This is a genomic window from Mesorhizobium sp. M0938, from assembly GCF_040319125.1.
GTDB classification, from domain to species: Bacteria; Pseudomonadota; Alphaproteobacteria; order Rhizobiales; family Rhizobiaceae; genus Mesorhizobium; species Mesorhizobium robiniae.
Window position 1 is genome coordinate 1 of record NZ_JAMYNS010000022.1, and the last position, 57671, is coordinate 57671.

General features: G+C 62.4%; 48 protein-coding genes and 1 pseudogene (1 of these 49 running past the window's edge). 27 read left to right on the forward strand and 22 right to left on the reverse strand.

Features of this window, described 5'->3' with window-relative positions:
- Positions 1-71: 71 nt before the first annotated feature.
- The 7 genes from NKH73_RS28255 to NKH73_RS28285 all read right to left on the reverse strand — a co-directional run bounded on the left by NKH73_RS28255 (position 72) and on the right by NKH73_RS28285 (position 13295).
- Positions 72-1238: a glycosyltransferase family 2 protein gene (locus tag NKH73_RS28255; RefSeq protein WP_352937836.1), complete on the reverse strand. Its 1167-nt coding sequence runs from the start codon at positions 1236-1238 to the stop codon at positions 72-74.
- Between the two features lie 2 nt (positions 1239-1240).
- Positions 1241-2230 (reverse strand): glycosyltransferase family 2 protein, encoded by a 990-nt coding sequence (locus tag NKH73_RS28260; protein ID WP_352937838.1) that lies wholly within the window; start codon positions 2228-2230, stop codon positions 1241-1243.
- Positions 2231-2563: 333 nt separating this feature from the next.
- Positions 2564-4762: a sensor domain-containing diguanylate cyclase gene (locus NKH73_RS28265; protein ID WP_352937840.1), complete on the reverse strand. Its 2199-nt coding sequence runs from the start codon at positions 4760-4762 to the stop codon at positions 2564-2566.
- A 643-nt stretch (positions 4763-5405) separates the two neighbouring features.
- Positions 5406-6755, reverse strand: a complete 1350-nt coding sequence (locus NKH73_RS28270; RefSeq protein ID WP_352937841.1) for an HlyD family type I secretion periplasmic adaptor subunit — start codon at positions 6753-6755, stop codon at positions 5406-5408.
- Entirely contained in the window at positions 6752-8521 is a 1770-nt protein-coding gene (locus tag NKH73_RS28275) for a type I secretion system permease/ATPase (protein ID WP_352937843.1), read from the reverse strand. Before NKH73_RS28275 ends, NKH73_RS28270 begins: the two co-directional genes overlap by 4 nt.
- 122 nt (positions 8522-8643) lie before the next feature.
- Positions 8644-12267 (reverse strand): beta strand repeat-containing protein, encoded by a 3624-nt coding sequence (locus NKH73_RS28280; protein WP_352937844.1) that lies wholly within the window; start codon positions 12265-12267, stop codon positions 8644-8646.
- 380 nt (positions 12268-12647) lie between these two features.
- The gene (locus NKH73_RS28285; RefSeq protein ID WP_352937845.1) at positions 12648-13295 is read right to left on the reverse strand and encodes a response regulator transcription factor; all 648 of its coding nucleotides are present in this window, start codon (positions 13293-13295) and stop codon (positions 12648-12650) included.
- Positions 13296-13869: 574 nt separating this feature from the next.
- On the opposite strand from NKH73_RS28285, the gene NKH73_RS28290 reads away from it, so the two are divergent.
- The 3 genes from NKH73_RS28290 to NKH73_RS28300 all read left to right on the forward strand — a co-directional run bounded on the left by NKH73_RS28290 (position 13870) and on the right by NKH73_RS28300 (position 15518).
- On the forward strand, positions 13870-14058 hold the full coding sequence (locus NKH73_RS28290) for a hypothetical protein (RefSeq protein ID WP_352937846.1): 189 nt from the start codon (positions 13870-13872) through the stop codon (positions 14056-14058).
- A 199-nt stretch (positions 14059-14257) separates the two neighbouring features.
- Positions 14258-15070: a class I SAM-dependent methyltransferase gene (locus NKH73_RS28295; RefSeq protein ID WP_352937848.1), complete on the forward strand. Its 813-nt coding sequence runs from the start codon at positions 14258-14260 to the stop codon at positions 15068-15070.
- Between the two features lie 142 nt (positions 15071-15212).
- Positions 15213-15518, forward strand: a complete 306-nt coding sequence (locus tag NKH73_RS28300) for a hypothetical protein (RefSeq protein ID WP_023799134.1) — start codon at positions 15213-15215, stop codon at positions 15516-15518.
- Positions 15519-15558: 40 nt separating this feature from the next.
- Here NKH73_RS28300 and NKH73_RS28305 read toward each other — a convergent pair whose 3' ends face one another.
- From NKH73_RS28305 to NKH73_RS28320, 4 genes are all read right to left on the reverse strand, one after another.
- The gene (locus tag NKH73_RS28305) at positions 15559-20235 is read right to left on the reverse strand and encodes a putative Ig domain-containing protein (protein ID WP_352937849.1); all 4677 of its coding nucleotides are present in this window, start codon (positions 20233-20235) and stop codon (positions 15559-15561) included.
- A gap of 372 nt (positions 20236-20607) precedes the next feature.
- Positions 20608-21438 carry an aldo/keto reductase gene (locus tag NKH73_RS28310; RefSeq protein ID WP_352937850.1) on the reverse strand — a complete coding sequence of 277 codons (831 nt, stop codon included), beginning with the start codon at positions 21436-21438 and terminating at the stop codon, positions 20608-20610.
- A 118-nt stretch (positions 21439-21556) separates the two neighbouring features.
- Positions 21557-22582, reverse strand: a complete 1026-nt coding sequence (locus NKH73_RS28315; RefSeq protein WP_352937851.1) for an Lnb N-terminal periplasmic domain-containing protein — start codon at positions 22580-22582, stop codon at positions 21557-21559.
- Between the two features lie 241 nt (positions 22583-22823).
- Complete coding sequence (locus NKH73_RS28320; RefSeq protein ID WP_352937852.1) at positions 22824-23216, reverse strand: VOC family protein; 393 nt, start codon at positions 23214-23216, stop codon at positions 22824-22826.
- Between the two features lie 228 nt (positions 23217-23444).
- Here NKH73_RS28320 and NKH73_RS28325 point away from each other — a divergent pair, with 228 nt between their 5' ends.
- A complete protein-coding gene (locus tag NKH73_RS28325) occupies positions 23445-24077 on the forward strand; it encodes an ankyrin repeat domain-containing protein (RefSeq protein ID WP_352937853.1) in 633 nt (210 codons plus the stop codon).
- Between the two features lie 105 nt (positions 24078-24182).
- Here the strand turns inward: NKH73_RS28325 and NKH73_RS28330 are convergent, their stop codons facing one another.
- On the reverse strand, positions 24183-25730 hold the full coding sequence (locus tag NKH73_RS28330; RefSeq protein WP_352937854.1) for a winged helix-turn-helix domain-containing tetratricopeptide repeat protein: 1548 nt from the start codon (positions 25728-25730) through the stop codon (positions 24183-24185).
- 412 nt (positions 25731-26142) lie between these two features.
- Here NKH73_RS28330 and NKH73_RS28335 point away from each other — a divergent pair, with 412 nt between their 5' ends.
- From NKH73_RS28335 to NKH73_RS28345, 3 genes are all read left to right on the forward strand, one after another.
- Positions 26143-26532, forward strand: coding sequence for an ArsR/SmtB family transcription factor (locus NKH73_RS28335; RefSeq protein ID WP_352937856.1), 390 nt, complete (start codon positions 26143-26145; stop codon positions 26530-26532).
- Complete coding sequence (locus tag NKH73_RS28340) at positions 26529-27062, forward strand: SRPBCC family protein (RefSeq protein ID WP_352937857.1); 534 nt, start codon at positions 26529-26531, stop codon at positions 27060-27062. The genes NKH73_RS28335 and NKH73_RS28340 overlap by 4 nt, the downstream gene beginning before the upstream one ends.
- 128 nt (positions 27063-27190) lie before the next feature.
- Positions 27191-27766 (forward strand): dihydrofolate reductase family protein, encoded by a 576-nt coding sequence (locus NKH73_RS28345; RefSeq protein ID WP_352937858.1) that lies wholly within the window; start codon positions 27191-27193, stop codon positions 27764-27766.
- Position 27767: 1 nt separating this feature from the next.
- Here the strand turns inward: NKH73_RS28345 and NKH73_RS28350 are convergent, their stop codons facing one another.
- From NKH73_RS28350 to NKH73_RS28360, 3 genes are all read right to left on the reverse strand, one after another.
- Positions 27768-28088: a hypothetical protein gene (locus NKH73_RS28350; RefSeq protein WP_352937859.1), complete on the reverse strand. Its 321-nt coding sequence runs from the start codon at positions 28086-28088 to the stop codon at positions 27768-27770.
- A gap of 111 nt (positions 28089-28199) precedes the next feature.
- Complete coding sequence (locus tag NKH73_RS28355) at positions 28200-28640, reverse strand: carboxymuconolactone decarboxylase family protein (protein ID WP_352937860.1); 441 nt, start codon at positions 28638-28640, stop codon at positions 28200-28202.
- Between the two features lie 356 nt (positions 28641-28996).
- Complete coding sequence (locus tag NKH73_RS28360; RefSeq protein WP_352937861.1) at positions 28997-30040, reverse strand: GlxA family transcriptional regulator; 1044 nt, start codon at positions 30038-30040, stop codon at positions 28997-28999.
- Between the two features lie 192 nt (positions 30041-30232).
- Here NKH73_RS28360 and NKH73_RS28365 point away from each other — a divergent pair, with 192 nt between their 5' ends.
- The 7 genes from NKH73_RS28365 (at position 30233) to NKH73_RS28395 (ending at position 37191) form a co-directional block, all read left to right on the forward strand.
- A complete protein-coding gene (locus tag NKH73_RS28365; RefSeq protein ID WP_352937862.1) occupies positions 30233-31681 on the forward strand; it encodes an FAD-binding oxidoreductase in 1449 nt (482 codons plus the stop codon).
- 10 nt (positions 31682-31691) lie between these two features.
- Positions 31692-32423, forward strand: a complete 732-nt coding sequence (locus NKH73_RS28370) for a FadR/GntR family transcriptional regulator (protein WP_352937863.1) — start codon at positions 31692-31694, stop codon at positions 32421-32423.
- A 2-nt stretch (positions 32424-32425) separates the two neighbouring features.
- Positions 32426-32863, forward strand: a complete 438-nt coding sequence (locus NKH73_RS28375) for a VOC family protein (protein WP_502894064.1) — start codon at positions 32426-32428, stop codon at positions 32861-32863.
- A gap of 67 nt (positions 32864-32930) precedes the next feature.
- A complete protein-coding gene (locus tag NKH73_RS28380) occupies positions 32931-33977 on the forward strand; it encodes an ABC transporter substrate-binding protein (RefSeq protein WP_352937866.1) in 1047 nt (348 codons plus the stop codon).
- Positions 33977-34753 carry an ABC transporter ATP-binding protein gene (locus tag NKH73_RS28385; protein WP_502894066.1) on the forward strand — a complete coding sequence of 259 codons (777 nt, stop codon included), beginning with the start codon at positions 33977-33979 and terminating at the stop codon, positions 34751-34753. The genes NKH73_RS28380 and NKH73_RS28385 overlap by 1 nt, the downstream gene beginning before the upstream one ends.
- Positions 34750-35508 carry an ABC transporter permease gene (locus tag NKH73_RS28390; RefSeq protein WP_352937869.1) on the forward strand — a complete coding sequence of 253 codons (759 nt, stop codon included), beginning with the start codon at positions 34750-34752 and terminating at the stop codon, positions 35506-35508. Before NKH73_RS28385 ends, NKH73_RS28390 begins: the two co-directional genes overlap by 4 nt.
- Positions 35509-35634: 126 nt before the next feature.
- Positions 35635-37191: a serine hydrolase gene (locus NKH73_RS28395; protein WP_352937870.1), complete on the forward strand. Its 1557-nt coding sequence runs from the start codon at positions 35635-35637 to the stop codon at positions 37189-37191.
- 29 nt (positions 37192-37220) lie between these two features.
- On the opposite strand, the gene NKH73_RS28400 is transcribed toward NKH73_RS28395, so the two are convergent.
- Positions 37221-38156: a hypothetical protein gene (locus tag NKH73_RS28400; RefSeq protein ID WP_352937871.1), complete on the reverse strand. Its 936-nt coding sequence runs from the start codon at positions 38154-38156 to the stop codon at positions 37221-37223.
- A 260-nt stretch (positions 38157-38416) separates the two neighbouring features.
- Here NKH73_RS28400 and NKH73_RS28405 point away from each other — a divergent pair, with 260 nt between their 5' ends.
- Complete coding sequence (locus tag NKH73_RS28405) at positions 38417-39322, forward strand: alpha/beta hydrolase (protein WP_352937872.1); 906 nt, start codon at positions 38417-38419, stop codon at positions 39320-39322.
- Positions 39323-39389: 67 nt separating this feature from the next.
- On the opposite strand, the gene NKH73_RS28410 is transcribed toward NKH73_RS28405, so the two are convergent.
- A complete protein-coding gene (locus NKH73_RS28410; protein WP_352937874.1) occupies positions 39390-40022 on the reverse strand; it encodes a TetR/AcrR family transcriptional regulator in 633 nt (210 codons plus the stop codon).
- Between the two features lie 354 nt (positions 40023-40376).
- Between NKH73_RS28410 and NKH73_RS28415 the strand changes: the two genes are divergently transcribed.
- Genes NKH73_RS28415 through NKH73_RS28425 form a run of 3 tightly spaced genes read left to right on the forward strand, consistent with a single transcriptional unit; the run spans position 40377 to position 44154 of the window.
- A complete protein-coding gene (locus tag NKH73_RS28415; RefSeq protein ID WP_352937875.1) occupies positions 40377-40856 on the forward strand; it encodes a (2Fe-2S)-binding protein in 480 nt (159 codons plus the stop codon).
- A complete protein-coding gene (locus NKH73_RS28420) occupies positions 40853-41836 on the forward strand; it encodes an FAD binding domain-containing protein (RefSeq protein ID WP_352937876.1) in 984 nt (327 codons plus the stop codon). Before NKH73_RS28415 ends, NKH73_RS28420 begins: the two co-directional genes overlap by 4 nt.
- Complete coding sequence (locus NKH73_RS28425; RefSeq protein ID WP_352937878.1) at positions 41833-44154, forward strand: xanthine dehydrogenase family protein molybdopterin-binding subunit; 2322 nt, start codon at positions 41833-41835, stop codon at positions 44152-44154. Before NKH73_RS28420 ends, NKH73_RS28425 begins: the two co-directional genes overlap by 4 nt.
- A gap of 100 nt (positions 44155-44254) precedes the next feature.
- Here NKH73_RS28425 and NKH73_RS28430 read toward each other — a convergent pair whose 3' ends face one another.
- Both NKH73_RS28430 and NKH73_RS28435 read right to left on the reverse strand, forming a co-directional pair.
- On the reverse strand, positions 44255-44806 hold the full coding sequence (locus tag NKH73_RS28430; protein ID WP_352937879.1) for an RES family NAD+ phosphorylase: 552 nt from the start codon (positions 44804-44806) through the stop codon (positions 44255-44257).
- Between the two features lie 20 nt (positions 44807-44826).
- Positions 44827-45168, reverse strand: a complete 342-nt coding sequence (locus NKH73_RS28435; protein WP_352937881.1) for a hypothetical protein — start codon at positions 45166-45168, stop codon at positions 44827-44829.
- 204 nt (positions 45169-45372) lie between these two features.
- On the opposite strand from NKH73_RS28435, the gene NKH73_RS28440 reads away from it, so the two are divergent.
- The 5 genes and pseudogenes from NKH73_RS28440 (at position 45373) to NKH73_RS28460 (ending at position 50375) form a co-directional block, all read left to right on the forward strand.
- Positions 45373-45858, forward strand: a complete 486-nt coding sequence (locus tag NKH73_RS28440; RefSeq protein WP_352937883.1) for an EamA family transporter — start codon at positions 45373-45375, stop codon at positions 45856-45858.
- A 15-nt stretch (positions 45859-45873) separates the two neighbouring features.
- Positions 45874-46266 (forward strand): annotated as a pseudogene (locus NKH73_RS28445) (EamA family transporter); the annotation flags it as partial.
- Positions 46267-46379: 113 nt separating this feature from the next.
- Positions 46380-47123: a 2OG-Fe(II) oxygenase gene (locus NKH73_RS28450; RefSeq protein ID WP_352937885.1), complete on the forward strand. Its 744-nt coding sequence runs from the start codon at positions 46380-46382 to the stop codon at positions 47121-47123.
- Positions 47124-47471: 348 nt separating this feature from the next.
- Complete coding sequence (gene pstS, locus NKH73_RS28455) at positions 47472-48560, forward strand: phosphate ABC transporter substrate-binding protein PstS (protein WP_352937887.1); 1089 nt, start codon at positions 47472-47474, stop codon at positions 48558-48560.
- An 84-nt stretch (positions 48561-48644) separates the two neighbouring features.
- Complete coding sequence (locus tag NKH73_RS28460; protein ID WP_352937889.1) at positions 48645-50375, forward strand: Na/Pi cotransporter family protein; 1731 nt, start codon at positions 48645-48647, stop codon at positions 50373-50375.
- A 236-nt stretch (positions 50376-50611) separates the two neighbouring features.
- On the opposite strand, the gene NKH73_RS28465 is transcribed toward NKH73_RS28460, so the two are convergent.
- The 3 genes from NKH73_RS28465 to NKH73_RS28475 form a co-directional block, all read right to left on the reverse strand.
- Complete coding sequence (locus NKH73_RS28465; protein ID WP_352937891.1) at positions 50612-51652, reverse strand: Acg family FMN-binding oxidoreductase; 1041 nt, start codon at positions 51650-51652, stop codon at positions 50612-50614.
- Positions 51653-51997: 345 nt separating this feature from the next.
- The gene (locus NKH73_RS28470; RefSeq protein ID WP_352937893.1) at positions 51998-52783 is read right to left on the reverse strand and encodes a pseudouridine synthase; all 786 of its coding nucleotides are present in this window, start codon (positions 52781-52783) and stop codon (positions 51998-52000) included.
- A gap of 27 nt (positions 52784-52810) precedes the next feature.
- Positions 52811-53485: a GntR family transcriptional regulator gene (locus NKH73_RS28475; RefSeq protein ID WP_352937895.1), complete on the reverse strand. Its 675-nt coding sequence runs from the start codon at positions 53483-53485 to the stop codon at positions 52811-52813.
- Between the two features lie 109 nt (positions 53486-53594).
- Between NKH73_RS28475 and NKH73_RS28480 the strand changes: the two genes are divergently transcribed.
- The 4 genes from NKH73_RS28480 to NKH73_RS28495 form a co-directional block, all read left to right on the forward strand.
- Positions 53595-54875, forward strand: a complete 1281-nt coding sequence (locus NKH73_RS28480) for an NAD(P)/FAD-dependent oxidoreductase (RefSeq protein WP_352937897.1) — start codon at positions 53595-53597, stop codon at positions 54873-54875.
- Between the two features lie 199 nt (positions 54876-55074).
- Complete coding sequence (locus NKH73_RS28485) at positions 55075-55980, forward strand: LysR family transcriptional regulator (RefSeq protein WP_352937899.1); 906 nt, start codon at positions 55075-55077, stop codon at positions 55978-55980.
- A 194-nt stretch (positions 55981-56174) separates the two neighbouring features.
- Positions 56175-56951, forward strand: coding sequence for an ECF transporter S component (locus NKH73_RS28490; RefSeq protein WP_352937901.1), 777 nt, complete (start codon positions 56175-56177; stop codon positions 56949-56951).
- On the forward strand, positions 56951-57671 hold the 5' portion of the coding sequence (locus NKH73_RS28495) for an ABC transporter ATP-binding protein (RefSeq protein WP_352937903.1). The gene runs 1055 nt beyond the window's last position; 721 of the gene's 1776 nt are visible here — the first part of the coding sequence; the start codon lies at positions 56951-56953; its stop codon lies beyond the right edge, outside the window. The genes NKH73_RS28490 and NKH73_RS28495 overlap by 1 nt, the downstream gene beginning before the upstream one ends.

Here is a 57671-nt window from a genome sequence, read left to right on the forward strand (position 1 = left end):
CGCGCCAGCGTTGCCTCCGCGTTGTGCGCAGGAACCACGATTGAAACCAAGGGATTATGCGCCACGCCGTCTTACCCGCGCCTGGCTCGGAGGTAGAACAAGAGTCCCGAAACATAGCCGGCGATCTCCTGCCAAAGGAAACGGTCCTCAGGGACGCTGCGTCCAAACAGTCTCCTGCGAACTCTTGCGAGATACCAGAGCGGCTTCCATTTGAAAGCTTGTTCCAAATTCGCCCTGACGCCAGTCCGCTCATGCTGGACGAGCAATGCGGCTGAATGACCGCGCATATAGAAGTAGATTTGTTTGGCCAGGCCCTCCATCGTCCGTCTGTGAAAGTGGAACGCGACGGAGGCAGGTTCGTAACGGCAGTCATATCCATTGGCGAGCAGCCGATACCAATATTCGGAGTCCCCCGAACATCCGGCCTGACCGACGTCGAGGCGCTCGTCAAATATCCCGGCGCGGTCGAATACTTCGCGTCGGAACGCCATGCTGGCGCCGGCACCAATTTTCCAGGAAGGAAACACCTCGTGCTTTCTCGCGGCGAAGTCGTCCGCGCGGAAGGTTTGTGATGTATAGCCCTGCCCGAAGCTCCAGAATGTCTCGAAATACCGCTGGGCTTCGGTGGCAATCTCGGCGGGCAGCACAAGGCCCGTCACGGCGCCGACCGAGCGGCTGTCGAACGCAGCAACCAATCGTTCAAGCCAATGCGGATGAAGCAGAACATCATCGTCAGTGTATGCAACGATAGCCGAGGACGCCCTCTGAGCTCCTCGGTTGCGCGCGATATCCAGGCCGGGTCGATCCTCGCGCAGGTAGATTGCACCCGCCGCCAGAACGACCTGGCGCGTTTCGTCGCCTTTCGATGCGTTGTCGACCACGATGATCTCTGCCGGCGGCAAACTTTGCTGAGGAAGCGAAGCCAGACAGCGCTGCAACTCGTTCGGCCTGTCGCGCGTGCAGATGACCACGCTGGCGCTCGGCAGGTCCAGAACCGGTGAGGTCGGGCTCGAATCTCGAGCGGCCGCAACCGGGGTAGCGCGGCACTGACCATCGCTTCCCCTGAGTAAATGCCCAACTGGCAGCCCGCCGCGCCACAAGACGATCATGCCGGGATCGCAGTCTTCAGGAGCAACTTGGATGTCTAAATCTATATGGCGGATACCTGCGCAGTCAGCCACGCCGAACATTCTTCGCAGATCTGCCTCCAGCACATTCGCGCGCCAGTTTGGTGACATCTTCACCGACTCATTTCACTATAAAGCGGCCGAAATTCGGCGTTGCGCATCCGCTTCACTCCAGCCTTGATCCAGCGAGGAACCAACCTAGCCCTGCAGTAAACGTCTATCATGTTGGGCAGGCGAGAAATCGCCGTGCGCGGATCCAGGACGAAGAGTTTCTTCGATAGTTCGCAGGCCGCGTGAAGCTGTCCGCCGATCAAAGCTCTCACCGCAAGCCAATGAATCATGTCGACCAGATGGGCATCGAGATCGCTGCCGAACTGCGGATACTTTTCGCGAAACTCGGCAAGAACGATCTCACACGAACGAAGCATCTGCATGACATCGCTCGACATGTTGACGTTTGTCATCCGGTAGCCCACGAGGTGCTGAGGCACGACGCGGAATTCGTAATTTTCCGCTATTCTGAGGCACATTAGAAGATCCTCGCAGCCCTGTGCGTTCCTGGCCCTCAGGGAAGGATCGAATTGTCCCGCCCGCTCGAATGCGGAGCGACGCATCAGCATCGAACTCCCGTTGCCGACAAAATTCATTCTGCACATCCGTTGCAGAACGCGGCCATCGGCATCGGGCCGGTTGTATAGTGAGAATACCCGGCCGTTCTCGTCGATTTGCGCAAACCAGCAATATGCCAGGCCCGCAGAAGAGCCACCTTCCTGCAGGGCGCGCAGTTGCAGTGCGATCTTGGATGGGGCCCAGAGATCATCCGCGTCGACAAACGCCAGAAACTCCGCATCGGTAGAGGCCGCACCGCTGTTGCGGGCCTGCGCAACACCGGCATTCGACCGCCTCATTAGGCGTATACGCCGGTCTTTCTCAGCACAGGAGGCCACAATCGAGGCGGATTGGTCCGTCGACCCATCGTCCACCACCACAATGTCTAGCGCCTGATGGTCCTGCTGGCAGATGCTGGTCAAGGTTGCGCGAATGGTTCGCTCGGCATTGAACATCGGCACCACGACGCCTACCCTGGCATTGTCCTGGATCATTGAAGCCTTCGTTTTCTCTGCAAGAGCCAGTAAACGACGGACGGCGCCGACATTGCGATCAGCACCGCTCTTCAATGATTGGGGCGAATTCGAGGCAAATGAGGTCGGTCATTCAGCCTGGCCTATCGTAGCTGGCGGATTCGGGCCGTGACGAAGCAACGCAAAATCCGAAAAACAGACACGTGGATCGGTCACGTAAACGCTGCCTTATTAGCCTTTACTGAATAAGCCAGTCAACCGACGCCGCGCGACACGGAATGGCAGCGGCCCGCAACGCCGGCCTGGCGCGCGTGCAGCCGAGCGGCGGATGTTAAGGCCAGACGGGCGTCCCGTCTATTTTTTGGGGGCTGTTACCAACTGGATTTGTCGCTCGCCCGGGGCGCTGCTGCGCGCGATGACGACCCGGTCGCGCCCCTCACCCTTGGCCTCGTAGAGCGCGTGATCCGCGGCATTCGTGAGTTCGGCCCAGCCCGCTCCATGCTCCGGATAAGCGGCGATCCCGAACGAAACGGTAACCGTGCCCAGCGTCCGCCCGCGATGCGCCAAGTGGAGCTGCCTGATTGCCTGGCGCAGCGCTTCCGCCCGCTCAGCGCCTTCTTCAAGCGAGCATCCCGGCATCACGAGGGCGAATTCCTCACCGCCGTAGCGCGATACGACATCGCTATCCCTCGCATGCTCGATCAAAGTGGCGGCGACTTGCTTCAATACCAAGTCGCCGGCCTCGTGGCCGAACGTGTCGTTGAACTGTTTGAAATGGTCGACGTCGAGCATCATGATCACCAGCGGCTGAGCTGACCGCTCCATCCGGCGCAGTTCACGGCTGCTGGTTTCCTCGAGATATCGCCTGTTGAACAGACCGGTGTTCGGATCGCGGATCGATTGCTGCCGCAGCGTCTCGCGCAGGCGCAGATTGGCGAGCGCCAATGCCAGCGTATCGACGACGCCGCGCAGGATCTGTTGCCTCTCAGCCAACCATTGCGGTTTGTCAGCCGCATTCGGTTCACACAAATGGAGAATACCCAGCGTTTCGCCTTGTGCCGCCAGAGGCATGCAGACGTAGCCCTTGCCGCCATTCTCGGTGATATGGGCGCAGCGTGGCGACAGCATGCCCGGGCCGGCGACATGCTCCTGGCCGCGTCGCAACGCCCAGCAGTCTTCCGGCGCAAATTGGGTAGCGCTCGACCGAACGGAGCCCCAATGCGCCACCTCTTCCACCAGGTTGCGCGAGGCGCTGGTCAGGTGGACTGTCCCGCTCAAGCCACCGAGGAACTCGGCCATGGCGGTGCCGACCACTGAAAACGCTTCAGGAAATGTAACGCAGGCCTGGAGCAGTTCGCCGAGCTTCACAAGGCGGGTGGTGGTTTCCGACTTCTCGTGCAATTCGCGGTTTAGCACCGCCAGCTGATCGGCACGCTCGTTCACAACACCTTCCGCGCGGCGCAGTTCGCTGATGTCATTGAGTGTGAGGACGAGACCTCCGTCGGACTTGCTGAGGGGACTGCAGCTCGCGATCACCGGCAAATGCGAACCATCCAATTTGGTCAGGCGCACTTCGCTCTGGTGCTGGCGGCCCGAGGTCAAGGCCAGCGCGACCGGAGACGTCCCGGCCGCGAACTCGCCGCCTCTCGGATCACGCATCGTCATGACCGAGCGCCATTCCTGGCCGACGATCTTGTCGGCGCGTCGCCCAATCATCGATGCCGCCGCAGGATTGACGCTGGCAATCCGGCCCTCACCGTCGAGGACGGCAATGCCTTCTGCCGCCGTGTCGACGATATCCTCGATATGGGCTCGCGCCGATTCAAGCTCGGCCGCCATCGTGTTGAAGCCATGCGCCAGCTGGCCGAACTCATCCTTGCGATTGTGAATTATACGCGTCGTGGCATCGCCTTTGGCCAGCGCTTCCATGCCTTTCGTCAGGTCCGAAAGCCCGGCGCCGAAACGGCGCAGTAGCGCCGCCGCGAATCCCGCCGCAACCAGCATGGCGGCCGCCGCGCTGAGGCCAATCAACCAAAGCATGTTGCTGGTGCGCCGTTCGGCATCGCCTAGCAAGGGGTCGTATTCCAAGAGCACGGCGCCGATGATCGTGTCCTCGGGATGCTCGACCGGAACGACCAATAAGTCGTTGATCTCGTGAGGATCATTGAACCTGCGTGGGACGCCATCCTCCAGCGTCTTGCCGACTTCATTGCCGGGGTCATGATCGAACTTGTCGCCGATAGTGTGGTCTTCGTCGGAAGCGTGGGCCAGGAGGATCTTGTTGCGGTCGACGACGAGGAAATCTCTGCGCGAATCGTGATGCTGATGCTCCAGAAACTCGCGCAGCGCGTCTGGTCGATCGAGCAGCGAAGGTGCCCCATCGGATGACTTGAAGACGACCGTGTTGGCCAATTCCCGCGCGACATTGGCCGCCTCGGTCAATCCCAACGACCTGATCGCGGCCATCTGTGTAAAAATCGCAACGCCGCCTACCAGCCCGATCAAAGCCGAGGCGGCCACCATGCTGAGAATGATTTGGCTCTTGATGCGCACGTCACGGGCCTGCTGAGGACGACGGCATCGTACATGCCCCGATCGAGCCAACATTTCACACTGAATATTTTATTACCAAATGCTTATTAACGTACTAACGATAAGCCAATCAGGCGGCGTTCTTTTGCCGCTTCGGCTCACGGCGATTTGTCGTACGCCTCCATAATGGTGGGCCGCGCCCGGCCGGAGCGCAAAAGGGAGCTTCGGGTCGCAGTCGCCCGCGGCAGTTATCCACCCTGCCGCAAGCCAATGTCGCTCTCTGCTCTGGGCGATCCGCTCCTCAAAAGGTGGCTGCTTCGGGCAAGCCTTCCAGACAAAGCCATTCATGCTTCCTGTGAGGCCAATGGAGCATTGTCGGGGCGGGAATTTCGGTCCTCACGCCGCTCGGCTTTAGCCTGAACGATGCGGTGACAGTCATGTCGGCCTGGGGCAAGCACCACGAGACATGGAAATCTCGGCGTAAAGCGGCCTGACGCGGGCGGTGTCGCGCCGGTTTAGTCGCCCAGCATCGACATGCTCAGCGCGGGCTTTGAGCCGAAGCAATGCCATTGCTGCAGTGGCGACTTGGCGTCTCAGCTGCGATTGCGCAACGCGTCGACCAGCACCGCAAAGGCCAGCGAGTTCTGCCTTCGGCTCGGGGTGACTATTTTTCCCGCATGGCTCGGCGGAAGTTCTGCGTGATTGGCTCGGCGAGGTAAGAAAGCACGGTGCGAGCACCTGTCCGGATCAGCGCCTCGCTCGACATGCCCGGCAGCAGTTTACGGCCCTCCAGCTTGGCGAGTTCGCTCTTGTCGATCAACACGGTTGCGGCGAAATACGGTGCGCCGCTGCGCTCCTCCACCATGCGGTCAGCCGACACGATCTCCACGACGCCGTCGAGTGGCGGCAGGTTGTAGCGGGCGAAGGCCGGGAAGCTGACGCGCGCCGGCTGTCCGGGGGCGATCGTCTCGACATCCTCTGGTTTGACCATAGCCTCGACCACGAGTTGTTGTCCGAGCGGCACGACTGTCATCAATGTCTCACCGGATTTCACGACACCGCCCGCCGTGTGGACCTTCAGGTCCATGACGATGCCGTCAACCGGTGCGACGACGTTGGTACGGGTAAGCACGTCCTTGGCGGAACGCTCCTCCTGTCTGAGGTCAAACAACTCCGCCTCGACCTTGCTCAACTCCTCGACGGCCTGGTTCAGCCGCACTGTGTTGAGGTTCAAAATTTGCATCTCAATCTCGGCCATGGCGCTTCTGGCACGAGCGATTGCCGCGACGTTGGTAGCGCGCTCCCCCTCGACCACCCGCTGTTGTCGTCTGAGCAACAGGTTCCTCTCGCGGGTGGTCAGCCCCTTTTTGAGCAGACTTTCAAGATCTTTGGTTTCACCCTCGATCGCCTCGATCTGCTTGTCCTCGGTGACGATAAGGTCCTCCAGTCCCGTTATCTCTTCCTCGGTCTGGTGACGGCGCTGGCTGAGAATTTCCCGCTCGTCCTTCAAGTTGTGGTGCTTCGCCGCGAACACGTCACGCTGTGCGGCCACCGCGTCCTTTACGGCGGTGGCGGGATCTGCGAGCAACGCCGGATCAAACTCGATCTCGGCCTTGCCGTCACGCTCAGTCCTGAGACGCGCGGCCAGCGCCTCACGCGTTGCTATCCGGTTCTGGATCAGGTCAAGCTGCGCCGTTGCCTGTGTGTTGTCGAGTCGGATGAGGACCTTGCCCGCCTTGACGATATCACCGTTGGCGGCGTTCAACTCCGCGATGATGCCGCCCTCGAGGTGCTGGATGAGCTTGCGCTCGCCGGCGACCTTGATAACGCCCGGAGCCACTGCGGCGCTGTCCAACGGTGCCAGCGCCGCCCAACCCCCGGCCACGCCGAAGAACAGGAACATGATCGCGAACCCGGTGCACGTCACGCCCGTGAGACGCAGGGGTACCGGTTCCAGCACGGAGGGTGGCGGGACGGGTAACGGCACGACGTTCAATTCTGGAGAACGGCTCATGCTTCTTTGACCTCTTTGATTTTTTTGACTTCCTTGACCACTTCGAGGGTTGGCAGCTGGGCCACCTTGCCGGCGCGGTTGGCGAGTTCGTTGAAGACATAGTCGCGCGGACCGAAAAGGTCTTTCTGGCCGCGGTTGAGGACCAACACCTTGTCGACCTTCTCCATGATGTTCGGGCGGTGTGCGATCAAGATGATGGTCGTTTTCGTGGCCTTGGCGATACCGATGGCGGCGGCCAATGCGTCTTCGCCCTCTTTGTCGAGGTTGGAGTTGGGTTCGTCGAGAATAAGGAGCGCCGGGTCGCCGTAGAGTGCCCGCGCCAGCCCGATGCGCTGGCGCTGTCCGCCCGACAACACCGCGCCTGCCTCGCCGATCTCGGTGGCGTAACCCTTCGGCAGCCCCTTGATCAGTTCGTGGACGCCCGCCAGCTGCGCGGCGTTGACCACGTGCTTGAAGACCGCGGGGTTGAGCGTCGCGAAGCGGCAGATGTTTTCGGAGACGGTACCGGCGAAGAGCTCGACGTCTTGCGGCAGGTAGCCGACGTGACGGCCCCGGTCCTCCGCCGCCCATTGGGCGACGTCCATGCCGTCGAGCAACGCGCGGCCTGCGGATGGGCGCCAAGCGCCGGCCAACACTCGCGCCAGACTCGTCTTGCCGGCCGCGCTCGGGCCGATCAACGCCATCACTTCGCCCGGGTTGAGTTGGAAGCTGATTCCTTTCAGAATCGGCTCGCCGCCGCCCTGCCGGGCGAGTGCGATGTTCTCGGCCTCAAACTTACCTTTCGGGCGCGGCAACGGTAAGGCCGGCGTGGCCTCCGGGTGCTGTCCGGCGACTGCGACGAGACGTTTGTAGGCGTCGCGGGCCCCCACCGTCGCCTTCCACGTGCCGATCGCTTGTTCGACCGGGGCCAACGCGCGGCCCATCAGGATGGAGGCGGCGATCATGATGCCGCCGGAAGCCTCGTTCCGCAATACAAGATAAGCGCCGAGGCCGAGGATGGCGATCTGGAGGGCCTGACGGAAGGAGCGCGCGATGGCCGAGATTGTGCCGCCCCGGCTGCTGGCGCGGGAATGTCCGTCGTTCGCCTCGTCCTGGTGGACCTTCCAAGTTTCGAGCAGGGGCTTCAACATGCCCATAGACTGCACGACCTCGGCGTTGCGGATCACGGCCTCAGCCTGCGTGTAAGCCCGCGACTGCGAGCTACCGGCCTCCGTCAGCGGCTTGCGTGTGATGTACTCGTTCAGCAACGCCAGTGCGAACAATACAATCCCGCCGCACAATGCCAGCCAGCCCAACCAAGGGTGCATGAGGAAGATAGCGGCGAAGAAGATCGGTGCCCAAGGCGCGTCAAGGATCGGGTAGATACTCGGGCTGGTGAAGAAATTTCGTACCTGGTCGAGGTCACGCAGCGGGCGGGAGGTAACCTGACCGGGCGCGGCGGCCGCGTACTCTACCGATGCGGTCAGGAGAACAGGCGCCAACCGCGCGTTCATCCACGTTCCGACTTTGGCCAGCAGGCGCTGGCGCACGACTTCCAGTGCCGCCATTGTCGCCAGCGCCGTCGCCGCCATCAACGTCAAAACCACCAGTGTCTCCGTGCTGTGGCTGCCCAACACGCGGTGGTAGACCTGGAGCATGTACAGCGCCCCGGTCAGCATCAGCATGTTAATACCGGCGCTGAACCAGATAAGCGGCTTGACCGCGCGTCGGGCCTCTTTCATCACCACCTGCAGGGCAGGGGGATGTGGGTTAGCTGGTTTCACCATGTCATGTCTCTGTGCTCTGCCTGCGGGTTGCAACAGGTTCCACATACCGCCCGGAAAATTCCGTGCACTCGACGGGGTGGTAGAGGGGAGGCAGCGTTAACTGCCTCCCCCTGGTTCAGTGCTTAGACGATGAAGTCGTTGCTGACGTTCACTGGGATGAGCTGCGTTTCAGTCGGATCGCCGTCCGCGTCTGCCATCGCGAAGCTGAACTCGAGGTTGGCGTCGATTGTCCCACTGGTCTGCTGCACAAACCCGATGTCCACGATCTTCAGGACGTCGTTATCGGTCGGGTCCCATGCCGTCAGACCAGAGGTGGCATTGCTGTCACCGCCCGCTCCGATGGCCCCGTTCAGGTTGATGGCGGTACCCGTCAGCCCATTGGCGCTCTGCATGATCTGCACGCCCTGGATCTGGAACGTCTCGGTGCCATTATTGTAGTCGTTGCTCTCCAAGATCAGGAGGGCATCGTTGTTATCGAGCGTGAACTCGGTGTTGTACGGGAAGGGCACATTGGCGTTGCCCTTGATCAGGTCCGAGTTCTGCACGTTGACGGCCCTGGTGATCTCATTGCCGTTGGCGTCCTTGAGATCGAGGATCAGGACCAGGTCCTCACCGTTGCCAATGCCGTCGAACTTGATCACGACCCCACTGGCAGATGTGGTCGGGTCAAGCCTCTCGGTGCCGCCCCCGGGAGCATTCGGGTTGACGTCGCCCAGGATGTTCTCCTGGAAGAACCGCAACGTCAGCACTTCACCCTTCTGGATCGTGTCACCGGCGACCCCGTTTGTCGCCCGGGTTGCAGACACCCAGTCTTCGCGGGTGTTGGTGATCATGTCGTGGGTGGCACCACCGTTGTTGAACGTGGTGTCACCAACGGTCGCTCCGTCGCCGGTCGAGTTGAACCCGAAGCCGATCTGCTGGGTGGTCGAGTTTGCGGTGAACTGCACGAAGAACGGATTCGGATCGCCGTTCGGCGTCAGCTGCTCCGCGACGATCAGCGGGTGTCCCGTGTTGCCGGTGGGTGCTTTCGCCACCAACTCGCTGGTGTGCAGCACGTCGAAACTGAACCCGTCGATCACGTCGGTCAGGGTGAAGGTGTAGGTGTCGGCAGCCTTGTCGAAGACAAGCGTGCCGCCCGCCGTAGCGTCCTGCACACCAGCCGTGATTGGGTCCTTGTCGTAGTGGAACGAGAAGGCAAACGACGCAGATGTAGCGGTCTCAGCCGTGCGGGTTGCGACCGCTTGGGTGATGTTCGGGTTCTGCGTGTTGTCAACCGTGCCGGTGAGCCCGATCTGGATGCCCGCCAAAGCAAGGTTGGCATCGACAAAGTCGGTAGCACCCGCCGCATAAGCTGCGGCCGTGTGCTTGTCCACCATGTCGTACCCGAAAATCCCGCTGGCCGTCTGTCCCACCGCGTTGCCCAGATGCTCGGGGGTTTGGATGCCCGCAGTAATGGGATCAGCGTCGAACGGTGCCGTGATCGTCGGGTCGGTGTCGTTGAAGGTCAGCGACAGCCCCGAGCTCGCGCTTTGCGAAGACACGACGTCGTTGTCGCCGTCCGTCACCGTCACCGTCGACACCACGTTGATCAGAGTGCCGAGGTCGAGCGAGTTGTCCTCGCCCACGCCTTGCGGCGCGTTCGAGTGCTCAAGGGCAACCAACGACGTCAGCGTCACCGTCGTGCCAGACAGCGTCACCGTGAACGCCGTCGCATCGAGCACGGTGTCGCCGTCGCTGTCGTACTGGCCCGAGATCTGGCTGGCCGAGTCGGCCACCAGCGTGATCGCATGGTTGCCCGCCGTCGTCAGCAGCCCGGTCGCCGTCCCGCCCGCCAAGGCCAGCGCGTAGCTCACATTCGTTGTGAAGCCGTCGACCGCGCTAGCCGTGACGGTCGGCGGCGTGATCGTCACCTGCCTCTGCCCGCCAGCCCCGCTCGCCTCGACCACCTCGGCGGCGCCAACCGTCGGCGCGGCCGTGATCGAGAGCGTCGGATCGGTGTCGTTGAAGGTCAGCGACAGCCCCGAACTCGCGCTTTGCGACGACACGACGTCGTCGTCGCCGTCCGTCACCGTCACCGTCGACACCACGTTGATCAGACCGTTGAGGTCGAGCGTGTTGTCCTCGCCGACGCCTTGCGGCGCGTTCGAGTGCTCAAGGGCAACCAACGACGTCAGCGTCACCGTCGTGCCAGACAGCGTCACCGTGAACGCCGTCGCATCAAGCGTGTTGTCGCCGTCGCTGTCGTACTGGCCCGAGATCTGGCTGGCCGAGTCGGCCACCAGCGTGATCGCATGGTTGCCCTCCGTCGTCAGCAGCCCGGTCGCCGTCCCGCCCGCCAGGGCCAGCGCGTAGCTCACATTCGTTGTGAAGCCGTCGACCGCGTTCGCGGTGAAGGTCGGCGGCGTGATCGTCGCCTGGCTCTGCCCGCCAGCCCCGCTCGCCTCGACCACCTCGGCGGCGCCAACCGTCGGCGCGGCCGTGATCGAGAGTGTCGGCCCATCATCGTCAAAGTTGATGAAGGAGCCGACCTGTTCGCTGTAGGCGTTGGTGTTCGTCACCGAGAAATGGAACTCGGAGATGTCGAGCCCTTCGTTTGAATCGACCGACGAAACCTGCAGCCGATCCATTGGGCTGCTGGTGGTGACATCGACGATGGTGACGTTATCGAGGTCGGTGATGGTGACGATGCCGGTGCCGAGCCCGCTGACGGTGACGTTGCCGCTCCCCGTGGCATAGGTGCCATTGGCTGTGATGGTGGACGCAACCCCTGATTCACCCGTCAACTTGAGGCTGGTGATGTTCACGGAGCTGGTCGTAGTACCGTCAAAGAAGTCCGTGCCTTGCTCGTTGCCCGCATTGTTGAAGGCGGCGATCCTGACGTCCACCCGATCAGTCGGATTACCAGGCGTGACCTGGTTGATCGTGAACCCGGCCTGCGTGACAGTCTCGAGATGGCTGCCGTACTGGATTTGCGAGGCACTACCTGCGTTCAGGTTACCGCCGGTCACAAAATCGACCTGGAGCGTTTCGTTCGGATTGATGCTCTGGTTGTTGACGCCGAAGCCCTGTGTACTCACATTGGCGGTGCCACCGTTCAAACCTATCACCAGAAGTTGCTTGGAAGCGTCAGTGGACGAATTGATGAGGTAGAAATCATTATTGCCGGGCGCGGCGGCGGAGCCTAAGAAACTAGCCACGCTGGTCCCCGCGACCGAAGCGAACACCTTATTGGACAGATCGATGCGGTCGTCCGGGTTGGTCTCGTCCGGATGGAACAACGGCACATACTGGACCGTGTACAGGTTCGCCTTGGTGTTGCTGGTGCTGTTCAGCCCAAGCGAGAAGGCGAGCGGACCGGTTGGGTCGGGCGCGACGGTCCCGTCAGAGGTACCGATGACGCCGATCACGACGTTTGCATGAGTTGGGTCTTGGAACAGCCAGACATAATTGCCATCGACCGTCTGAATGTCGCTGTTCACGCCGACGGTGGTGGAAAACGGGGTTCCATTGAGATTCTGGGAGAGAACGACCGAGGTGATGGTTTCCCCTGCACTCGCCGAGGCGACCACGAAGTCGGTCTGGAAGGCGACCTCCGGTGAAGTCAGCCCACCCGCATCGTCGAGACCTAGGAGATATTGCAGCGTGGGGTCGGTGAGGTGCGGCGCAACGGACGGGTTAACATCATCGTCCTGAAGACCGGTGGTCTCGTCGATGATGATGTCTTGAGCTACGATGTCGAGTGCCATGGAGATTCTCCTTGGTTAAAACGCATCAAAAAAAGGGAACCAGCCCCAGATGCCCAGAACTATCCGGCCAAAGTTACCTGAGACATCCGATGACGCCGGAATGCACCTGCATGGGTGCACCCTGATCGCGTACTGAATGGCGGCCCTCAATTGTCATTGTGCCGCCGATGAAGAGGACGCGTCCATTCGCGGTTCGATAGTGTTATGGTGAATACCCCTGCCCGATCGAACGATATAGATCCTTCGATAGGGTCGAGCCGCGACAGGCGCTTGCGGGTGGCAGCGTCGGCATGCGGGGCGATCGATATGCTGGGGGCTTCCGGCCTGTTGCCGGTATCATGCTGACGAAGGCGGCATCGACGCCTGGCCGAAGGTTATGATCAAAGCCCGCTTTTGTGGCCCGTTCCGAGGTGGTCGGCACCTTTGTCAAACGTCGCCCAGGCCAATTCAGCCCTGCTGCCGAGGTGGAGCTTTTCGTAGACGTGGTGCAAGTGCATTTTCACCGTGCCCTCGGATACGTGCAGCTGCTCGGCAATGTTCTTGTTGCGGAACCCGCGCACGACGAGGCTGGCGACTTCGGCCTCACGTCCTGTAAGCGCGCGTGGGGGGTGATGCAGCACTTTCGGCATCACCAGCTGCTGGAGGATATTATAATCGATCCATTTTCGACCGGCCCCCACCGCGCTGACACATTCGATAAGGTAGCGGTGGCTGACGCCGTCCAGCAACAAGCCGTCGGCGTCGAGTGCCTGCATCTCCTTGACGTCGAATTCGCTCTTTGGCTGCAGGATGAAAATGATGCCCAGGGCGCTATTGCTGGCCCTTAGCCGAAAAGAAAGGGTGGCTGTCTGCCGATCCGCAATGTCCAAGCCTATGATAGCAATGTCAGGCCGATGACGCTCCACATGGGGAAGAACGTCCATTGTGCGGTGGCAGTCTGCAACAACGCTGTGTCCGGCCTCCCGCAGAACCCACTCCAGACCGGCGAGATAGACCCCCCGCGGGTCCGCAACAACCAAAGTCGCCATGCGAACACCGTCCCCAAAAAACGCAATGACTTACTTAATTATCAATGAATCAGGAGAGCAGAGCTTCGAGCTATTGTCAAGAAGATACTAATATAGATGAAGCTATAACAGTAACCTAAGGTAGGCCCTGCCAGACCGGGCTCCCTAGCCCTGGCACGCATGTCAGTACCGTCGCTGATGCTGCGTCGGGTTGGCTCGCGGCGCGCTTTAGGCAGGCCAAGGCGCGCCTTCGTCGATCTGCAAGAAAGCGCGCGTGTAGCTCCATGCCCGGCTGGTTTCCACGTCAGCCAGGTTTGAGCCGGTTGGCCCAATCTGGACGCAAGCCGGACTTCCGGCCGTCGAGCCATCTCAGGTTCTGCCCTTGGCGACCATTCAAGCAAAACCCGCCCCGGTCTCCGGAGCGGGTCTGTTGCCTGAGGCGGAACTCAACACATGTCCGCGCCAGCAAGGTCGCCTCGATATGCTGAAGATCCGGTTAACCGGCCAGATTTGATTCAAATACGCCTGTGGATATTTGTCTTTGGGTAAATCGAGATTGCCATCCTTGTCGGACGGCGGGCAAAAGGAGAAATCCATGACTAGCGACTTTGCCGCCGCCCATCTCCACCTCGAACGAGCCTGCCATTATTTGCGCGGCGATGACGAGACGAGCAGCATGGCTCGTGCGGCTCTGGATATTCTGATCGATGCAATCGTCGCGGCCCAGTACAAGCGTCCGCCCGCAGACATCATGGAATTTCCCAGAACGGCAAAGCGGCAATAGTCGAGAGGCGGCCCCGGGGCTCGCACAAAACCAACCGGCAGATCGCCTGCGTCAGCAGGTTATTCCCTTGGGAATCGGTGAGGACCGGCGTCCGATCCTCCACTGCATTTCATGCCGAACCCCTGTGCCTCTGTTCCTGCAATTGGGACGGGCGTATTCTTGCCGCGATCGAATGATCTGAACTTATCTCGGGGAGGAGATGGCGATGGGCGAGGCAACGCGTCACGACGCTTGGCAGGCCGGAGATAGCTACGACCTCTATATGGGGCGATGGAGCCGTCAGATCGCTCCACTGTTCCTGGATTGGCTCGATCCAGCGGACGGGCTGGATTGGCTGGAGGTAGGTTGCGGAACCGGGGCGCTGTCGGCAGCCATCCTGGCGCGCTGCAATCCCAGGAGCCTGGTGTCCATAGACCCATCGGAAGGTTTTCTCGCCAAGGCGCGCGCAAACGTGCCTGACGAACGCGTCCGGTTTCTCGCAGGCGATGCGCAGGCGTTGTCTGTCGAACCGAGCAGCAAGGACATGGTCGTGTCGGCGCTTGTTCTCAACTTCATCCCCGACAAGGAAAAGGCACTCGCCGAGATGCGGCGGGTGGCCCGCCGTGGAGCGACGATCGGGTTCTATGTGTGGGATTATCCCGGCGGCGGCGTGGAATTCATGCGGGCCTTCTGGACCGCTGCGACTGCTCTTGATCCCGGCGCTGTCGACCTTACCGAGGACAGGCGCTTTCCGTTCTGCACCCAAGACGGATTGACCGATCTCGCGGAGAAGGCCGACTTGGTTTCCATCGACGCCACCCGGATTGAAATGCCGGCTGTGTTCAAGGACTTTGACGACTACTGGTATCCCTTCACCCTGGGCGCGGGACCGGCGCCCGGCTATTGCATGAGTCTCGAGCCCGCAGCTCGCCAGAGATTGATGGAGAGCCTCCGCGATAGTCTGCCGCGCGGCGAGGGCGGGTCCATCCCCTTGAAAACCAGAGCCTGGGCAGTCAAGGCCAAGGTTCGCTGATACCCGCGAGCCCACGTCCCGCCGGACTGGCAGGCCGCCAACGATAGGCTGTCCTGCGCAAAGTTCGGGTTGACCGGCCGTGTAGGTGAAGCGACAATTCGTCCAGCCGAGATCGTCATGCCGGCGTCAGGAAGGAGATACGATGGACGAGCCCGATCGGTGGCGTCACATGTCGAGCGCGCCAAGGGATGGCAGTCGAATCCTTGTCACGGTTCGGCCGTCCGAACAGGGTCCGGCGGAAGTCGACCTGGCTTACTGGTCCCGAGCCGACCAGTTCGGCAGTGAGGGCTGGCGTGCTTCCGACTCGTCGCCTGGACGCGTGGTTGAATACGCCGAACCCGAACTGAAATGCTGGATGCCGCTGCCGACAGCCAATCTGAGCAAGGGTTCATTGCCCAGCCCCTGGGACGAAGAAGATGTCCCGCTGCTGGATGGGTCGGGGATATAAGGCTGGCGCGCGATCGTCTGATCCGCCTCGACATTCCTGATTAGAAGTTCGCTCCGACCTTCAGGCCCACCGCGTGGCTGTGGCCGTCGCCGTCGAGCCCCAGGTTAAGGCGGTAGTCGAGCCCAAGCTGCCAGTCATCGCCGAGTTCGGCGTCGAAGCCCGCCTGCAAGGTCAGGTAGTCGCGGCTCATGGGATCGATCTCCAGCGCATAGGGTAGTCCGCCCGAAAGGTCGGCATAGCCAATGCTGGCAAGGCTCGAGCCCGCGAAATCATGCGTGTATTCCAGCCTGGCGCGCGGCACCAGCGCGCCCCAGTCTGTCGGCATGTGGTATTCCATTCTAAGACCCAGCACGCCGGCCACCATCTCCGCGTCCTGGTCGCCAAAGGCGAGGTTGTAGGGTCCCGCACCCGTCTCGGTGAAGGCGTCAAGCCGAGACCAGGAGGCCTCAACCCGCGCATAAGGCGACAGAAGCAGGCCGTCCCTGCGATGCTCGTAGCCTGCCGAGAGCGAGCCGAAGAACTGGTGCCCGTCGCGCCCGCCTTCCGCGAAGCCGCCCGTATCGGTGACGAAGCGGTGGCTGTCGAACTCCAACCGGCTAAAGCCAAGGAGCCCGTCCAAGAAGATCCCCGCCATCGGCTGATAGCTGCCATAGAGGGCGGCACTGAAGGCCTGCGCCTCGCTTTCAGTGCCGTTGTCTCCGACATCAACGGCGTCGCGTCCATAGCCGATGCCGATGCCGCCGACAAACTTCGGCGAGAAGCGCCAGTCGACGCCGGCGCTAACGCCGACAAGTGTCTGGTCAAGCTCGAGCGCACCGTCCTCGCGGCTGCCGAAATTGACGAAGCCGCCGGCCCAGAAGGCCATCCTGCTAGCGCTCGCGGCTCCGCCGCTGCCGCCGGCCGGTGCTCCGGGGCCGCCGAGAGGGAAGCCGAACGCGCGAGCGTCGCCGCCTTCTTCACCCGCATAGGCCAGCGGTTCGTCTTCTCGCTGCAGACCGATCCGCAGATCGATCGATGCGGCACGGCGATCGCTTTCGTTATGCAACCGCTCCAGCCGGTCGTTAAAGTTCCCGATCTGGGCGTCTGCGAGACGGCGGGCCGAATCCACCTGAGCCGTCAGCAGACCGATTACCTCGGGATCTTCCGAGGGGTCGGGCCGTATCGTCACGCTGAAGGTGATGGTCGCCGGCGCCGACACGCCCCAGGCATTGGACAGCGTATAAGTAATGGCGACTGCGCCGCTCGCCGTCTCCGTGGCGGCAAAAACCAGATCGTAGTTGCCGCCGCTGCCTTCGATGCTGGCGGTGCCGGCGGCTGCCGGAGGATGAGAAACGATCGCTGCTCCCGTGAAGGGCGAACCCGTTGCACCCTCAGTCAGGCTTGCCCGGCCCGTCGTGCCCGCCAGGATCTCTACCGTGCGGCTGGAAGCCACCGGGACTGGGGCACCGATGACGAGCGTGTAGGAGGCGGAGCCGGTGAAGCCGAGGGCGTCGGCGGCTTCGATGGTGACGGCAAAACTCCCGGACTCGCTCGGTGTGCCTGTGAGCGACCCGTCTGCGGCAAGCGTCAGTCCCGCGGGCAACGCACCGGATGTCAGCGCAAAGCCGTAGGGAGCCGTACCGCCTGTCGCCGACAATCCTTGCGCATAGGCGACACCGCCGGTGCCGCCAGGCAAGGAGGAAGGCGTGAGCGTGATCGCCGGAGCGCCGATGGAAAGTGCGTAGGCCTGGACGCCGGTGAACCCGTTCGCGTCAGTCGCGGTTACGGTGAAATTGAAATTTCCAGCGGTGGTCGGTGTGCCTGCGAGCGACCCGTCAGCGCCAAGCGTCAGCCCGGTGGGCAGCGTACCGGCTGTCAGCGCGAAGCTATAGGGAGCCGTGCCGCCTGTTGCCGACAGTCCTTGAGCATAGGCGATACCGCCGGTGCCATCGGGCAAGGTGGAAGGCGCCAGCGTGATCGTCGGAGCACCGATGGACAGCGCATAGACCTGGACGCCGGTGAAGCCGTTCGCGTCAGTCGCGGTTACGGTGAAATTGAAATTTCCAGCGACGGTCGGTGTGCCGGCGAGCGACCCGTCAGCGGCAAGCGTCAGCCCGGTGGGTAGCGTACCGGCTGTCAGCGCGAAGCTATAGGGAGCCGTGCCGCCTGTCGCCGACAGTCCTTGGGCATAGGCGATACCGCCGGTGCCATCCGCCAAGGTGGAAGGCGCTAGCGTAATCGTCGGAGCACCGATCGACAGTGCATAGACCTGGACGCCGGTGAACCCGTTCGCGTCAGTTGCCGTCACGGTGAAATTGAAGCTTCCAGCGGTGGTCGGGGTTCCCGTCAGGTCGCCCGCGGCCGACAGGTTCAGCCCCGGCGGCAGTGTGCCGGCCGTAACCGTGTAAGCGTAAGGCGCCACCCCGCCGGAGGCGGAAAGCGCCTGCGCATAGGCGGTACTGCCGGTGCCATCGGGCAAGGTGGAAGGCGCCAGTGTGATCGTCGGAGCACCGATGGACAGTGCATAGACCTGGACGCCGGTGAACCCGTTCGCGTCCGTTGCCGTCACGGTGAAATTGAAGGTTCCTGCGGTGGTCGGTGTTCCCGACAGGTCGCCCGCGGCCGACAGGTTCAGCCCCGGCGGCAGTGCGCCGGCCGTAACCACATAGCCATAGGGCGCTGCTCCGCCGGAGGCGGCAAGAGCCTGTGTATAAGCTATACCGCCGGTGCCGCCGGGCAGGGTGGAAGGTGCAAGCGTGATTGTCGGAGCAGCGATGGACAGCGCATAGACTTGCGTGCCGGGAAAACCGTTCGCGTCAGTTGCCGTCACGGTGAAATTGAAGGTTCCTGCGGTGGTCGGGGTGCCCGACAGGTCGCCTGAGGCCGACAGGCTCAGTCCTGGCGGCAATGCGCCGGCGCCAACCATATAGTCATAGGGTGCCGCCCCGCCGGAGGCGGAAAACGTTTGCGCATAGGCGATACTGCCGGTGCCATCGGGCAAGGTGGAAGGTGCAAGCGTAATTGTCGGAGCAGCGATGGACAGCGCATAGGCCTGGACGCCGGTGAAGCCGTTCGCGTCAGTTGCCGTCACGGTGAAATTGAAGCTTCCAGCGGTGGTTGGTGTGCCTGTGAGCGACCCGTCAGCGCCAAGCGTCAGCCCGGTGGGCAGCGTACCGGCTGTCAGCGCGAAGCCATAGGGAGCCGTACCGCCCGTCGCCGACAGCCCTTCAGCATAGGCCATACCAGCGGTGCCATCCGTCAGCGTGGAAGGCGCCAGCGTGATCGCCGGAGCAGAGATGGACACTGCATAGGCCTGGGCGCCGGTGAAACCGTTCGCGTCCGTTGCCGTCACGGTGAAGTTGAAGGTTCCGGCGGTGGTCGGTGTTCCCGTCAGGTCGCCTGTGGCCGACAGGTTCAGCCCCGGCGGCAGTGCGCCGGCCGTAACCACATAGCCATAGGGCGCTGCTCCGCCGGAGGCTGCAAGAGCCTGTGTATAAGCGATACCGCCGGTGCCGCCGGGCAGGGCGGAAGGTGCAAGCGTGATTGTCGGAGCAGCGATGGACAGCGCATAGGCTTGCGTGCCGGGGAAACCGTTCGCGTCAGTTGCCGTCACGGTGAAATTGAAGGTTCCTGCGGTGGTCGGGGTGCCCGACAGGTCGCCTGAGGCCGACAGGCTCAGCCCTGGCGGCAATGCGCCGGCGCCAACCATGTAGCCATAGGGCGCCGCCCCGCCGGAGGCGGAAAACGTTTGCGCATAAGGGACACCGGCGAAGTCGCTGGGCAGGGCCGAAGGTGCCACCATGATCGTCGGAGCACCGACGGAAAGCGCATAAGCCCGGGCGCCGGTGAAACCGTTCGCGTCCGTCGCCGTCACGGTGAAATTGAAGCTTCCAGCAGTGGTCGGCGTGCCTGCCAGCGTGCCGCCGCTGGTTAGTGAAACACCCGGAGGCAAGGCGCCTGCCGAGACTGTAAAGCTGTAGGGCGCAGTGCCGCCCGTGGCGCTAACGGACTGTGAATAGGCGTTGCTGGCCGTCGCCGAAGGCAGGCTCGGCGGGCCTACTGTGATGGTGGGCGAGATATAGGTGAACCCGCCGGTCAGAGTGCTCGAACCCGACAGGGTGGTGACTGTGACGTTCCTGCTGCCGGCGGTGTTTGCCGGCGTCGTTCCGGTGATTGTCGTGGAGTTGACGACGGTTGTGCCGATGAGCGCGGTGCCCCCGATGGTCACGCCTGTGACGTCGTTGAGGTTTACGCCTGTGATGGTAACCGAGGTGCCCCCGGTCACCGGTCCGCTCGTCGGCGAGATCGACGTCAGCGACGGCACGCCCGGTGGAACGTAGGCGACGGTAACCTGTCCAGCCACGTTCCCGCCGCGTGGTCCTCCATTGGTCGTAAGATCATACATTCCGTACTGGATGATGTCGATATTATTGCTCGGCTGGGTTACGTAGGTCGCCGTGCAGTTGGTCGTCGCGAATGGAGCGAGCGGAAGGGCGGGCGCGCAATTGACCGTCCCCAACGGGTGGTTCATGGTGAGGGCGACCGAGTTGATGATCGCGTTCTCCTGGTCGACCCGGAAATGGAAGGTGATGGTCTGGCCGGGGCCTGAGAAGGTGCTGGGAGTCGCCCCCGTAATCGTAACGCCCGCAGCCGCGGGCAAGATTAAGGCGGCCATGAAGATGAAGAGCGCGCCGACACGCACCAGTATTGCAGCCGCAAGACGCGCCGAACCGAACATGCCCCAACCCCCCGATCAGGTATTGCCAAGCAGCCGAGAAGAACCCGTTGCCCATAGCATTGCCTGAACGCCTGTCTAACACAAACGCGTGTAGGGTCAACGGCCTACAACCGTCGTTGCCTTGGTATAGACAGAAAGATTTCTTGCCGTTCTCAGGAGCCAGGATGGCGCTCGGATGAGCGAAGCTCCCGAACCGTCCAAGACAGGCTATTGGCACCGGGTATGACCGGCTGAGAATGACGTAATGAGAGATGCAGTTGGTTGATAGGCAGGCAGGACAGATCTTCTCTGTTCTGCCCTGTTTGCCAAAACTTGGCTCTCCCCACTTGGGGGGAGATCGGCAAGCTTCGCCGCCGGTTCGTTTCAAGCCCCTCAGAACAGGAATGCAGCCGTGGCGGGATTCGGCCCGGTGCGACCGTCTGGTGAGTCTATTCCTCGAATGAGCTCGAGGTCGGCCGCGTCCAGCTCGAAGTCGAAGACGTCGAAATTGGCGGCGATCCGGTCCTGGTGGATCGACTTTGGAATGACGATCAGCCCTTCCTGAAGGTGCCATCTGATGATCACCTGCGCCACGGACTTGCCACGCTTTCCGGCGATGCTTTCAAGGGTCGGGTCGCTCAACAGTCGGCCGCTGCCCAGCGGGCTCCAGCTTTCGATGCGGATGTTGTGCGTACTATGAAAATCTCTGGCGTCGCGCTGTTGGAACCGGGGGTGGAGTTCGATCTGGTTGACGACGGGAACGACCCCCGTCTCGCCGATGATCCGCTCGAGATGGTCCCGGTTGAAATTCGAAACCCCGATCGACTTGATCCTGCCGCCATTCCTAAGTTCGATTAGCGTTTTCCATGCCTCGACGTATTTATCCTGGCTGGGCACTGGCCAGTGGATCAGGAACAGGTCGAGCTGTTCGATCCCGAGCTTGTTCATCGTCTCGTCGAAAGCCCGAAGGGCGGCGTCGCGCTGGTGCGCGCCGTTGCGCAGCTTCGAAGTGATGAACAACTCGCTCCTCGGCACGCCGGCCGTGCGGATCGCTTGCCCGACGCCTTCCTCGTTCTGGTAGCCTTCGGCAGTATCGATCAATCTGTAGCCCGCCCCGATGCCCCAACTCACCACCTGCGCCGTAATGGCTGGATCGACCTGCCACACGCCAAGGCCGATCTGGGGAATGGCGGAGCCATCGTTCAATGATATCTGTTCAGGCATATTCAGGTCCTTTTACAATGGGGACTACAAGGGGGGGCGCTGCGGAGCGTTCTGCCTCGGCGCACAGTCTATCTAGTCTCGATGTTCGCCAGGGCGAGTCGATGGCTCGATAAATGTCCTAATCGAAGCCGGGGCGAGATCCTGGATTTGGGGATGGCACGCCAACCCGGATCAATCTCGAAAAGTCCGGCGAAAGGCCCGACTCCCGCGCGCGGCCGTCGATATGGGCTAACTGCCTCAAAACCGACATTGGCAAGCGGCTGTCGAGCGCACCCCGTGCATACGCATATTCGGGAAGATAGCCATTGACGATCAGGCGCCAGTCAAGAGGGACCACGTCACCGACGGCTCGCATCATCTTGACGATCGTGGTCGTGCAGTTCGTCGTGATAGAATTATAGAACTCAGGCGTCGCGGAAAGTGCATTTGCGTCCGAAACGTATTCCAGCAAGAGCGCCCGGGCTGCGTCTGGCGACATTTTTAGCCGATAGATTTGGACGTCCTCTCCCCGAACGTTTGACCTGACGCCGCCGACGTCTCGCTCGTCGGCCGCGACAATGACCAGCGGATTGCTCTTGAACAGGTCTGCGACGGGTGAAAATTTGCCGCCTCCATGCCGCCGCACCTCAATCGACCAGGCAAGATAGTCACCTCCGGCAAAGCCAAAGCTTAGGATGACATGGGCAATATTAGGTCCGGACCAATAAGACATGAACAGGTCGACGGTCTGAACCCTGGAAAGGTCGTAGGTCCGCATCGTCCAGCGCTCGGTGAAATCAGTGTCGCTACGCCATTCGAAGTCTCGCACGTCAGTCAGCGTCAGCAGATTGCCGTCGCGGATGCCGGTCACCTGACGGGCGACTTCGGGCGCCCAGTCCGCGTGATCGAAAGGCCTGATGGTGCTCCACCAAACCAGCACCACAGCAAACGCAGCCGCAAACAGGACGAACGCCCTGTTTCGAAACCGGCCGAAGAGCGCGATGACGGTAGCGAGGCCGAACAAGACGAAAAGGACGCCGGCCACAGCCCGTCCAGGCTCGGCCACGGGCAGGCGATACCACATGGCAAGTCCGCCCCAGGCAGACAAGATTGCGACGGCCAGCGAAAGGACGATGGCAAGCGAGACCCGAGCGATGCGACGCATTCATTCCCCCTGATGCGCTGCTCTCCGGCTGTCTGGCATTGCCTGGACGCCATCGCGGGACATTCGAAGGCAACTCTACATCTCTATATTGAAGCACCAATGGCCCCGATACCAGCTGTCGCCGCGGATTTCGCAGGCATGAAGCGAGCGACAAGGTGCACGCGCGAAACGAGCGCGCTCGGCATCGGCCGTTCGATCAAACGATGACCTGGTGCGTCCGCCTGGCTACGTCACCGAGCGATCACGGGTTCCATCCGCCGCTGCCGTATTGTCGGGTAATGATCTCGAGAAGGTGACCGTTCGGGTCCTCGAAGTAAACACCGCGGCCGCCGTCGTGGTGATTGATTTGCCCCATCTGCGTCCGGCCGGGGTCAGCCCAGTACGGGAGGTTCCGTTCACGAATCCTATCGAAGATCCCGTCGAACTCGGCTTCGCTGACCAAGAACGCATAATGCTGCCGCCTGATTTCGCCGTCTGTGTCCATGTAGTCGAGGTTGGCGCCGTTTTCGGTCGTGACCATCTGGAAAGGTCCCCAGCGCCTCGGGGCTGGAAGACCAAGCATTTCCGCCAGGAATTTTGCCGACGCCTCGCTGTCGCGGGCCGACAGTATCGTGTGGTTGAAATCGATAGCCATGCATCACTCCCTTTGATCTTTCCTCGCACGTCGTTGTTTTCACGACTGAAGAGATCCGTACGAGATGGGGTCGAAGGCCATATTGCTCAAGCGGGCGTGCCAACATACCCGATGACCTGCGGACGCTGTCGAATGAGAAGGCTTCTCACCGGAAGTCGGTCATTCGGTGGATGTCGGCCGAACCCAAACAATGATATCCTGCGGGGAGCATTCGGGGAGGAAACTGCATTGACCCGCTTGGAAGCCGAAGGGGCGAGAGGTTGGTCGAATCTGCTGCTCGCGGCAGAGAGAGGCGATGCGGAGACCGTTCGAGCGGAGTTGGCGGCCGGCGCCAATATCAACGAAGCGGACGGCGGCGGCTGGTCAGCGCTTCATCTCGCAGCCCTCAACGCCCGCACCGCGGCGGTCGAGGCGTTGATCGAACACCCAGCAATCGATGTGAATTCCAGAAACACATGGAAGAGCACGCCTTTGAGCCTCGCTTCGGCCAAGGGCCACTACGCATCCATTCTAGCTCTCGTGAAACATCCCGAAATAGAGATCGATGCACGAGCCGAATACTACGGCAGAACGGCCCTTATCGAAGCAGCAAAGAACGGGCATCTGGACGTCGTTAAGTTGCTTGTCGAAAATGGCGCCGACGTGAATCTGAGTGACAAGACCGGAAGAAACAACGCGCTTATCGAGGCTATCAAGGGACGGCACTACGACGTCGCGGGATACCTGCTTGATTCCAGGAAAATGAACTTTCTCAACAAGGATATGAGACTGAACGCCCTGATCTGGGCTGGAAGCTGCCATAACCCTCAACTTATTGAAAAGCTGGAGACCTCGATTCATACTTTCTTCGAAGGCAAGTGAAGGGTCTTCGCGACCGGTTGCAATTGCCATTTGTAGTTACCGGACGAAGAAACAGGTAATCCTCCGATTCGGAAGGCTCGTCAGCCCTTCGCGATAAGCGCGCTGCTACTCACGATGTCGGGGCAGGGCGCCGACCGGGCCGGCCTCATATGCTGCAAGTGCTTTGGCGACGCCGGCAGTGAAGTGTTCAATATTGCTCGCATGTTCGAACGCTATCCCGGTTTGCGCAAACTCCAGTGGCGAATAGTCAGGCGCTATCCGCTTGATCTCTGCGATAATGCTCTGGGCTTCCTTGAGATCGCCGAGTTGCGCATGGCACGCCGCGAGCCGTGTCAGCCGCCAGGGTGTCTTCAATGGGAGCTTCGACATGCTACGGAGCGCGGCCTTGTAGTCTCCTGAAGAGTAAAGCGCGATAGAGCGATCATAGTGGTACCAATCAGGATGGATCGGATTGATCCGTATCGCACTGTCAAGCGCCGCGAGTGCTTCAAGAGGCCTGCCTCTCATCGTGAGCAGGTATCCCATTTGGGCAATCGTATCGGCGTCATACGGATTGAGGTCGAGCGCGCGTTGAAGATGATGTTCGGCTGCTTCGAACCGACGGGCTGAGAGGAGAGCCTGGGCGAGTACGCGATGGCAGCGTGGCTCTTCCGGCGCCAGGATCACCGCACACTCTGCGCGGTCGATCACTGAACCAAGCAACGCTGGGGATGCCTCAGCATAGCCACCGATAATGAGATCGGCGAGCGCGATGTAGGAATGCGCCAAGGCATAGGTCGGGTCCTTCTTGACCGCTGCCTGGAAAAGATTGCGTGCAGCCTCATTGTCGTCATCACCATAGCCGCGCAGCCGGGCCAGTCCACGCAGGAGAAGCTCGTATGCGGCCAAGCTGTCCGTAGGCTTTGGGGTTGCTTGTTTAATCGCTGCGTCGTCGAGCCGAGCGACCAGCCGGTTCACCACACGACGAGCGATTTCTTCCTGCATATCGAAGATCTGGTCGCCAGACGCAGAAAAATTATCGCTCCAGAGAACTCCACCCGTCGAGGCGGTAATGAGGCTGACGGTGACCCGCATGCCGTCTGCGCGAGTCGCCGCCCTGCCACGGACCAAATAGGTTGCGCCAAGGCTGTCGCCAATGGCGCGCCAATCGGAAGCGGAATCCGAGACAAATGCAAATCCGGAATTGCGCGCCAGCACCACGACCGTTCCAAAGCGAGCCAACGCATTGACAACGTCCTCGGCGAAGCCGTCAACCAGAGGGGTGTCTTCCGGCGCACCTTCGTTGCTGAAGCGCAGTACGGCAACGCTCGGCTGTCCAGAGCGCTCTGGCTTTGGCGCATCGAGAAGAGAAAGGACGTAGCCGCGTTTGGCTACCGTGCGGATAATGGTTTGGCTTTCGTCCTGCAGCGCCTTTCGCAACTCCCTGACGGCTTGCGTCAGTGAGTCCTCTGTCACGAAGACATCAGGCCACACCGCCGACATCAGTTCTGACTTGGTCGCGACACGTCCAATATTCCTGCTGAGATAGGTTAACAGATCAAACGCCTTGGAGCGGAGGGCAACAGGTTTCCCGTCGCGGAGAAGGAGGCCGCGCGCAAGATCAAGCTCGCAACTGCCAAGTGCCAGAACGTGCTCTGGATTTTCTTGCGACATCGAATGCCGACCTGATCAGCCTAACTAGACGCTGCCTGATTGGGGTCTCAATTCGCTCAGACGTCAAGGGATCAAAGGAATTTGATTCGCCTTCACTTTGGCTGGAAGCCATCCGCCTCTCCATGGCGATGATCTCGAGCATTTCGAACATCGTTCCAGGCATGGGCGCACAAGGCGACGCAGCCATAACGCAAGATACATATTCGAGGAGTTCTTGCCGGGCGGCTTGGCGCGTATTCTCATTCAGTGACATAGTCGACCTCATCCGGTTCTTTCTCGAGAACAATGAAGCCAAAGAACGGGCGCGTACCGGAAGATTTCTGAAATTCTGCTGAATCTGCCGTAGCAGGGGTTTCCTCGATCATTCAACCAATAGGTTGACAATCGTAAACGCAGGTCTATATTCAACTACATGGTTGAATTAGAGACGCCCCAGATGGACTCGGTCTTTCACGCGCTTGGCGACGCCACCCGCCGGCACATGCTTCGTGATCTCGCCGGTGGCGAGCGAACGGTGAGCCAGTTGGCGCAACCCTTCGCCATGTCACTCGCCGCCGCCTCCAAGCACATCAAGGCGCTGGAGAACGCAGGGCTTATCCGCCGAGAGGTGAGGGGCCGGACGCATGTCTGCCGGCTCGAACCCGCACCGCTGGCCAGCGCCCATCAGTGGCTGGGCTTCTACGAGCGCTTCTGGACCAACCGTCTCGATGTTCTCGAACGCCTCCTTCGCGAGGAGGACGCACGCAAAGTCCAGGATCATTCAAAGAAATCGCCCAACTCAAGAGAAGGAGACGACCGATGAACCAGATGAAAAGCATCGAAGCCTATGGCGAGTTGACCGAGCCCGCCACGTTCACCATCCAGCGTCTTTTGCCCGGTCCCATCGAGCGCGTCTGGGCTTATCTCACCGAGAGTGACTTGCGCCGGCAGTGGATGGCTGCGGGCCAGATGGAAATGAAGGCCGGCACCTCGTTCGAGCTCGTCTGGCGTAACGACGAGCTGACCGATCCGCCTGGCCAGCGCCCCGCGGGTTTTCCCGAAGAGCATCGAATGGAGGGCCGCATCACCGAGCTCGATGCGCCGCGCAAGCTCGCCATCACCTGGGGAAACACCGGCGGGGTTTCCTTCTTGCTGGAGCCGAAGGGCAACGATGTGCTGCTCACCGTCGTTCATCGGCGGCTGCCGGAACGCGCAACCCAGCTCAACGTCACCGCTGGCTGGCACACGCACCTCGACATGCTGGCCGCCCGCCTCGCGGGCAAGACGCCGACCTCGTTTTGGGATGGCTGGAGCCGCCTGCGCGAAGAATACGACCGCCGCCTGCCGGCCTGACACGATCGCGTCGGCCACCCCTTAAGTCACGCCCAGCCTCCACCCGCATCCGCCCCTGGAGGCTCGCACACCAGCAACGAACCGACGATGAAACGTGCTTGCATTCCGCAAGCCCGATGGAGGAAGTCATGCGCAAATTGATTACCGGAATGAAGATTTCCGTCGACGGCAAGATCGAGGGACCGGAGGGATACGCGGATTGGGTCGACGCATGGTCGGAGGAATACGGCCTGATGCCGCAAATCGACGCCTGTCTACTCGGGAGCGCCATGTATGCCGGCTACGAGCGCTATTGGACCGCGATACAGAATGAACCGGACAAGCCGCTGCCGATGACCGGCAAATTGCCGACGCCGGCCGAGCTCGAATGGGCCCGCTTCGCCGAACAGACCCCGCATTATGTGCTGTCGAGCACGATGACTTCGGCGCTTTGGCCAAAGACGCGCTTCGTGCGGACCTTCGACGACATCGCTGCCCTCAAGCAGCAGCCCGGCAAGGACATCTATCTCATGGGCGGCGCCCGAATTACCGCGAGCCTCATCGATGCCGGGCTGGTGGACGAACTCCGGCTGATCGTCTATCCGCTGCTCGCCGGCGAAGGAAAGGCGCTGTTTGGAGCAACGCAAAATCGTCGCGGGCTCGAACTGCGGAAAGTTGAGCAGCTTCCCGACAGGCGTGTGAGCCTGGTCTATGGGATTGGCTAACTCAGCCTGTCTTCGCAGACTTCGCAGCGCCGAGGTGCAGGCCGTCCATGAGGAGCGAGACCCGCCGGCGCGAGGCGACCAGCAACCGCTTTCGTGCAATCGGCGTCAATCGGCTTTTGAGGATGCGAAAGATCTGGAACATGTTCAGGCTGATGAAGAACATGTTCCACACAACCACGTTAAGCATCGGCTCCGGCTGGCTATAGAAATATGTTGCCAGGCAGCAGGCCGCCACGATCGTCAGGAGGCGCAGCCGCAGCATATCCATCGTGAAATACGCGATCACATACAGAATGTTCGCGATGTTGACCAAGAGTTCCATAGTCATGTCCTTCCGGCGGCGCCTTCTCCGACGTTCGCCGACCCGTTACTTTCTCGGAGCGCAACACAGGGCGGCGAGCGCCGCCCTGCGTAGAACAGTCGAGACCTGCGCTTACTCGCCGCCGAAATCGGCTTTGAAGGTTTCGAAATCCACCTGGAGGCCGTTCAATACCGTGCTCCAGTGGCGCACATAGGCTGCCTGCACGACCGCTTCGGCGACTTCCTCGTCCGTCGCGCCGGCTTTCTTGGCGAGGCTCGTTTCGAGCCAGATGCAGTATTGGCACGGGATCTGCGCCGCGACCGCGAGGTTGATCAGCGACTTGACTTTGGGATCGAGCTTGTTGCTCGGGTCCGCTGCCAGGCCCTTACTCATGGCCCAGGCGCCGGCGATGGCACTCTTGGGGTACGCCTTCGTGTAGCCTGGCAGGAAACCGAAGGTCGCCTGGATGTCACTATAGGTCTGTTCGGGCGTCGGCATCTGCTGGGCTTGGGCCGGCGCTGCGAAGGCGAGGGTGGCAAGAGCGAAAGCTGCAGCGAGGTAGGTCAGTTTCATGATCGTTTCCTTTCAGGTTCACCCCCTTTGAAGGCAGGCGAACGGGTTCGAGCGGACCTGGTGGTCCGGCCGGGTTCTTAAATTCCGAAGCTTTTCAGTGGCTTCGAGCGAAGTGCTGCCGCTGGGACCGGGCACATCCATGTCGAGGACGGCTTCGGCCCAATATCGGCTGCGTCTCCAAATGTTTGCCGACTCGGGCTCGACGTTTTGTTGAGCAGTGAGCCGAGTTCCACTTGGGTGGCTGGTGTCTATGCGGGAGGACCTTGAGCGAACAGGTCAGCTTTGGAAGGAAACGGTCCGAAACGGACATGTCGGCGCGCAAGCCGATGTCACGCGCCAGATGGCGTGCGCCATCTTTATCCGGCGGCAGCCTGGAAAAACGCTTGCGGAGGCGGAAGCATGCGGCGGCGGTACGCGGCTGGCGAAAGACCGACCAGTTTCTTGAACAGGCGACGGAAACTCGACGCCTCGGCGTAACCGACCTCGCCAGCTATGTCGTCCGGCAGGGTTTCGGTGGTTTCGAGAAGATGCTTGGCTTCTTCGATGCGCAGCGTCTGGATATATTCGATGGGTGATTGGCCGGTGGCGGCGCGAAAGCGACGCAGGAAGCTGCGCTCGGTAAGCCCGCTCTGCTCGACCATCGTCGCGACCGGATTGGCGCTGGCATAATTGTCAGCTGCCCACAGTTGCGCGGCGCCAATCAGAGGGTCCTTGTGCTGGCGCGTGACCGTGAGTGAGGCGAAGGGGAGCTGCCCGTCGGCGTGCCACTGCAGAAGGAAGAACTTTGCAATGCGTCTCGCTTCCTCCAAGCTGTGGACGCGGGCGATGAGATAAAGCAGCAGATCGTGCCAGGACGTCGTGCTGCCAGCCGTGATGATGCGGTGACCTTCGCCGGCCGGCACCAGCACGCGCTCCTTGCGCAGCTTGATCTGCGGAAACCGGCTGCGGAAATCGTCGTCCCAGGCCCAATGTGTCGTCGCATCCTCGCCATCCAGCAGGCCGGTCAGCGCAAGCAAGGTCGAACCCGTACAGACGGAGCCGACAATGGCGCCTTTGGCGTGGGCTCCGCATATCCAGTCCGCAATGGCGGAATAGGTGTTGGGCACTGGTTCTCCCGGCATGACCGCCAGGTCCGGTATGATGACAATGTCGGGGGAGGGATGATCGGCGAACCGGCCATCGGGGTGGATCGTCAAGCCGTTGAACGTACGGAACGGCTGGCCATCCATGGAGAGCACAACCGGCTTGAAGACCGGGGCGGGGCGCTGCCGGTGCAGGAGTTGCCAGGCGAGCCCGACCGAGGCCATGACTTCGTAGATGCCGTAGACAACCGATGCGGCCGCCTCCGGCGTTGCGACAATCGCAATCGCCAGGGGATCGTCGGGGTTGCGCTGCTTCATGTCCGTTTCGCACCGTCTTGGCCAAAATCGAGGTTAGCATTTTATGAGGGGTGCGAACAGTTCTGGCGCGACTGTCCCGGTTGCGGGGCAGGAGTCCCGTGAATTTCGGCGCCCAATCGATATCACAAGCACTATCTACCAAGGCGAATTGGAGGCTTGCCAAGTTGTAGGATGACCGTATGATAGGACTCCATGATCACGAATCGCCTATCTCAACGCGAAGCTTCTGGCGCAATTGAACTGCCTGTGCAGTTGGCGGCTGATGCGCTGATCGACGGACAGTCGCCACTGGCAGAACGCTACCTCATCGATTGGAGCCGCGACAGGCGCGGAAGCGCCCGCTTCATCGTGCGCCCAGGATCCGTGGAAGACGTCCAGGCGTTTGTGAGATGGTGCTTACAGAGCGGTGTCGCCATCGTCGTGCAAGGCGGCAACACCGGACTTGCCGGCGGCGCCATTCCCGACAATTCGGATTATGCCGTGCTGTCGCTTGAGCGTCTCAACCGGATACGCTCCGTCGATCCGCTGGACTTCACGCTGCAAGCTGACGCCGGTGCAGTGCTGCAGGACGTCAAGGACGCCGCTGAGGCATCCGACATGACCTTCCCTCTCGCGCTTGGCGCGCAGGGATCGTGCACGATCGGCGGCAATGTTGCGACCAATGCGGGCGGCATCAATGTGCTGCGGTACGGCATGACGCGTGATCTGGTGCTTGGGCTTGAGACGGTCCTGCCGGACGGCACACTGTCGAACGGCATGAATGGGCTGCGCAAGGACAATCGCGGCTACAGCCTGAAGCAATTGATGATCGGCTCGGAGGGAACGCTCGGGATCGTCACGGGCGTAGAGGTAAGGCTCTCGCCCCGGCCGACGCAGGTCGAGACCGCCTATGTCGGACTGGGCAGCTTCCGCCAGGCATGCGAGCTTTTCCGCATGGCGCGGCATCTCTGCTCCGACCTTCTCAGCGCGTTTGAGGTCATCGGCGAGGAGTGCCTGCCGCTGGCCCATCTCATCGATCCGAACCTGCGCTCGCCGTTAACGCAAGCGTGTCCGGTTCATGCGATCGTCGAACTCGCCTGCGGGCCAGGGATAGATGCCGGCGGACTTCTTGAAACGATGCTGGCGCGCGCCCTAGAGACCGACCTGATCAGGGACGGCGTCGTCGCGCAAAGCCGCTCCCAGGCCGCCGCATTCTGGGCCATCCGGGAGGGCCTGGTCGAGGGGCAGGCGCGGCGCGGCTTCCATGTCCGCACCGACCTCTCGGTTCGCCTCAGCGAAGTGCCGAAGCTGATTGAGCAAGCACGCGCGTGTATCGTGCGCGAGTGGCCAGACTGGACATCCCTAACCTATGGCCACGCGGGCGATGGAAACATCCATTTCAACGTGCTGCCTCCCATCGATTGCGCCCCCGGCGAAGCGAGGAGCGTGGGCCAGGCGGTTTTGACCCGACTTTATGAACTGGTCGGAGCGCTCGGCGGCTCGTTCAGCGCCGAGCATGGCGTCGGTCGCAGCCGCAGCCATGTGTTCTGGGCCGGTCTGTCGCAGCGCGAGCGGCAGCTACATACTGCGATCAAGGCAGCCTTCGATCCGGCAGGCCTGTTCAATCCCGGATGTCTCATGCCTGATCGGGGCGATTTGTAGGGGAAGCCGCATGAAGCAGCGTTCATCCATCATAGGCAGCGTGGAGGCGCTTCCGCATCGCGTCGCCTCGCATCTGAGCCGCGAGATCGAGGGCGGCGACATCATCCCGGGAGCCCGGCTTCCCACCGAAAGCCAGCTCGCCGACAAGTTCGGCGTCAGCCGCAATGTTGTCAGGGAAGCGATCGCGCAGCTTCGCGCCGATGGCATGGTCGAGGCGCGTCAGGGCGTAGGCGCATTCGTCATGGCGCCGGAACAGCGGACAGCCATCCGTATCGACCGCGAAGCGCTGAAAGACCAGCGCAACATGGAGCAGCTCTTCGAGCTGCGCAGCATCCTGGAAACCGAATCCGCAACACTGGCCGCGACACGCTGCGCATCCGATGATCTTGAAGCAATCAAGGCTGCGCTGGACCGCATGGGTGGCGAGGAGCGCTGGGAGGATGGCAGCATCGAGGCCGATCTGCTTTTCCATCGGGCGATCGCCCGGGCCACGGGCAATAGCTACATCTACACCTTCATTTCCTTCGTCTGCGAGCAGATCCGCCAGTCGATCCACTATGCCCGCCTCACCAACCCGCTCCACGACCTGGTCGAGGTCAACGTCGCCGAGCACGTGCGGATCTACGACGCGCTCGCCGCGCATGATCCGCAGGCTGCCGGCGAGGCGATGCGCCGGCATATCGATGGCGCCGCATCGCGCGTAGGCGTCGAACTCACCGCGAAGATCAATCGAGGCAAATGACCATGTCGCTCGGGCAGACCAAGGCAATCACCGACATCTGTCTCCTTGTGGAGAATATCGACCGCACCATCGACTTCTACACGCAGAAGCTCGGCTACCGGATCAGACGCCGCGCCGAGGGCTTTGTCGATTTTCATTCCGAGCGCGTGACGCTCGCCGCATGGGAACTGGATCACATCAATCGCCATTGCGGCGTCTCGAATGTCCGCTCACCGAAGCAGGCGCACAAGGCGTGCGTTGCCATGGAACTCGAAAGCGCCGGCGAGGTCGATCGGCTCTACGCCGAACTGCTGGACAAGGGGGTGCCGTTCGTCGGGCCCCCCGGCGATTATGTCTGGAATGCGCGCTGCGCCTACTTCCACGACCCGGACGGGACGCTGTGGGAGCTCTACGCCTGGACCGGCGCGGGACCGGGCGACTATCACGACACGCAAGAATGATCGGATCGCGACGGCCTCGCAAGAAGGGCCGCGCCGCATCAAAACAGTCCAACAACGGAGCAAGAAGATGAGTGGGAACACATCGCAGTGGAATCGCAGATCGATCCTGAAGGCCGGCGCTGCCGGCCTGGCGGCTTTCGGGCCGGGACTTCAGCTGTTTGGCGCCAGCGCCTCGGCAGCTGCCAAGCTCGTCGTCCAGTATGACTGGCTGATGTCGAACGGCCAGATCGGCGACGTCGCAGCCGTCGCCAATGGCTACTTCAAAGAGGCCGGGCTCGAAGTCGAGTTCAGCCCCGGCGGACCGAACGCCGCCACCGTGCCGCCGGTGGTGTCCGGTGCCGCTCAGCTCGGCCAATTCTCGGAATCGCCTCAACTCTATGCCGCGCGGGCGAGCGGCGTTCCGATAAAGATCATCGCCTGCGGCTATCGCACCGGACCTTACGCGCTGACGTCGAAACCGGCGAAACCGATCCGGTCGGTGGCGGATCTAAAGGGCACGCGGATCGGCACGCAGCCGACCGCGCGCTTCGCCATCGACGCGATGCTCGCGAAGAACAAGATCGACCCTTCCGAAGTCACTATCGTCAATGTCGGGTTCGACAAGGCCCCGCTCGTCCGTGGCGACGTGGATGCGATCGGCGGCTGGATCACCAACACGCAGGCGCTCAGCGTCGTCGGCGATGATCGCATCGATCTTCTGTTATCGGAACTGGGCCTTGCGTCCTATGCCGACGTCTACTTCGCGACCGACAGCGCCATCGAATCCGATTCCGAGACCCTGGCGAAATTCATCGGCGCGGTCGCCAAGGGGTGGGGGTGGGTCCACGCCAATCCCGAGCAGGCGGTCGACAAGCTCGTCGCGGCCTATCCCGAGATCGACGCGGGCTGGGAAAAGAAGACGATCCCCCTGGTGCTGAAACTGTCGTTCGACGACAACACGAAAACGGATGGATGGGGCACATTCGATCCTGCCTCGATCGAGAGCCAGATCGCGCTGCTTGACCAGATCGGCCAGTATCCGAACGGCAGGCCGAAGGCCGAGGACGTCTATACGACGAAGGTGCTCGAACTCAGTGCGGCTGATCGGCCGAAGCTCGGCGCGCCCGCCTCTTGATGGCCGCGCCGGCCATCGAAGCTTCCGGGCTCGACGTCGGCTATCCCGGCCGGCGCTCGCCCGTGACGGTGATCTCCGGCCTCGAACTGACAGTCGAGGCCGGAACATTCCTGTCGATCCTCGGGCCTTCGGGCTGCGGAAAGTCGACCTTTCTGCGGGTTGTCGCCGATCTGCTGGCGCCACTCGCGGGCACGATACGCGTGATGGGCGAAACGCCGTCGGCGGTGCGCTCCGGCCGCGGCGTGGGCTTCGTCTTCCAGGACTCGACCCTTCTGCCGTGGCGCACGGCGCGCGAGAATGTGCGGCTGCCGATCCAGGTGGGCCGTCGCAGCCTGTCGCGCATCATTGACGACCGGGCCGACGAGCTGCTCGAACTCGTCGGCCTGTCGGCGCTCGGTGAGCGCCTGCCGCATCAGCTTTCCGGCGGACAGCGCCAAAGGCTGGCGATCGCCCGGGCGCTGCTTGGCGAGCCGCGTCTGCTCCTGATGGACGAGCCGTTTGGCGCGCTTGACGAGATCACCCGCGATCGCCTCAACGACGAGCTGCTGAATCTTTGGCGGCGGACCGGAACGACCGTGCTGTTCGTCACGCACTCCATTGCAGAAGCCGTCTATCTCGGGCAGCGGGTGATCGTGCTTGCAGCCCATCCGGGACGGATCGTCGCCGATCACGACCTCCGTCCGCTGAAGGGACCGGACAACAGATGCTCGCGCGAGGATCCGGCGATCGTCGCGGCAATGGCCACGATGCGCTCGGCCCTTGGAGCGGCCTCGTGAACCGGGGCCCGCTTTCGCCGTTCGCACAGACTGTGCTGCCGATCCTCGGCGCCGGCTCGCTCATTCTTGCATGGCAGGTTCTGCTGCCGCTCGCCGGCGTGCCCGCATACATCGTTCCGACGCCGACCGCGATAGCGGGCGTGTTTGCCAGGAACGGATCGCTTCTCCTGTCGAACCTCTGGCCGACGGCCATTGAGGCGCTCTCCGGCTTCGTCCTCGGCAACCTCGCCGCAGTGCTGCTGGCGATCGTCTTCGTTCACAGCCGCACGCTCCAGGCGGCCTATTTTCCGGTCGTGCTGTTCTTCAATACGATCCCGGTCCTGGCGCTGGCCCCCGTCGTCATTCTCATTTTCGGACTAGGCATGCTGCCCAAGATCGTGATCGCGGCGGTGATCTGTTTCTTCCCGACGCTCATCAACATGATCCGGGGTCTGGAATCGGCGAGCGCCAGCGAGCATGAGCTGTTCCGGGTGCTGTCGGCGACGCGCTGGGAAATATTCTGGCGCCTGCGCCTGCCGCGCGCACTGCCCATGCTTTTCGCTTCGCTGCGGATCGCCTCGGCGACCGCGGTGATCGGCGCGATCGTCGGCGAATGGATCGGCTCCGACAAAGGTCTCGGCGCGCTGATCATCCAGGCGACCTTCAACTACCAGTCCGACCGGCTCTACGCCGCCATCGTGCTCTCATCCCTGTTGTCGATCGGGTTCTTCATGACGGTCGTCGCCGCTGAGCGGTGGTCGGTTCGATACCGTTGACCGGCTAGTTCCAGGGACGGCGCTTGGGGCAACGCAGCGGACTTGGCTTTACCGCTCAGGCGAGGATTGGCCTTTCCTGCATAGACCTGTAGTATGAACAGGTGAATGCAGGGGAGGAGCTGGAGCGTGCGACTGGATCGGACTCTCCGCCGTTGGGGGATGTGGGCCTTCATCGCCGTCATGGTGCTTTCGCCGCATGCGGCGTCGGCCGACACCATTACGCCCGATCGCATCGCTGCCGCCCTGTCGAAGCTCGAGGCGCTCGCCGAAGGCGTCGTCGCGGATCGTGGGGTGCCTGGTCTCGCCATCGGGGTCGTCCATGACGACAAAGTGGTCTTCCTCAAGGGTTTCGGGCATCGCGAGGCCGGCAAACCGGAGACCATCGACGTCGACACGGTGTTCCAGATCGCCTCGCTCTCCAAGCCGGTCTCGGCCACGATAGTGGCGGCGCTGGTCAGCGATGAGATTGTTTCCTGGGATTCAAAGATCGCCGACCTCGATCCGGGCTTCCGGCTATCGGAGCCCTATCCGACCAGTGAACTCACGGTCCGCGACCTGTTTTCGCACCGCAGCGGACTTCCCGGCACGGCCGGCGACGACCTCGAGGGCATTGGCTACGACCGCGCGGAGATCCTACGCCGTCTGCGTTTCGTGCCGCCCATGTCGAGCTTTCGTGCCGGCTACTCCTACAGCAATTTCGGCCTGACCGAGGGTGCCGTCGCGGCCGCGAAGCCGACGGGCAAGCCTTGGGAGGAGATCGCCGAGGAGAAGCTCTACCGTCCGCTTGGAATGGCTTCGACCAGTTCCCGTCATGCGGACTTCATCAAGCACGCCAATCGCGCCGCGCTCCACGTCAAGATCGACGGCGGCTGGGCCGCGAAGGTAAAGCGCGATCCTGATGCGCAGGCGCCCGCAGGCGGCGTCAGCTCCACGGCACGCGATCTCTCGCAATGGGTGCGCCTAGTGCTCGGCAATGGCGTCTATGACGGCAAGCCACTGATTGCCGCCGATGCGCTGGCTGAGACGCATGTTCCCCTGATGACGCGCGGCAAGAACCCCGTCTCCGGCGGCGAGTCCTTCTACGGCCTCGGCTGGAATGTCGAATTCGGCCGTCACGGCCTGAGCTGGGGCCATGCCGGCGCCTTCAGTGTCGGCGCCCGTACGCTGGTGACGCTCTTTCCCGAGCAGAAGCTTGGCATCGTGATTGTCGCCAACGCCTTTTCGACAGGCGTGCCGGAAGGGCTGTCCGACAGCTTCGCCGACATGGCCTTCGATGGAAAGGTCGACAAGGACTGGATCAAGGCATGGGACGATGCCTATGCGAGCCTGTTCGGCCCAGCGGTCGCCGCCGCCAAGACCACCTATGCCGCGCCGCCGTCTCCGGCAAGCCCGGCCGGACCGGCCAGCGCCTATAAGGGCCGCTATTTCAACGACTTCATCGGCGATGCGGTTGTGTCGGGTGAGGGCGACGGCCTTGTGCTCAAGGTCGGGCCGGACGGCGCCCGATCCTATTCGCTGGAGCATTTCGACCGCGACATGTTCCTGACCTATCCGGACGCCGAGACGCCGGATGCGCCGTCTGGCGTAAGCTTTGTCGTCGGCCCCGACGGCAAGGCGTCGGCCATAACGGTGGAATTTCTCGACGGCAATCACCTTGGCACGCTGCGGCGCGTGGGCGATTAGCCCGCGCTCATCGGCTCACCTTTGCCGGTTCAAGACGCCGGGCTGAACTGGAGCAATTTGAAGCAATCGCCGCTTCCCGACTTCAACTGCGTCAGGAAGGGTTTCGACCGGTCGATCCACTCCTGGTGCGACCTGGCATCGGCTTCGATCTCGTTGACCGGTCCGAGGTTGACGAAGCTGCGCCCCTCGCTGAAAAGCCAGCACGCACGGCCGAGAAGTCTCCTGCTGCGCTGGCGCAAGAGGTCGGCATCATAGAAGATGTCGAGCACCTCCTGCTTGATCTTTGCCTCCTTTCCAGGATTTGCGATCGCAACCGCGATCGGTTCTCCGCCGATCGCATCATGCAGGTCCTTGTAGTCGAGAGCGAGCTGCGTGGTAGCATATTTGATCTCGCTCTCATCCCGCACGATGTTGAACCACAGCGCGGGATTGAGTTCGTTGACGACGAACGATGCCTCGAAATCGCGCGACAGGTTCAGGATCTCGAACGCTTGAACCTCAACGTCGCGTTCAACCAAAAGGATACTGGCGACCTGCTTGCCGAGTTCCGCCCCGTGTGCACTGATCGCGGCGTTCGTTCCGCCGAGTTCCGGGCGGATATAAGGCCCGCCATCATCCAGCAGCGCATCGAATTCGCCGAGGTATTCGACGACGGCGGCGCCGCGAGCAATGCGCGCGGCCAGTTTGGCGAGAACCAGCTGGAGCTCCGTTTCGCGTTTGCGCTGGTCCTGATAATTCTGCTGAAAAAAGAAGATGAACAGGGAAACGCCGATGCCGATCAGGATCACGCCGAGCTGGGAAAAGATGTTGCGATAATATTCCAACAGCTTTTCACGATGGCGTATGTCGTGGCGCACATTGTGCGCCACACGAACATTGACGATCAGCGAAAGGATCAGCAGCCCGGCGCCGACCAGGATGAGGCCGCCGATGAGGAAATAGCCTTGGCCTGAGTTGAAATCCATTCTTTTGCCGCGTCCCCTGAAGCCCCAGACCGCGCAGATTAATACCATTCCGCTTCAACACCTACATGTTCGTAGGGCAACGTGTTGGAAGACCCGAACACGATGTTCCCGAGGTTCGACCATTTGCGGGGGCAGTGCTAAAAGATGACGAACGGGTTTACGGGCGACCTGCCGTCCCGTGTATTCGCCATGGCGCCGGTATCGGCGGTTGATGACGTGTGGCTGCTGCTGTCCGCCGGTTTTGAGGCTAGGGAAGCAAAATGAGCGATGTGGACGAAGACCTCGATCTGACGGAGATCAACGCCGTCCGCAGTTTGTTGACGTCAAAGCCGCGACCGGTGGGCTGGGACGAACGCCGGGCGCGGCTCGACGAGGTTGGTTCGGTGTGGCCGATTGCGGACGACATCCGATGCGAGGATGCGGTTTTCGATGGTCTCGAGGGGGAGTGGTCCCTGGCGCCTGAGAGTGACAAGGACAAGGTTCTGCTCTTTTTCCACGGTGGCGGCTACTGCTCCGGCTCTCTCAAAAGCCATCGTCGAATGGTGACCGAAGCAGGTCGGGCTATGGGAATGCGCACGCTCGCGATCGATTATCGACGCGCACCGGAACATCCTTTCCCCGCGCAACATGAAGACGCACTCACCGCATGGCGCTTTCTAAGCCGGCAAGGGATCGCGCCGGATCGCATCGTGGTTGGCGGAGACAGTGCGGGCGGCAACCTCACCCTGTGCTTGGTCAGTATATTGTCCGCAGCAGGGGAGCGGTTGCCGCGATGTCTTTGGCTGGTTTCGCCCTGGACGGATCTTTCGATGTCCGGCGCGACATTATCAACTAAGGACGCGATCGACCCTATCATCCACCGGGCGTATTTGGAGGAATTGGCAACCGCCTATGTTCCCCATGGCGTTGATCGGCGCGATCCCCTGATCTCGCCGTTGTTCGCCGATCTGAGCGGATATCCCCCAATGCTGGTACAGGTCGGTTCGGCCGAGACGCTGCTGGCGGACGCAACTCGGCTTGCGGAAGCCGCTGGCTCGGCTGACGTCAAAGTCCGCCTCGAAATCTGGCCGCATATGATTCACGCTTGGCCGGTTTGGAATGCGGGGTTGAATGCCGGTTGGCGCGCTCTTCGCAGCGCCGGCATGTTTGTCCGCGAGTATCTATAACCCTTGAGAGAGGCAGCTGCTGGCGCAAAGCGGGCTTCGTCCAGCGCCATGCTTTCGGCGGCCAGCCTTACCGGCTGTCCTTCGCCGGCTTGCCCGCCCCAAACCTCAGCCCATCCATCAGCAGCGACACCAGCCGGCGCGAGCGGTCGCGCCAGTCGTCGGTGTCGGGCGCCGAATAGATGCCGCCCAGCGCGTGTAGAACATCGGAGGCGTCGACGTCGTTGCGGATCGAGCCGTCGGCCGCCGCCGCATCGACCAGCTGCCGCAGAGCGAGTGACACCCGGCTGGACATGTCCGAGAACAGGGTTGAATTGGTGTTGAGCAGGATGCGCAGGCTCGTCGCCAGGCCGCGTTTAGTGGCGATGTAGTCGACGAAGCGCTGCATCCATTGTTCCAGCGCCATATCAGGCGGATGGTGAAGGGCAAGCTCGTCTGCGGCCGCACACAGGCTTTCGACTTCGCGCCGGTAGACGACCTCGACCAGATGCTCGCGCGTCGGAAAGTGCCGATAGAGCGTGCCGATGCCGACGCCGGCCTGACGCGCGATCTCCTCCAGCGAGGCATCGACGCCATGCGCGGCGAAGGCCACTGCCGCGACCTCGACCAGCGCGTCGCGGTTGCGCTGCGCATCGGCGCGCAGCGGTTTTGGCGCTGTCGCGTCGGGCTTGTCTCTGGCGGTTGCGGGCGGCTGCGAAGCCAATTTTTTCTCCACTGCGAATACGGGGCTTGAACCCGACCGGTCCAGCCCCCACGTAGTAAACGGAGGCGCCTCCGTTTTAGTGGAGCACCTTTATCATATAATCAGGGGAACCGGTATGTCACGTGTTGAAAGCCTGCAAGCCGGCGAAAGCGTGATCTCCCCCCTCGAGGGGGAGATGTCGCCAAAGGCGACAGAGGGGGTCGGTTCGACCGGGCGCAACCTCCTGCGGCGGATGGAGGTTGGCGCTCCATGCAAGACGACCCCCTCTGGCCTGCCGGCCATCTCCCCCTCAAGAGGGGAGATCACGCTTTCGCCCCTAACCCTCCGCGTCAAGCAACTGGAGCCAGACGCCCCATGACAAGCAAAACTCCCATCCAACTTCACATCAACGGACATCGCCATGAACTGGAGGTCGAGCCGCGCGTCACGCTGCTCGACGCCTTGCGCGATCATCTCGGCCTGACCGGGACCAAGAAAGGCTGCGACCAGGGCCAATGCGGCGCCTGCACCGTCCATATCGACGGCCAGCGCGTGCTTGCCTGCCTGACGCTTGCCTGCCAGGCCGAGGGCAGGGCGGTCACATCAATCGAAGGGCTTGCCCAGGACGACGGCACGCTGCACGCGGTGCAGGCCGCTTTCCTCGAACAGGACGCCTTCCAGTGCGGCTACTGCACGCCCGGACAGATCATGTCGGCTGTCGCCTGCATCCGCGAGGGCCATGCCGGTTCGGATGACGAAATCCGCGAATATATGGCCGGCAATCTCTGCCGCTGCGGCGCCTATCCGCACATTGTCGCCGCCGTGCGCCAGGCGGCACTGGAGGTCGCGTCATGAGGGACTTTTCTTATCTGCGCGCCAATACCGTCGATGCGGCACGCCAGGCGGCGGCGCTGCCCGGCGCCATGCTGCTCGCCGGCGGCACGACGCTCGTCGATCTCGCCAAATGCGGCGTCGCCGAACCCGACACCGTGGTCGACATCACCCATCTCAAGGGGCTGGATGCGATCACGGTCGACGACCGGGGCGCCACCATAGGCGCGCTGGCAAGGATGAGCAGCGTTGCCGACCACGCCGACATCAAGAGCCGGTTCCCCGCCGTTTCGGAAGCGCTGTGGCAGGCGGCCTCGGCGCAGCTCCGCAATATGGCGACCATCGGCGGCAATCTGATGCAGCGCACGCGCTGCCCGTATTTCCGCGATCCGGCCAACTTTCCCGCCTGCAACAAGCGCTCGCCCGGCAGCGGCTGTTCGGCAATCGGCGGCGTCACCCGTGGCCATGCCGTGCTCGGCACCAGCGAAGCCTGCATCGCCACCTATCCGGGCGATCTGGCGACGGCGCTGGTCGCCCTCGACGCGGTGGTCCATATCGGCGACCGCCAGGTCGCGGTCGACGACTTTTTTCTGCTGCCGGGCACCACGCCCGACAGGGAACATGCGATCGGACCGGGCGAGGTGATCACCGCGATCAGCATTCCTGCTTCGGCCGCCGCAGGGCGTTCGACCTATCTGAAGGTCCGCGACCGGCAATCCTATGAGTTTGCCGCCGCGAGCGCTGCCGTCGGCATCGAGTTCGAAGCCGACGGAAGGACGATCCGTGACCTGCGTGTGGCGCTCGGCGGCGTCGCCACCAAACCATGGCGCGCTCGCGCCGTGGAAGAGGGGCTCAGGGGCAAGCTGCTGGAGCCCGATATCGTCAAGCAAGCCAGCCTGCTCGCCATCGAGGGCGCCGTCGACCAAGGCGCCAACCACTACAAGATCGAACTGGTGCCGCGCGTCGTCGCTCGCGCCATCCTTAAAGTTGGAGAAACGGCATGACCGTTCACGAGATCAGAACCAGACAGGGTGATTCAAAGAGAGGCGACGCTTCCGACGGCGCCGTTTTGGCGGAAGCAGTGGGCGGGCGGCTGTCGCGCGTCGATGGCCCGGCCAAGATCACCGGCGCCGCAAAATACGCAGTCGAGCAGCAGCTCGAAGGGCTGAGCCATGCCGTCCTCGTCGAGAGCACGATCGCCGCCGGCAAGGTGCGTTCGATAGACACGGCAGCGGCTGAAAGCGCACCGGGCGTGCTTCTGGTGCTGACGCCGGACAATGTCCTGCGCCTCAACACCGCGACGGACTGGCTGGGCACGCCGCCACCAGACGCTCCCTATTGTCCGCTGGCGCGCGACATCACCTTCAGCGGGCAGCATGTCGCGGCGGTGGTTGCCGAGAGTTTCGAGCAGGCGGTCGCGGCCGCAGCACTTGTCAAAGTCAGCTATGACGAGACGCCGGCCATCGTCGATCTCGATGATCCAAAGGCCGGCGACGGCATTCCGGTCGACACGATGACCAAGGAATGGGGCGACGCGCAAGCGGCTTTCGCCACTGCTCCGGTGCGGATCTGCGCCGCCTACAACACCCCGCGCGAATACCAGGCGCCGATGGAGCCGCATGGCCTGATCGCACGCTGGCAGGGCGACCGGCTGACGGTGTGGGAGCCCAGCCAATGGCTCGACGGCATGGCGCGGACCTATGCCGAATGGTTCGGCGTGCCGTTCGAGAATGTGCGGCTGGTCTCGCCCTATATCGGCGGCGGCTTCGGCTCCAAGGCATTCGCCTACGGCTACGGCGCGGTGGCGGCGATGGCCGCGAAGATGCTCGGACGGCCGGTGAAGCTCGCGGTCACCAGGCCGCAGACCTTCACCGCCTATGGCGGACGGGCGGCGACGCGCCAGACGGTGGCGCTCGGCGCCGACGCCGAGGGACGGATCCAGTCGATCGTGCACCGCGGCGTCAACGAGACTTCGGTGGACGGCATGTGGGTCGAGCCGCTCGGTTCGGTCACCTCGATCATGTATGCGACGCCGAATTTCTCGTCGCGGCAGAATGTCGTGCGGGTCAACACGGTGGTGCCAGGGGCGTTGCGCGCGCCGGGCGAGAACCCGAGCGCCTTCGGCATCGAAAGCGCCATCGACGAACTCGCCTATGAGGTCGGCATCGATCCGCTGGAGATCCGGCTCAGGAACTATGCCGAGCAGGATCCAGAGGTGAAAAAGCCATGGTCGACACGGCAGCTGCGCGAGGCCTTCGCAGTTGGCGCGGCAGCCTTCGGCTGGTCGAAGCGCCTACGCGAGCCGCGCTCGATGCGCGACGGCAACCAACTGATCGGCTGGGGCGTTGCCGCCGGCACCTATCCGGTGCGGCGCGCCTATGGCGAGGCGATGGTGCGCATCCTCGCCGACGGCTCGGTCGAGGTCGAAAGCTCGAGCATCGACATGGGGCAGGGCACCTATACGATCCTGGCGCAGACCGCCGCCGAAACGCTGGGCGTGCCGGCTGAGAACGTCGTGGTGAAGCTGGGTGACTCGCGCTATGCCCGCTCCGGTGTCACCGGCGGGTCTCGGCTGGCCGGCGTGATGACCGGTGCCGTGCACAAGGCGGCGACTGCCGCGCTCGATCAGCTGGTCGGGCTGGCGATCAGCGATCCAAATTCGCCGTTCCATGCGCTGCAGGCCAACACGCTGGTCGTCGCCAATGGCCGCATAAGGTCACCACGCGGCAACGGCCCTGAGGTCTCCATTGCCGAGCTGCTTGGCAGCGTCGGACGCAGCCAGATCGAGGCGATGGGCGACACCACGCCGGCCAATTGGACGGCGGAGGATCGCTACAAGAACAATACGACCATAGCGATGGCGCTGCCGCATACCGAGGGCGACTATTCCCGCCACAGCTGGTGCGCGCATTTCATCGAGGCGCGCGTTGACGAGGACTTTGGCACGGTCCGCGTGTCGCGTGTGGTGTCGGCGCTCGATTCGGGCCGGCTCTACAATCCCAAGCTTGCCGAAAGCCAGTGGAAGGGCGGCATCATCATGGGCATCGGCCAGGCGCTGCTGGAGGAAGGCGTCGTCGACCGCCGCCACGGCCGCATCGTCAACAACAACCTTGCCGACTATCTCATCGCCACCAATGCCGACATTCCCGACATCGAGGTGATCTCGGTCGGCATCCCCGACCTGCATTCCTCGGTGCTCGGCGGCAAGGGCGTTGGCGAGTTGGGCATCGTCGGCGTCGCTCCGGCGATTGCCAACGCGGTGTTCCACGCCACTGGCAAAAGAGTTCGGGATCTGCCGATCACGCTGGAGAAGCTGATTTAGGGGCGACCGCCGATCTCCCAACAACGGGAGATCGGCGACGACGACAACCGTCAATCGCGCAACCGATTCTGCTGCGACATGTGCGAGCCGGCGCCAAGCGTTATGTCCAGTCGATCTCTCCGTGATCGGTTTTGATTGTTATCGCTTCAGGCGGCAGCCGATCGCAAAAGGCAATGACATTCAGGCAATCGTATCGAGCGCTCGGGACGATCAGGCCGTCATAGTCGAGGAAATGCGCAACCTCGCCGATATCCTGCGACCTGGGATATTCAGCGTTCTTGTCTTGATAGGAAAGTTGCCCGTATCGCGAAGTATCCAAACCAAGTGCCTGCAATGCAGCCAGGTCGAGCAGTCTGAGAGCTCGACCCAAGGCCAGATCAATCTCAAAAAGATTGTACTTGACGCGTGAGGGGATCACCGGTTGTCCGCGCGTAAGGTGGAATCTCATCTCGCTCAACGCGCCCTCCCGCCTTTCGGAGGTGTAGAGCACATCAAATGTTCCTTCATCCCAACGGCCACCGGAGCTCGAGCACTGGGTCGGATCGCGGCCCTGGCGCACCACGCGCCAGACCGTTCCGGAGTATTCGACCGGAGCGATCGCCTCGACGGCGTCAATGAGCTGGCTGTCGCGTCGTTTCCGCCCGGTGGTCATTGATTAAAGGCGGTCATCAATTAAAGGAAGACCTCGTTCTCAAGCCGATCGATGACCTTCAGGACGTCGATGCTACGGTCATCGTGAATGAGGTCGATCGCTCTTTCCCCGTTCAATTGCGGGTGCCGGGCATAAAGCCATGTCCTGATTTCGCTTGCCTCGTAGAATTCCTGCAGGCGGCCGACGATGTAATGCAGGTCCGACAGGATAAGCTCGCTTCGCGGCTGCGGCTTGATGTCTCCGGCCTTCCACCGGGAAACCGTGGCTTTCGACACCTCAGTGATGTTTGCAATATCGGTCCCCCTGAGGCCACCAAGGGTGCTCAATTCGTCGAGAAATCTTGGGACTGCCCGCAACGCCATGCTCATCTTTCCAAGGCTCTTCTTGTGAGACTATGCGCAAATGCGTTTCACGAAAACAAAATATGAAACCTCAATGTTACTGTCAAGGCAGGGTTTGCGCTCGGGAGCGAAGCAAAGAGGCCTTGTGCCGGCGGTCATTTTTCAGCGTAGGCGATCCGTAAGCTGGCTTCGGCCACCTTCCCCGCGTCAAAGCGAGGGGAAACGATGTCGAAGCTGCACGCCAATCTTCTTCTGCTGGTCGCTGCGGCACTGTGGGGCCTCGGCAATGTTCCGCAGAAGACCATTCTGGACTATCTCGACCCGATGAGCGCGGTCGGCATGCGCTGCCTGATCGGCTGGATCCTGGTGCTGCCGCTGATCGCCACCGAAGCCCGGCGACCGCCGGGCGGTCTCTATCGCGCGAGCTTGGCAAGGGTCAGCGTGCTGTTTGCAATCGCGATCGTCCTGCAGCAGATCGGCTATCTCGGCACGTCGGTGACGAATGCCAGCTTTCTGGTCAGCACGGCGACTGTGATGACGCCCTTCGCGGCGTGGCTGCTGATCGGCGAGCGGCTGACAGCGGCTGTCGGACTCGCCGCCGGCCTGACGTTGGTCGGCGCGCTGCTCTTGTCCGGCGGCATCGCCAGCTTCAACCAGGGCGATGTGGCGGTCATGCTGTCGGCGGGCTGCTACGCGCTCTGGATGGTCTAGCTCGGTCGTCATGCGCAGACCTATGGACGCCCGTTCACCGCCATGGCGGCGCAGTTCCTTGGCGCGGCGGTGATCAGCCTGCCGCTCGGCTTCTTCCATGGCAATCTGTCGCCTGCCAATGCGTTCGATGCCTGGCCGCAGCTGCTTGTGCTGGGCGTATTCTCTACAGCCGTCTGCTTCGGCATCCAGGCGATTGCCCAGCGTTTCACCTCGGCCAGCCACGCGGCGGTAATCGTCAGCGCCGAAAGCGTGTTCGGCGCCCTGGGCGCGGCACTTTTCCTGGGCGAGCGGACATCGTTCGTTGGCATGCTGGGGGCGACGATCATGCTCGGCGCCGCCCTCCACCTCGCCACTTTGGGGGACGGAGCGGTCAGGCCAGCGCCCGAAAACGGCGCCACCGGTGCTTGAGATTGTGAGACGCAACACACCCCACCATGCGCGGCCCGTTGGCATGAAACGGGTGGTTTGCTCGCGCCGTTTCACCCATCTGATGTCGGGACGAAGCCACAGGAGGCAAAGCCATGACCATTCATTCGATAGGTTCGAAGGCAGCGGTCCGATCGGCGGAGACGCGCGTCGCTGGATATGATTGGCAGGTATTGGCCGAGGAGATGAGCGGCTATGGCTGCGCGGTGATGGAAAAGCTGCTGACACCGGACGAGTGCCGGGAGATCGCAGGGCTTTATCCTGACGAAAGCCATTTCCGCAGCCATGTCCATATGGCGCGGCACGGCTTCGGCAAGGGCGAGTACCGCTATTTCCGCTATCCCTTGCCCGAGCTGATCGGCGGCTTGCGCACCGCGCTCTATCCGCGCCTTGCCGCGGTCGCCAACGACTGGAACGAGCGCATGGGCATCGCCCAGCGCTACCCGGACGAACACGCCGCATTCCTCGAGCAATGCCACGAGCAGGGGCAGAAGCGGCCGACGCCGCTGCTGCTGCAATATGGTCCCGGCGACTTCAACTGCCTGCATCAGGATCTCTACGGCGATCTTGCCTTCCCGCTGCAGGTGGCGATCCTGCTGTCCGAACCTGGCAAGGATTTCACCGGCGGCGAGTTCGTGCTGACCGAACAGCGCCCGCGCATGCAGAGCCGCGCCGAGGTGGTGCCGCTGCGCCAGGGCGACGCGGTCGCCTTCGCGGTCCACAATCGCCCGGTGCAAGGCAGCAAGGGTAGTTACCGGGTCAATCTGAGGCACGGCGTCAGCCGGCTTCGCTCCGGCACGCGCCACACTGTCGGCATCATCTTCCACGACGCGAAGTAAGGTTTGTCTTAAACTTCGAATGGCTGCGTAGAGGCGACGGGGCCAGCTCAGTCCTGAAACTTTGCCCGTCTTTGGCGGCGCGATGGCGTGCCTTGCCCTTGGCAAGGTCGCCGAGCTGGCCGATCGCGCTGGGGCTTGCTGAACAATTCAGGCAATCGCGGCGATCGCGGAAATCCGAATAAAAAGTTTCGCCCACCAAGATCTCTGTCATCCAATCGTTAACCAAGGTTCATACGATGGCGATGTTGTTTCTCGACCGGCGTTCATTCGCTGGGCGGACGACTGTTGATATCTGCCAGGACTGAGAATTAGCCAGTTGTTTGCGCAGTATAGTTGGGGGGTCGCCAGATGTTTTCAGCAAGCTTTTTGTCACTACGGCGCAAATGGGCGAAAATAACCGGAAGTGGCGCCATCGCGCTTGCCGTTGCCTTGACGATCGGCGCCGCTGCACAGGCTGAGCCTATTCGCGGCGCCGGATCGACGCTGGCCGCCCCGATCATCGGCAAATGGGCAGCCGCCTACGAGAGCGCCCGCGCCGATGGCGGCGACTATGTTTCGCCCGATTGGAAGGTCGACTATGAAATCGTCGGCTCGCTCGCCGGCGTCCTGCGTCTCGATCAGCCGGATATGGACTTTGCGGCGACGGATGCACCGATCAACGCCGCCGAGCTCAGGAAAACCGGCCGCCAGCAGTTTCCGATCGTGATGGGCGCCATCGCCGTCGTCGTCAATCTCGACGGCATTGGCCCGGGAAGCCTTCGCCTGACGGGGCCGCTTCTGGCCGACATCTATCTCGGCAAGATCCAGTCATGGTCCGATCCCGCGATCAAGGCGGCGAATCCGGATCTGACGCTGCCCGATCTCAGGATCAGCGTGCTCCATCGCAAGGATGGTTCCGGCTCGACCTTTGTCTTCACGGAGTATCTGTCGGCGGTCAGCGAGGAGTGGAAGGCCAAATACGGCGCCGATACGCTGATCTCGTGGCCGCTCGGCACCGATGCGGAAGGCACTCAAAACCTCATTCGAGCCGTGCATGACACGAAGGGCGCGATCGCCTATGCCGAATCCGGTCAGGCCCAGCGCGCGAGCCTTTCCTACGCGCTGATCGAGAACAAATCCGGCAAATTCGTCAAGCCCGAGCCGGATGGCGTTCAGGCTGCGGCGACGTCCGTCGACTGGGCGAAAACGACCGATTTCTTCGCCTCACTGACCGATCGGGACGGAGATGCCGCCTATCCGATCAGCACAGCGGTGTTCGCCGTCGTTCAGGTCTCGGGCCGTTCGGAACATCGCTATCGCCGGGTGCACGACCTTTTCCGGCTCGCCTTCGCGCAAGGCGCCGGCGACGCCACCGCGCTCGGCTATGTGCCGCTGCCGAAGGCGCTCGTCGACCAGGTCGAACAATACTGGGCAAGGCAAGCACCCGTCGGAAACTGAGCGGAAGAGCCAGGCTGCCTCGCGCAGCATCTGAACTTAACGTCATATCGCGCCGTGGTAACGGCTTGTTGGGGACTGCGTCACATGGACATAGACATCTTCAAGGACATCCTCGTGCCGGTGATCGGCGGGTTGGGCATCTTCATGCTTGGCCTGGACTTCATGGCGAACGGCATCCAGGCGCTTTCGGTCAACCGGATGCGAGCCTTTCTCGCCAAGGCCGCTGGAACGCCGATCAAGGGCGTGCTGGCAGGAACACTGATCACCGGCGTCATCCAGTCGTCGACGGCGATGAGCGTCATGGTCGTCGGCCTGGTCAACGCCGGCGTGATCGCGCTTCGACCGGCGATCAGCGTGATCATGGGCGCCAATATCGGCACCACGCTCGGCAACGGGCTGATCGCCCTGCCGCTCGGTCCGCTCGGATTGATTCTGGCCGGGGTGTTCTCGCTGATCTACTGCTTCGCCAAAAGTGAAAAGGTCAAGAACATAGCGCTCGCCGGCATGGGCTTCGCGCTGATCTTCTACGGCCTCAACCTGATGACCGGCGGCCTGCGCCCGCTTCGCAATCTGCCCGAAGTCATGGCCCTGCTGCAAAGCCTCACGGCCGACTCCTATATCAACCTTCTCAAATGCGTGTTCATCGCCGCCGGCGTGACCGCCATGATCCATTCGTCCTCGGCGACGATCGGCATTGTGATGGGTCTTGGCGCCGCCGGCATTCTCGACTGGACCACGGCCGTCGCCTTCTCGCTTGGCGCGGACCTCGGCACCACGATCACCTCGTGGATGGCTTCGCTCAATCTTTCGAAAAATGCCAAGCGGACCGCTTACGCGCACATCTCGTTCAACATCATCGGCGTGTGCATCACCATCCCGCTGTTCTTCGTCTCCATGCAGGTCCTGGGATGGGCGATGCAGTTCTTCGGCGGCGATCCCTCCATTCCGGTGATCGTCGACGGCAAGGAGACCTTCCCCCTGGTGCCGGTCGCGGTCGGCCTTTACTCGACCTTCTTCAACGTCTTCAACACGTTGTTGCTGTTCCCGTTCATCGGTGTGTTCGAGCGGGTTCTGTCACGTGTCGGCCACACGGATGCCGAGGACACGGAGGATTTCTCGACGCCGAAATTCCTCGACCGCAAGCTGGCCGGCGATTTTGCCAAGGCCGTTCCCGCCGTTCAGCAGGAGACGGCCCGTCACCTCGAGGCCGGCGCCATGTTCCTCGACATCGCACGCTCGGCCAAGAAGGCGCCGTCGGATCCGGGCGAGCACTATCTCGCAACCGACATTCTCAGCCGCGATATCCGTGCCTACACCGCCGAACTGATGAAGGAGGATCTGCCCTACGACCAGCTCGACCTGATCGCCAGCCTGATCGAAGAAGCCGACTTCACGGCTGCCCTGACGGAATCGATGCATCAGGTGGCACGCCGTGTCAGGCGCGAGAAGTTCAGCGGCCCGGCGCAGGCCATCGTCGACGTCGCGTTGAGCAAGCTCGATGTTTCGCTGCGGGAGATCTTGCCGACTTACGGCATCTCCAACCCACAGATGCCGGCCGGCCATGTCAATCTGCCGGAGGTCGAGGAACTGCGTGCCCGCACGCTGGCGCTCGGACCGAATGCGGGCGCGGCCGAACGCGGCACGATCCTGGCCCTGCTCGGGTCGATCGAACGCGCGGAAATCCTGATCCAACGCATCGATGCCGAGCGCAAATCGATCAACCGGCAGAGCGTGCTCGCCCGTGCCTCGGCACGCAAGGAAGCCAGGCCGCACTCGATGGGCGATACCGGCCTCAGCCCGGTTCCGGCCGAGTAATCATCTGGTCCGCCGGCAGGATAAATTGAGCGGTATCGCCGTCCGGCGATGCCACTCTGCCGGTCGGCGGACAACGCTCCGTTTTACCATTGGCGGCGAGCGATCCCGCGAAACCGTCGACACAAATTGATGTAAGTCCGTCGACACAATTGATGTCAGTTTACCGCGGCTTCGCCGCCGCCGGTGACGTCGAACTCAGCATCCATGGCGGCGATGGATAGCGGTTCAGCCTTCTGTTAGCCACCGACGAGGAAGTTGCGAGGATCCCGACGTGGCGCGACGTAGGCGCGCTCGGCCCGACCGATCCGGACTGCCATCTGAATCTTCTCGGGTGCGCGAACCCCGAGGAGCCGGTTGAACTCCGTTTGCAGCGCCGCCATCTCCGGGTACTCCTGCAGCACCTGGCTATAGGGATGGCAGGTGAGGCCAAGCTGTGTGAGACCGAGATGTACTCGCGCGAAGGCCCGTCCCGCCTCCAGCCAGGTTGATTGGTCGTTGGCTCCGGTCTTCAAAAGCACAAGTCCTCTGGCGCTTTCGATACCGTGCCGCGTGTCCTTCAGGGTTGAGTTCGTGGCGAGAGTGCTGAACCACAGCGTTGGGCTGCCATTGAATAGGCTCCACTCCATCAGGCGCGCCTTCAGTCCATCGAATCCGAGTTGAGGAATGCTCAGACCGTCACGTCGGTCCCTTCGCTGATGCTCGCTGAAGCGGAACCAGTCCCGCGTCTCATCGTAGACGTGTGGGGTCTTCACCTCGATCTCGAATGCTCTGTAGAAGACGTCCAGCAACGGCCGCATCCGTTCGGGCTGGCTGAGGACCAGCACCTCCATATTGTCGGCCGGAGCCAATACCCGTATGTGCTCTGCCTCGTGGTCAGTGACGAGGGGGCCTGCATAGGGCCTTCGGTTGGTTTGCCGTCGGCTGATCCCGTCCGCCAGGTTGTCAGGCCGGGTTGTGGCGTTCGAACGAAGCACGATGCGCGCCACCGGCTTGCGCCCGATTTCCTCGAACCCATGTGCGCCCTGGGGCAGAAGCTCGACCTCAGTCGTGTAACCGTGTCTGGACATGCCAATGGCGAGCGTCTCGATGGCGCAGCCAGCACCAATATGAATCTGCCGGGCCGGAGGATCGGTAGCCGGCAACAAGCGCCTTTCATCGAGGTAGAACAAGGCCTCCGTATCGGATGTGACTTCGAATTTCCACGCCTGGGTGTTGTGCGGATTCGGGGCGTGGACACCGTAGGCAATGGCTTGGAGGATTGGGGTATACTGCAACATCAGCGTCACCGAGCGTCATTGGCCGCCTGAGGCACACTGGTCATCTCGTTTCGCATGCAATGCGAGCGACGACGATCAGTGTCGGTCCCAATGAAATGGCCGGCATGCGCGTTGGTTCCAAATGGCGACACTTCGATCGCCAACGAATGATGGCCGCATGTCGCCTTCCGATTGTGAAAAATTCCATTCTGGCTGCGAACAAAAAATTTCTCAGGATCGCTCGCGCGTCTCAGGCGCTGCGATGTGATGGACCACATCGATTAACACAAAAGAGACCACCCGTCGCATTCCCACCCGATACGACCGCTGCGTGCGGTGCGTGGTGGCTCTCGCTTGCCAGCACGCTCAGGCCGCGAACAACGCCAGCTCTTCGGCCGTGAGGTGGCGGGCCTTGCCTTTGGCAAGGTCGCCGAGCTGCAAGGGGCCGACCGCCACCCGCACGAGGCGAAGCACTTCGACATCGTGCGCCCCGAGCAGCCGGCGGATATGGCGGTTGCGGCCTTCGTCGAGGGTGATTTCCAGCCAGGCGGTCCTGGTGCCGCTGCGCAGGATGTCGATCGACCGCGCCGTCAAATCCTCGCCATCGACTCTAGCGCCGGCGCGCAACCGCGCCAGCATGGCCTCGTCGGGCAGGGCGCCGATCTGCACGTGATAAATCTTGGCGACGTGCGAGGCTGGATCTAGCAAGCGCTGCGCGAAGCGCGTGTCGTTGGTCATCAAAAGCAGGCCCTCGCTGGCCTTGTCCAGGCGGCCGACCGGCGACACGAAGGGCAGGTCGAGTTCTGCCAGGCAGTCATAGACGGTGCCGCGGTCCTGCGGGTCGTCCCGGGTGGTGACCAGGCCGCGCGGCTTGTTGATCATCAGATAGACCTTGCGCTCGGCAATGACGCGGCTGCCGTCGACCTCGATGCGGTCGCGGCCGGGATCGACGCGCATCGAGCCGTTGCGCACGATTTTGCCGGCGACCCGGACGCGGCCTTCGGCGACCAGAACTTCCGCCTGCTTGCGCGAACACAGACCGAGTTTCGACAGCGCGCGGCAAAGGCTGACTCCGGGGGGATTTGCTCGGGGAGTGCTGGCCCCGGCACTAGGCGCGGCGCGTTGCCGGCCGACATTCGGTCGTGGCGTCATGATCTTGCGTGGTCGTTGCGGCAAAGGTCAGGACTTTCCCGCCGGCCCGTCTCCAGCCTGGGCCAGCGTTTCCATCCCCTCGCTGAGGTGCTTTCGCAGGATGCGGACGGCCGCGGCGGCATCACGGTGCCGGCAGGTCGTCAACAGGTCGCGGTGCTCCTCCTGCGATTGGCTGCGATAGTTGAGGTTGGACAGGAGAACGCGAACGTAGCGGTCGGCCGCATTGTGGTGGGCTTCGATGAGACCGAGGAGCCGGGCGTTGCCGCAGGCGCTGTAAAGGGCCAGGTGAAAGGCACGGTTCAGCGTTCCCCAGCGGCCGACATTCGGCTCGGCATCGATCTGGTTGAGCACATGGCCTGCCTCGTCGAGCTTCTCGATGCCGAGGTTCGGCACCGAGAGCCGCAGCGCCTCGCTTTCGAGCAGTGCGCGGACTGCAAAGATCTCCCTGATCTCGGTAACATCCATCCTGGCGACATGCGCGCCCTTGGTCGGATGGATCGAAACGATGCCTTCGGCTTCGAGCTGGCGAAGCGCGTCGCGGACCGGCATGCGGCTGAAGCCGAAGCGCTCGGCCAGGTCGTCCTGGCGCAGCGGCGTGCCGGCCGCCAGGCTGCCGTCGGCGATCGATTCGCGCAGCACGTTGGCCACCTGCTCCGCCACGGTCAGCGGTTTCTGCATCAAGCCTTCGCCAAATTCGCGCAATCGATTCTCCTATCACCTGGAGCTTGCCTAACAGAAAGCGGCTTGTGCGGATATCTGTATTCTCGTATACCGGTATCCAGGATTGCCGCGTATCGGCAGGGGGAGCTCCATGTCGCTCGGATCGGATCCGCACAAGAAACCGTGCTCCAACAGCAGGCCGGTCGATGCCGTCGTCATCGGTGGTGGAATCGCCGGCTGCACGCTGGCTTACGAGCTGGCGTCGAGGGGCGTCAAAACGGTCGTTCTCGAACAGACGGCGATCGCCGCCGAATCTTCGGGGCGCAACACCGGCACCTTGCTCAGCGGCCCGCAGACAGAAGTGGTCGAAATGCTCGACGCCTGCGCGTCGATCTATGAGGAGCTTTCGCAAGGGGCGGTGCCGTTCGAGTTCGGCAAGATCGGCCACCTGCTCATCTCGGAGGATGAGACCAGTTTCGAGGCGGCCGGGGCGGTCGCCGATCGCTACCGGGCCGCCGGTGTCGCCATGGAGAAGATCACCGGCGCGGAGCTCGCGCGGGATCATCCGCGCATCGGCTTCAAGGTGGCGGGCGGCTATCACGTCGGCCGCGCCTGGACGCTGGAGCCGATGGGGGCAACACATGCCTTCGCCCACGCCGCCCGCGAGGCCGGTGCGGTGATCCGGACAGGGCTTCGCGTCGCCCAGATTTTCTCGAAGAGCGGCAAGGTCCAGGGCGTGCTGACCGATCAGGGGATCATATCGGCCGATCTCGTCTTCATCGCCAACGGGCTGTGGATGTCGGACCTGCTGCGGCGAACCGTCGGCGACGGGCCGCTGCCCGGCCTGCCGTTCACCGCCGGCCGCGGCTGGCTGATCCAGTTGGGCAAGCTCGACTTCGAGCTGCCGTGGATCGTCGAAGAGTTGACATGGCCGGACCAGGAGGAGCTGGGAAAGCGGATGAGCCTCGCCGGCCTTGCCGACGTCGCCGAACAGCGGGACGACCAGCCGGCCGTCGAGGCCATCTGCCTCAATCCGATGCGTGGCGGCGATGCGCGGCTCGGCGCATCGGTCCAGCCGGCTTTTCGCGACTTGGTTCGCAATACCGATATGGCGAGCCGGATCGCCAGCCGCACGCTGCGCATGCTGCCCGGCCTTGGCTCGCCGCGGGTGAGCAACGTCTATCCCGGCAACCGGCCGATGCTCTCCGACGGCCTGCCGGTCGCCGGCAAGACTGATATCGAAGGCCTGTTCGTGCATGGCGGCATGGGCTCGATCGGCATGCATGCAGCACCAGCCACGGCGCGCTGGCTGGTGGACGCGGTGCTTTCGGGAGACGGCAACCCGGCGCAGCCATGGCTGCGCCCGGACCGCTTTCCCGGCTGGGGAATTTGCCAATGCGCCTTCGATACGGCGAGAATGCCTCTCGCATAGATTCACGTCTGGCTTGTATCCCTTTGAGAAAAAAGGGGTTCTGTCTCCCTGTGTGAGAGGGAGAGGTCGGGCGGGACAGAGGGGGCGCCGTGGAGCATCAGCAACCAGCCTCGGGCGAACGCGCGGGCCTTGACGCGGCTGACGGTGTTCCGTCTTGATGCACTGCGGCCCAAGCAGCGTAACACCAGCCGGAGATCCCTTGATCCACTCCCGTTTGCTTCGCTATCTCGACGAAGTGGCCCGCTGCGGCTCGATCCGGAAGGCGGCGGTGACGCTCAACGTCGCGGCGTCGGCCATCAACCGGCAAATCATCGCGCTGGAACAACAGTTGGGGACGCCGATTTTCGAGCGCCTGCCAGGCCAGATGCGGCCGACCGCCGCCGGCGAGGTGCTGATCACCCACGCCAGGGAAACGCTGAAGCATCACAAAAGGGCGATCGAACGGATCGAGACGCTGAAGGACGGCCGTTTCGCCAGCGCATCGATCGCCACCGTGGGCGGGCTCGCCAACGACATGCTGTCCTATGCGTTGGCCGAGTATCGCCGCGAACGGCCCTTCACACGGTTTTCGGTCAGCGTGCTGGCGGCCGGCGACATCGCCGTGCAGGTCGCGGCCGGGGAGATCGACCTGGGTTTTGCGTTCGATCTTCCAGACACACCCAACCTGACCGTTGCCGAGTCGATGTGGAGCCATTGCGGCGCCGTCGTGCTGCCCGACCATGAACTTGCCTCGAAAGCCGTGCTGCGCCTTGGCGACCTCAGGCGGTTTCCGCTGATCATGCCGCAGGTTGGCGTCACGCTGCGCGATCACTTCGACCATGCCTGCGCCGCTGCCGGCCTGTCGCTTGAGCCGGTGCTGGAATCCAACAGTTTTGAGCTGCTCAAGCATTTCGCCATGCTCGATCAGGGTATCGCCATTCTCAACCGGATCGACGTGCTGCACAGCCATCTTTCCCGGGCGGTTACCTTCATTCCGATCGCCGAACTTGCCCGCTTCAGCCAGCGGCTCAGCGTCGTGCATCGCGCTCGCGGTCGATTGGCGCCGCTGCCCAGTCACCTGCTCGAACGGCTGAGCAGCCTGATCGCAAGCCAGAGCGGATCGTGAACGCAACAGGCGCTTGTGGTTAGAGGTGGCGTCCCGTCATTGACGGTGACGGCCAGCGTCGAGCGGCGGGGGACCCCGTTGCCCGAAAGGCAACGGGGTGCGCGTTCTTTGATGCTTTGACGCACCGGACTTTTCGGCCACATTCTCTTTGGGAACTTAGCCAGCGAAAACGCTGCTCAACAAGGGGAACAACAATGACAGCCGATGCTCCGCAACCGCGCAGTCTGGTGACGACAGGAGGCGTCTCGATCGGAGGCGCGCCCGTATCCTATACGGCCATCCTGGCGGCACTCGTCGCCGTGCTCGCCTTCATCCCGGCCTCGATCGTGGTCGGCGGCATGGGGGGAGGGTGGCCGTTGCACGACGTCATCCATCCGCTGCTCGGCCTGCTGCTTGGGCCGATCGCTGGACCGATCGCTTCGGTCATCGGCATCGTCGTCGGCAATGTCATCGCGCCTTACACCAACCTCGGACCCTGGAGCCCGCTGATGGGCGCCATGAGCGCCTTTGCCGTCGGCATGGTCATGTATCCAAACCGCTCGCTCTGGTATGTGCCCTGGATCATCACGCTCGCCGCAAACCTGATCTACCTCTATCAGTCGCTGTCCTTCGGCATCGGTTTCTGGCTGTGGCTGAGCAACGTCTTCACGGTCGATGTGGCGCTGATCCTGATCGCCATTCCGCAGATCAGGAACTGGGCGATCGACCAGATCCGCAACGGCACGGCGAGCCTGTCGCTCTATTGCGCCTATTTCGTCGTGTTCTTCTTCGGCTCGACGGCAGGCATCCAGCTCAACTGGGTGCCGTCCTTCGCCACCAATCCGTGGCCGGCCGAAGTGTGGCCGCCGCTGATCTTCATCATCTTCGCGGAACGCGTCGTCTTCACCGCCGTTGGAGCGGTGGTCGCCTTCGCGCTCATCGCAGCCATTCGCCGGTCTCCCATCGCAAGGGCGAAGCTGGCGGGTTACTGATGCCACCGATCAATTCATCGGGTGAGGATGAGCGGACCGATGGTCCGCTCATCCGCTTCGACACTGTCAGCTACCGCTATCCTGGCGCCAATTGCCCGGCACTGGACAAGATCAACCTGACGATCGGCCGCGGCGAGATCGTTGGCGTGATCGGCCCGACCGGCGCCGGCAAGACGACGTTCTGTCTGGCGCTGAACGGGATCGTGCCGCAGTTCTTCGGCGGCGAATTCTTTGGCAGCGTCCACATCGCCGGCCTCGATGCGATCGAGACGCCGACCAGCCGGCTGGCGCAGTTGGTCGGCATGGTGTTCGAGGATCCCGAAACGCAGATCACCGCGACCACGGTTGAAGGCGAAGTCGCCTTCGCGCTGGAGAACCTCAAAATACCGACGCCGGAAATCGCCCGGCGCGTCGGCGAGGCGCTGGAGGCAGTAGGTCTCACCGGGCAGGAGACCAGGCATCCAGCGAACCTGTCGGGCGGCCAAAAGCAGCGGCTGTCGATTGCCGCGGCGCTGGCACTGTCATCCGACATCATCGTGCTCGACGAACCGACCTCGCAGCTTGATCCGATCGCCGCAGCGGAAGTCTTCGCCATACTGCGGCGATTGAATCGCGAGAACGGCCTGACCGTCGTCATCACCAGCCACGCCAGCGAGGAATTGGCGGAAATCGCCGATCGTATCCTGCTCATTTCCGCGGGCAGGATCGCGGCCGAGGGAC

Excerpts from the sequence above, each read along its gene's own strand:
- NKH73_RS28290 (WP_352937846.1), top strand. The coding sequence starts at position 13,870 with ATGACTAGCGACTTTGCCGCCGCCCATCTCCACCTCGAACGAGCCTGC.
- NKH73_RS28405 (WP_352937872.1), top strand. The coding sequence starts at position 38,417 with ATGAGCGATGTGGACGAAGACCTCGATCTGACGGAGATCAACGCCGTC.
- NKH73_RS28315 (WP_352937851.1), bottom strand. The coding sequence starts at position 22,582 with ATGCGTCGCATCGCTCGGGTCTCGCTTGCCATCGTCCTTTCGCTGGCC.
- NKH73_RS28350 (WP_352937859.1), bottom strand. The coding sequence starts at position 28,088 with ATGGAACTCTTGGTCAACATCGCGAACATTCTGTATGTGATCGCGTAT.
- NKH73_RS28370 (WP_352937863.1), top strand. The coding sequence starts at position 31,692 with ATGAAGCAGCGTTCATCCATCATAGGCAGCGTGGAGGCGCTTCCGCAT.
- NKH73_RS28305 (WP_352937849.1), bottom strand. The coding sequence starts at position 20,235 with ATGTTCGGTTCGGCGCGTCTTGCGGCTGCAATACTGGTGCGTGTCGGC.
- NKH73_RS28425 (WP_352937878.1), top strand. The coding sequence starts at position 41,833 with ATGACCGTTCACGAGATCAGAACCAGACAGGGTGATTCAAAGAGAGGC.
- NKH73_RS28310 (WP_352937850.1), bottom strand. The coding sequence starts at position 21,438 with ATGCCTGAACAGATATCATTGAACGATGGCTCCGCCATTCCCCAGATC.
- NKH73_RS28420 (WP_352937876.1), top strand. The coding sequence starts at position 40,853 with ATGAGGGACTTTTCTTATCTGCGCGCCAATACCGTCGATGCGGCACGC.
- NKH73_RS28470 (WP_352937893.1), bottom strand. The coding sequence starts at position 52,783 with ATGACGCCACGACCGAATGTCGGCCGGCAACGCGCCGCGCCTAGTGCC.
- NKH73_RS28450 (WP_352937885.1), top strand. The coding sequence starts at position 46,380 with ATGACCATTCATTCGATAGGTTCGAAGGCAGCGGTCCGATCGGCGGAG.
- NKH73_RS28355 (WP_352937860.1), bottom strand. The coding sequence starts at position 28,640 with ATGAAACTGACCTACCTCGCTGCAGCTTTCGCTCTTGCCACCCTCGCC.
- NKH73_RS28300 (WP_023799134.1), top strand. The coding sequence starts at position 15,213 with ATGGACGAGCCCGATCGGTGGCGTCACATGTCGAGCGCGCCAAGGGAT.
- NKH73_RS28260 (WP_352937838.1), bottom strand. The coding sequence starts at position 2,230 with ATGATCCAGGACAATGCCAGGGTAGGCGTCGTGGTGCCGATGTTCAAT.
- NKH73_RS28415 (WP_352937875.1), top strand. The coding sequence starts at position 40,377 with ATGACAAGCAAAACTCCCATCCAACTTCACATCAACGGACATCGCCAT.
- NKH73_RS28375 (WP_502894064.1), top strand. The coding sequence starts at position 32,426 with ATGTCGCTCGGGCAGACCAAGGCAATCACCGACATCTGTCTCCTTGTG.
- NKH73_RS28460 (WP_352937889.1), top strand. The coding sequence starts at position 48,645 with ATGGACATAGACATCTTCAAGGACATCCTCGTGCCGGTGATCGGCGGG.
- NKH73_RS28320 (WP_352937852.1), bottom strand. The coding sequence starts at position 23,216 with ATGGCTATCGATTTCAACCACACGATACTGTCGGCCCGCGACAGCGAG.
- NKH73_RS28255 (WP_352937836.1), bottom strand. The coding sequence starts at position 1,238 with ATGTCACCAAACTGGCGCGCGAATGTGCTGGAGGCAGATCTGCGAAGA.
- NKH73_RS28340 (WP_352937857.1), top strand. The coding sequence starts at position 26,529 with ATGAACCAGATGAAAAGCATCGAAGCCTATGGCGAGTTGACCGAGCCC.
- NKH73_RS28465 (WP_352937891.1), bottom strand. The coding sequence starts at position 51,652 with ATGTTGCAGTATACCCCAATCCTCCAAGCCATTGCCTACGGTGTCCAC.
- NKH73_RS28270 (WP_352937841.1), bottom strand. The coding sequence starts at position 6,755 with ATGAGCCGTTCTCCAGAATTGAACGTCGTGCCGTTACCCGTCCCGCCA.
- NKH73_RS28275 (WP_352937843.1), bottom strand. The coding sequence starts at position 8,521 with ATGGTGAAACCAGCTAACCCACATCCCCCTGCCCTGCAGGTGGTGATG.
- NKH73_RS28365 (WP_352937862.1), top strand. The coding sequence starts at position 30,233 with ATGATCACGAATCGCCTATCTCAACGCGAAGCTTCTGGCGCAATTGAA.
- NKH73_RS28400 (WP_352937871.1), bottom strand. The coding sequence starts at position 38,156 with ATGGATTTCAACTCAGGCCAAGGCTATTTCCTCATCGGCGGCCTCATC.
- NKH73_RS28285 (WP_352937845.1), bottom strand. The coding sequence starts at position 13,295 with ATGGCGACTTTGGTTGTTGCGGACCCGCGGGGGGTCTATCTCGCCGGT.
- NKH73_RS28345 (WP_352937858.1), top strand. The coding sequence starts at position 27,191 with ATGCGCAAATTGATTACCGGAATGAAGATTTCCGTCGACGGCAAGATC.
- NKH73_RS28280 (WP_352937844.1), bottom strand. The coding sequence starts at position 12,267 with ATGGCACTCGACATCGTAGCTCAAGACATCATCATCGACGAGACCACC.
- NKH73_RS28480 (WP_352937897.1), top strand. The coding sequence starts at position 53,595 with ATGTCGCTCGGATCGGATCCGCACAAGAAACCGTGCTCCAACAGCAGG.
- NKH73_RS28360 (WP_352937861.1), bottom strand. The coding sequence starts at position 30,040 with ATGAAGCAGCGCAACCCCGACGATCCCCTGGCGATTGCGATTGTCGCA.
- NKH73_RS28430 (WP_352937879.1), bottom strand. The coding sequence starts at position 44,806 with ATGACCACCGGGCGGAAACGACGCGACAGCCAGCTCATTGACGCCGTC.
- NKH73_RS28490 (WP_352937901.1), top strand. The coding sequence starts at position 56,175 with ATGACAGCCGATGCTCCGCAACCGCGCAGTCTGGTGACGACAGGAGGC.
- NKH73_RS28435 (WP_352937881.1), bottom strand. The coding sequence starts at position 45,168 with ATGGCGTTGCGGGCAGTCCCAAGATTTCTCGACGAATTGAGCACCCTT.
- NKH73_RS28380 (WP_352937866.1), top strand. The coding sequence starts at position 32,931 with ATGAGTGGGAACACATCGCAGTGGAATCGCAGATCGATCCTGAAGGCC.
- NKH73_RS28330 (WP_352937854.1), bottom strand. The coding sequence starts at position 25,730 with ATGTCGCAAGAAAATCCAGAGCACGTTCTGGCACTTGGCAGTTGCGAG.
- NKH73_RS28385 (WP_502894066.1), top strand. The coding sequence starts at position 33,977 with ATGGCCGCGCCGGCCATCGAAGCTTCCGGGCTCGACGTCGGCTATCCC.
- pstS (WP_352937887.1), top strand. The coding sequence starts at position 47,472 with ATGTTTTCAGCAAGCTTTTTGTCACTACGGCGCAAATGGGCGAAAATA.
- NKH73_RS28335 (WP_352937856.1), top strand. The coding sequence starts at position 26,143 with ATGGTTGAATTAGAGACGCCCCAGATGGACTCGGTCTTTCACGCGCTT.
- NKH73_RS28440 (WP_352937883.1), top strand. The coding sequence starts at position 45,373 with ATGTCGAAGCTGCACGCCAATCTTCTTCTGCTGGTCGCTGCGGCACTG.
- NKH73_RS28295 (WP_352937848.1), top strand. The coding sequence starts at position 14,258 with ATGGCGATGGGCGAGGCAACGCGTCACGACGCTTGGCAGGCCGGAGAT.